Here is a 55879-nt window from a genome sequence, read left to right on the forward strand (position 1 = left end):
TGGGAGTGTCGGACGCCGCCTAAAAATCATTCAGAGACGGCCCCACCCGGTTTCCGGGTGGGGCCTTCTCGCGTTTCCGGGGTTTGATTCAGAGGGTTGGATTCAGAGCTTGAGCTTGAATCCGAGGTGCGAGGCCACGAAGCCGAGCCGCTCGTAGAAGCGGTGCGCGTCGGTCCGCGTCGCGTCCGAGGTCAGCTGGACGAGGTCGGCCTCCAGCGCGCGGGAGCGTTCGACGGCCCACTGGATCAGTTCGGTGCCGAGCCCGCTGCCGCGTTCGTCGGCGTGGATGCGGACGGCCTCGATGATCGTGCGGGTGGCGCCCACCCGGGAGAGGCCCGGGACGACCGTGAGCTGCAGGGTTCCGACCACGCGGCCGGCGCGTTCGGCCACCACCAGGTGCTGGTGCGGGTCGCTGTCGATGCGGGCGAAGGCGGTGCGGTACGGGGTGAGGTCGTCGGGGCTCTCCCGCGTGGCGCCCAGGGGGTCGTCGGCGAGCATGGCCACGATGGCCGGTAGGTCGCCTTCGATGGCCCGTCGAATCGCCAGAACAGCCGTTTCAGTCATGATCAGAGACTAGAGCGGTGCGCGGGGGCGGACCCACCCCTGTCTACGCCCGTAGCACCCCTTCACGGCCTTTCTGAGGGGTAATGCGAGGTAATGCGGAGTCAGTCCCCGGGCCCGGCACTCGTGATGACGGCGAAGACGGCGCCGTGCGGGTCGAGCAGCTGGGCGAGGCGGCCGACGCCGTGGACGTCCGTCGCGGCGATCCGTACCTTCGCGCCGAGGGTGTCGGCGATGGCGAGGCTGGCGTCCACGTTGGGGACCTCGAAGTAGGGGAGCCAGTGCGAGCCGGTGCCGCGCGCGGTGTGTTCGGGGCCGAGCTGCATGATGCCGCCGTGGGCGTCGTCGGTGCCGCCGCCCGCCGGGGTGAGGACGGTGTAGATCACCTCGCCGAGCGGGACGTCCTGCTCCTGCCAGCCGAAGACCACGCGGTAGAAGGCCTTGGCCCGCTCGGCGTCGATGCTGTAGCACTCGGCCCAGCAGAGGCTGCCCTCGTCGTTGACGAGGTCCAGGCCGCGGGTGTCGTGGGGTTGCCAGACCGCGAAGTCGGCACCGGTCGGGTCGGTGTAGCCGGCCATCCGGCCCGCCGTGAAGACGTCGAAGGGGGTGAACCGGACCCGGCCGCCGGACTGTTCCACGAGTTCGGTGGTGCGGTCGGCGTCGAGGGTGGCGAAGTACAGGGTCCAGCCGGGCAGGGCGCCCTCCTCGGCGAGCGGGCCGAGGGCGGCGACCGTGCGGCCGTCGAGCTGGAAGAAGCCGTAGCCGCCGGCCTCGGGGCCGGCCGAGTCGAAGGACCAGCCGAACAGCGCGGTGTAGAAGTCCACGGAGGCCCTGGTGTCGGGGCTGCTCAGGTCGAGCCAGTCCGGGGAACCGGGGCGGAAGGCGGTGTTGAGCATGACGGCACTGCTCCTCGGACGGGGCCCGTGCGGTCGCGGGCGCGGTCGAGATCCCCTGGACCTCCCAGCCTGACACCTCGGAGGGGCCGGTGCACGGCGGGCTTCCGTCGGATTCCCGGGCTTCCCCGCTGGGCCCTCCCGCCGGTTTCCGCGCGGTTCCGGGCTTGTCGGCGAGGGGCGGTACGGTGCGTAACGGAAGGGTCCACCCGTACTGGTCGAAGAGGGGGCTCCGGTGGGCAGGCAGCCGCAGTCGGGGCAGCAGGCGCAGCAGGCGCCGCGCCAGCTGGCGCAGGTCGAGGGCGTGCTGGAGCGGATCACCTACGCCAATGAGGAGACCGGCTACACCGTGGCCCGGGTGGACACCGGCCGGGGCGGGAACGACCTGCTGACGGTGGTGGGCGCGCTGCTGGGGGCGCAGGTCGGGGAGTCGCTCCGGCTGCACGGCCGGTGGGGCTCGCACCCGCAGTACGGGAAGCAGTTCATGGTGGAGAACTACACCACGGTGCTGCCGGCCACCGTGCAGGGCATCCAGCGCTACCTGGGCTCGGGGCTGATCAAGGGGATCGGGCCGCGGTTCGCCGAGCGGATCGTGGAGCGCTTCGGGGTGGACACCCTGGAGGTGATCGAGAACGAGCCGGGCCGGCTGATCGAGGTGCCCGGACTGGGACCGAAGCGGACCAAGAAGATCGCCGAGGCCTGGGAGGAGCAGAAGGCCATCAAGGAGGTGATGGTCTTCCTGCAGGGGGTCGGGGTGTCGACCTCGCTGGCGGTGCGGATCTACAAGCAGTACGGCGACGCCTCGATCGGCGTGGTGAAGAACGAGCCGTACAAGCTGGCGGCGGACGTCTGGGGCATCGGCTTCCTGACGGCGGACCGGATCGCCCAGGCGGTGGGCATCCCGCACGACAGCCCGGAGCGGGTGAAGGCGGGGCTGCAGTACGCGCTGTCGCAGAGCAGCGACCAGGGGCACTGCTACCTGCCGGAGGAACGGCTGATCGCGGACGGCGTGAAGCTGCTGCAGGTGGACGTGGGGCTGGTGATCGACTGCCTGGCCGAGCTGGTCGCCGCCGAGGGTGTGGTGCGCGAGACGGTGCCGGGCGACGCGGGCGAGCCGATCACCGCGGTCTACCTGGTGCCGTTCCACCGGGCGGAGATCTCGCTGGCCAACCAGCTGCTGCGGCTGCTGCGGTCGGACTCCGACCGGATGCCCTGGTTCGCCGGGGTGGACTGGCCGGTGGCGCTGGAATGGCTGGCGAAGCGGACGGGGGCGGAGCTGGCGCCGGAGCAGGAGCAGTCGGTCCGGCTGGCGCTGACGCGGAAGGTCGCGGTGCTGACGGGCGGTCCGGGCTGCGGGAAGTCGTTCACGGTGAAGTCGATCGTGACGCTGGCGCTGGCCAAGCGGGCGAAGGTGGTGCTGGCGGCGCCGACCGGCCGGGCGGCGAAGCGGCTGTCGGAGCTGACCGGGGTGGAGGCCTCGACGGTGCACCGGCTGCTGGAGCTGAAGCCGGGCGGGGACGCCGCGTACGACCGGGACCGGCCGCTGGACGCGGACCTGGTGGTGGTGGACGAGGCCTCGATGCTGGACCTGATCCTGGCGAACAAGCTGGTCAAGGCGGTCCCGCCGGGCGCTCACCTGCTGTTCGTGGGGGACGTGGACCAGCTGCCCTCGGTGGGTGCCGGGGAGGTGCTGCGGGACCTGCTGGCCGAGGACGGGCCGATCCCGTCGGTGCGGCTGACCCGGATCTTCCGGCAGGCCCAGGAGTCGGGGGTGGTGACCAACGCGCACCGGATCAACGAGGGGAAGCCGCCCCTGACGGAGGGTCTGGCGGACTTCTTCCTGTTCGTGGAGGACGACGCGGAGCGGGCGGCCGGGCTGACGGTGGACGTGGTGGCGCGCCGGATCCCGCAGAAGTTCGGCTTCGACCCGCGCCGGGACGTCCAGGTGCTGGCGCCGATGCATCGCGGCCCGGCGGGGGCGGGGAACCTGAACACGCTGCTGCAGGCGGCGGTGACGCCGGCCCGGGAGGGGCTGGCGGAGCGGCGTTTCGGCGGGCGGACGTTCCGTGTGGGGGACAAGGTCACCCAGATCCGCAACAACTACGACAAGGGGCGGAACGGCGTCTTCAACGGCACAGTGGGAGTGGTGACCGCCCTCAGTGCGGACGACCAGCGGCTGACGGTGGTCACCGACGAGGACGAGGAGGTGGTGTACGACTTCGACGAACTGGACGAGCTGGCCCACGCGTACGCGGTGACGATCCACCGCTCGCAGGGCAGCGAGTATCCGGTGGTGGTGATTCCGGTCACCATGTCCGCTTGGACGATGCTCCAGCGAAATCTGCTTTACACCGCGGTGACCAGGGCCAGAAAACTCGTCGTGCTGGTCGGGTCACGGAAGGCGATCGCGCAGGCCGTGCGGGCCGTCAGCGCAGGTCGGCGGCACGCCGCCCTCGATCATCGGCTTGCTTCTGGATGATTATCCAACAGGATGGTTGCCTCTAAGGTTCTCTTGACGTGAAGAGATTTACGGCAGAGCCTAGGGTGGTGCCGATCTTGTCCGGTTCGTACCGGCTGCGGCGGCAGGTTTTGTAGGGGCGGGCCCTTCCGGGCCACCCCGGGTGCGCGACTGTCCTCCGGATGGGGGATGGTGGAGACAGTCAGGGCACCTTGGAAGAGGATTCATTTCGTCGGTGAGGAAGACGTGAGCGACAACTCGGTAGTACTGCGGTACCAGGACGGCGAGTACGAGTACCCCGTCGTCGAGAGCACTGCGGGCAACTCCGGCTTCGACATCTCGAAGCTGCTCCCGCAGACCGGCCTGGTCACCCTGGACAACGGCTTCGGTAACACCGCTGCGTACAAGTCCGCGATCACCTTCGTGGACGGCGACAACGGCATCCTTCGGTACCGCGGCTACCCGATCGAGCAGCTCGCGGCGCAGGGCGGCTTCATCGAGACCGCGTACCTCCTGATCAACGGCGAGCTGCCCAACGCGGACCAGCTGGCCGAGTTCAACCGCGAGATCACCCAGCACACGCTCGTGCACGAGGACGTCAAGCGCTTCTTCCAGGGCTTCCCGCGGGACGCCCACCCGATGGCCATGCTGTCCTCGGTGGTCGGCGCGCTCTCCACGTTCTACCCGGAGAGCCACGACCCGTTCGACGCGGCCCAGCGCCACCTGTCGACCGTGCGCCTGCTGGCCAAGCTGCCCACCATCGCGGCCTGCGCGTACAAGAAGTCGATGGGCCAGCCCTTCGTCTACCCGCGCAACGACCTGAGCTACGTCGAGAACTTCCTCCGGATGACCTTCGCGGTCCCCGCCGAGGACTACGAGCTCAACCCGGTCATCGTCAACGCGCTGGACAAGCTGCTCATCCTGCACGCGGACCACGAGCAGAACTGCTCCACCTCCACCGTGCGCCTGGTCGGCTCCAGCCACGCCAACCTGTTCGCCTCGATCTCGGCCGGCATCTCGGCCCTGTGGGGCCCGCTGCACGGCGGCGCCAACCAGGCCGTGCTGGAGATGCTGGAGAGCATCCAGAAGGACGGCGGCGACGTCGACGCCTTCATCACGAAGGTCAAGAACCGCGAGGCCGGCGTCAAGCTGATGGGCTTCGGCCACCGCGTCTACAAGGCCTTCGACCCGCGTGCCGCGCAGGTCAAGCTGCTCGCGCACGAGGTCCTCGGCCAGCTCGGCAAGAACGACGAGCTGCTGGACATCGCGCTCAAGCTGGAGGAGCACGCCCTCAAGGACGACTTCTTCATCTCGCGCAAGCTGTACCCGAACGTGGACTTCTACACCGGCCTGATCTACCGCGCCATGGGCTTCCCGACCAGCATGTTCACCGTGCTGTTCGCCCTCGGCCGGCTGCCCGGCTGGATCGCCCACTGGCACGAGATGATCAACGACCCGACCAGCCGCATCGGCCGTCCGCGTCAGATCTACACCGGCACCGCGATCCGCGACTACGTCGCGCTCGACCAGCGCTGACGCGCCGCGAGTGAACGGAGAGGGGCCCGGCCGCTGCTGAGCGGCCGGGCCCCTTCGCCGTCCCCGCGCCCCGGACCCGGAAGGGCCCGCGCGGGGACGGAACCGTACAGCGCACGACTCCGGGGCCGGCCGCAGCCGGGGACGGCCGCTCAAAGCGTCCCTGGCCCGCCACAACCCCGGCGCCGTGCGCGAAGGCCGTCGAGACCGACGACCGTTCCCGGGGCCCGCCGGAGCCCCGTCGGCGACAGCCGCTGGATGAGGGACACGTTGCCGTTGGTCGCGCCCCGGTCCATCGGAAAAACTGCCGCACTACCAACCTAAGACGTATCAGCGTGCGAGAAGTTACGCCCGAGAGGTGTGAGCTGCCTCTCGCCACGCTCCGTAGGCGCCTCGCTCCGTGCTCATATCACACCTTCCCTCGCGCCCGACGTCACCCTCCCCGCAGTCACGGCAACCGAGCGTGATAGGAATCGTGGCATTCCGGTACGGACCGCCGCGCACCCTTGCAGCGCGGCGGCGGAACTGGGGAGGGAGTGCGCAGATGGCCAGGAACGTCGTCGTCACCGGCGGTGGCACGGGAATCGGGTACGAAGTCGCGCGGCGGTTCGCCGAGGCGGGCGAGCACGTGGTGATCGTCGGTCGGCGCCGGGAGGTTCTGGAGAAGGCCGCGGCCGACCTCGGACCGAACGTGACCCCGCTGGTGTGCGACCTCGCCGACCCGGACGCGGTCGAGGCGGCGCTCGGCGGACTGCCCGAGCGGATCGACGTGCTGGTGAACAACGCCGGCAGCCGGGAGACCGTGGTCGGCGGCGGACCGCACGCCCTGCTGGCCCGCTGGCGCGGCGACTTCGAGCGCAACGTGCTGACCGTGGTGCTGCTCACCGAGTCGATCCGGGACCGGCTCACCCCCGGCTCCGGCCGGGTGGTCACCATCAGCTCCATCGCCGCCCTGCGCGGGGCCGGCTCGTACGGCGCCGCGAAGGCCTCGCTGCACGCCTGGAACCACTTCCTGGCCGCCCAGTTGGGGACCTCGGGGATCACCGCCAACATCGTCGCGCCGGGGACGGTCAGCGGTACCGAGTTCTTCGGACCGCGGCTGGACGAGGCCGAGGTGGCCCGCCGGGCGGCGCGCACGCTGCTCGGCCGGATCGGCGAGACCGGTGAGGTCGCGGCGGCGGTGCACTTCCTGGCCTCGCCGGAGGCCGGGTTCATCACCGGCGAGATCCTGCACTGCAACGGCGGCGAGCTGCTGGGGCGTTGAGGCACGGCGAAGGCCCCGGACCGGTCGCCGGTCCGGGGCCTTCGCGCTGTTCGGGCTCGGAGTCGTCAGGCGGGCTGGAAGCGGCGCAGCCGGAGGCTGTTGGTGACCACGAAGAGCGAGGAGAAGGCCATCGCGGCCCCGGCGATCATCGGGTTGAGCAGTCCGGCGGCGGCCAGCGGGATCGCCGCCACGTTGTAGCCGAAGGCCCAGAACAGGTTGCCCCTGATGGTGGCGAGGGTGCGGCGGGAGAGCCGGATCGCGTCGGCCGCCGAGCGCAGGTCGCCGCGGACCAGGGTGAGGTCGCCGGCCTCGATGGCGGCGTCGGTGCCGGTGCCCATGGCCAGGCCCAGGTCGGCCTGGGCGAGCGCGGCGGCGTCGTTGACGCCGTCGCCGACCATCGCGACCGTCCGGCCCTCGGCCTGCAGCCGCTTGACGGTGTCCACCTTGTCCTCGGGCAGCACCTCGGCGACCACGTCCTGCGGGTCGATGCCGACCTCGGCGGCCACCGCCTCGGCCACCGCCCGATTGTCGCCGGTCAGCAGCACCGGGCGCAGGCCGAGCGCCCGCAGCCGGGCGATCGCCTCGGCGCTGGTCGGCTTGACCGCGTCGGCGACCTCCAGGACGGCCCGGGCCTCGCCGTCCCAGCCGACCGCGACCGCGGTGCGGCCGGCCGCCTCGGCCCCGGCCTTGGCGCGGGCCAGGACGGGCGGCAGGTGCTGCGCGCGGTCGGCGAGCAGGGCCTCGCGCCCGGCCGTCACCGTACGGCCGTCCACGACGCCCTCCACGCCCCGCCCGGGCACGTTGCGGAAGTCCTCGACCACCGGCAGCGCACCGGTCCGCTCGGCGGCGGCGTCCGCGATCGCGCGGGCGATCGGGTGCTCGGAGGCGTGCTCCACGGCGCCGGCCAGACGCAGCGCCTCGGCCTCGGTGACGCCGTCCGCGGTGTGCACGGCGAGCAGGGCCATCCGGCCGGTGGTGACGGTGCCGGTCTTGTCCAGGACGACGGTGTCGACCTTGCGGGTGGACTCCAGGACCTCCGGGCCCTTGATCAGGACGCCGAGCTGGGCGCCGCGGCCGGTGCCGACCAGCAGCGCGGTCGGGGTGGCCAGTCCGAGGGCGCACGGGCAGGCGATGATCAGCACGGCCACGGCGGCCGTGAACGACTCGGTGGGACTGCTGGTGGCCAGCAGCCAGCCGACCAGGGTGGCGAGCGCGATCAGGATGACCACCGGGACGAAGACGGCGGAGATCCGGTCGGCCAGGCGCTGGGCGGCGGCCTTGCCGTTCTGGGCCTCCTCGACCAGCTTGGCCATCCGGGCGAGCTGGGTGTCCGCGCCGACCCGGGTCGCCTCGACCACCAGGCGGCCGCCCGCGTTGACCGTGGCGCCGGTGACGGCGTCCCCGACGGTGACCTCCACCGGGACGGACTCGCCGGTGAGCATCGAGGCGTCCACGGCGGAACTGCCCTCGACCACCGTGCCGTCGGTGGCGACCTTCTCGCCGGGGCGCACCACGAAGCGCATGCCGACGGCCAGCCGGTCCACCGGCATTCGGACCTCGCGTCCTCCCTGCAGGACGGCGACGTCCTTGGCGCCGAGGTCGAGCAGGGTGTGCAGGGCGGCGCCGGCCCGGCGCTTGGAACGGGCCTCCAGGTAGCGGCCGAGCAGGATCAGCACCGTGACGGCGGCGGCGGTCTCCAGGTAGAGGGTGGAGGAGGCGTCGGTGTCGCCGATCGACAGCGAGAAGTCGTGGCGCATCCCCGGCATGCCGGCGTGGCCCCGGAACAGCGCCCAGCAGGACCAGCCGAAGGCGGCCAGGGTGCCGAGCGACACCAGGGTGTCCATGGTCGCGGCGCCGTGCCTGAGGTTGGTCCAGGCGGCGCGGTGGAAGGGCAGGCCGCCGTAGACCACGACCGGGCCGGTGAGTGAGAAGGCCAGCCACTGCCAGTTGGTGAACTGCAGGGCCGGGACCATCGACAGCAGGACCACCGGGACGCTGAGCACGGCGCTGATCAGCAGCCGGTCGTGGCGGGGGTCCTGGTCGGCGGGCCGCTCGGCGGCGGTGGCGGCGGCCGGCTCGGGGGCCGCGGGGGCCGGGGGCGGCGGGAGCTCGGCGGTGTAGCCGGTCCGCTCGACGGTGGCGATCAGGTCCTCCACCGAGACGCCGGGGCCGTAGTCGACCCGGGCCTTCTCGGTGGCGAAGTTGACGGTGGCCTCGACGCCGTCCAGCCGGTTGAGCTTCTTCTCGATGCGGGCCGCGCAGGAGGCGCAGGTCATCCCGCCGATCGACAGCTCGACCCGGTCCCGGGCCCCGACATCCGGGGCGGACGTGCTCATGCGGATCAGCTCCTTGGTGGGGGCGTACGGCGGGGGCCGTTCGGCCGGGCCCCCGCCGTACCGTGGTGGCTCAGGCGCTGTGGCCGACCAGCTCGTAGCCGGCCTCGTCGACGGCGGCGCGGACCTGCTCCTCGTCCAGCGGGGCGGCGGAGGAGACCGTCACGGTACCGGCCTGGGCGTCGGCGGCGACCTCGGTGACACCGGCCAGCGCGGAGAGCTCCTCGCTGATCGCCTTCTCGCAGTGGCCGCAGCTCATGCCGGACACGGTGTAGGTGATGGTGCTGGACATCGGGGGCCTCCGGAGGGTCGGTGCGGGTCTTGCTCTCTCTCGAACAACACCATACCCCTCTGGGGTATTTTTCGGAGGGGTGGGTGAGGTGGATCGCATCGTAGGCGACCGGGGTGGTCAGGCCGGGGAGGAGGGGTACTGGGCCGGGATCGGCGCCGTGGGCTCGCGTCGCAGCAGCAGGCGCAGCCAGAGCAGCCCGACCAGGGACACCAGGAGCAGGCCGGCCGCGTCGTAGGCGGCGTACAGGTGCACCTGCTCGCTGGTCGGGTCGGGCATGTAGCCGAGGTCGAACAGCGCGCGCTGGAAGGCGCTGGTGGTGGTCCGGGCGACCAGCCAGACGGCGATGCCGCCCATGGAGTCCCAGAGGGCGTGCAGCAGCGACACGCCCAGGTAGGTGAGCAGGGCCGGGACGGTGAAGCGGAAGTGGCCTCCGCGCCGCTCGCGGAACAGCACCCCGCCGATGACCGCGGTCCACAGGATGTGGCCGACCGGCGCGAGCACTCCGCGCAGGATCTCGGTCTCCACCAGGTCGTTCAGCGAGAGGCCCTGGATGCTCAGCACCGCGTTGAAGGCGTACCCGGCGCTCTCGAAGGCGGCGAACCCGGCGCCGACGGTGGCGCCCAGCACCAGCCCGTACCGCAGGCCGCCGGCCCGCAGCCGTCGGCTGACCATCACCAGGGCGGCCACCTTGACCGCCTCCTCGATCAGGCCGACGCCGACGTACATCCACACCGAGGGTGAGAGCAGGTAGCTCTCCAGCACCGAGGCGCCCAGGACGCCGATGATCCCGCCGATGCCGAAGCAGGCGAGGATCCGGTCCGGGCCCAGGTCGGCGGCGTAGCGCTCGTACGCCCAGATCACCACGGTGGCCGGGACGAGGAAGCTGCCGAGCAGCACGATCGTCGGGACCAGGTTGCTGTTGCCGGTGAAGAAGGTGACGAGGACGGTGCAGGCCCAGAGTGCCAGGCCGGTCAGGAAGAACGTGAACCAGTGGTGGGGCCTGGCGGCCGTAGCGGCCTGAGGGGTGGAGAGGCGGTGAGTGGGTCGGTAACCGGACACCGGGAAGGGCCTCCTCTGAGTAGCCGCGTTGGTCGAACTTTATGACAAATCAGGCAATTGGGTGCGATAGGGACAGGTGTGGGGAGGGGCGGCGGCCGATCGGGACGAGGGCGGGCCCGATGGGGCGAGCGGGTGGTTCGGCGCCGCGATCGTCCCTTATGTTCGATATGTGTCTCCGATCCGCCGGGCCAAGTCGCCCTCGGTACCCACCGCCGCCGGACTGCCGACGGACCGGCAGCGCGACGCGCTGCTGGCCGCCGACCTCCAGGACGTGCCGCTCTGGCGGCGGGCGACCCCGGCGCTGATCGCCGTCCTGCTGGTCGGACTCGCGGACCTCCTCTCCGGCAAGGACCGCTACCTCGCGCCCCTGATGACCGTCGTCCCGGCCATCGCCGCGCTCACCCTCAAACCCCGCGAACTGCTCGCGGTCTGCTCGGTCGGGCTGCTCGCGGTCTACGGACTCAGTCGCTACGACCAGGTCGACAACATCAACGACGCACGCTTCCTCTACGGTGCGATGGTCAGTTACCTGGTTCTGACGGTCTTCTCGGCCTGGGTGGCCAAGATCCGGATGCGGCGGGCGGCGGCCTTCGCGGCGGTCAGCTCCGTCGCCGAGGCCGCCCAGCGAGCCCTGCTACGGCTGCCGGGGCCGGCCGTCGGGCCGCTGCGACTGGCCGTGCGGTACGTGTCGGCGGCGGACGCCTCGCGGATCGGCGGGGACCTGTACTCGGTGCTGGAGACACCGCACGGGACGCGGGTCGCGGTCGGGGACGTCCGGGGCAAGGGGCTGGCGGCCGTCCAGACGGCGGCGGTGGTGCTCGGCGCGTTCCGCGAGGCCGCGTACGACGAGGCCGGGCTGCGGGGCGTCGCGGCGCGGATCGAGGCCAGCGTCGAGCGGCACGTACCGGACGGGGAGTTCACCACGGCGGTGTTCGCGGAGTTCCGGACACCCGGGGAGATGGAGCTGCTGCAGTACGGGCACGTGGCGCCGATCCGGGTGGACGGCGACGGGCACGCGCACGTGCTGGACGCGCCGGACCCGTGGGTGCCGCTGGGCCTCGGGCGGCTGGCGGCCGGGAAGCCGACCACCTGGGGGCAGCCGTTCGGGGCGGAGGACGTGCTGGTGCTCTGCACGGACGGGGTGATCGAGGCGCGGCACCGCAGGAGCGGGGAGTTCTATCCGCTGGCGGAGCGGGTCGGGCCGCTGGTACGAGGAGCCGCGGGCTCGGCGGGGGAGCTGGAGGCGGCGGTGGGGCGGGTGTACGCGGACCTGCTGGCGCACACGGGTGGGGAGTTGCGGGATGACGCCTTGTTGTTGCTGATCACGCGGACGGACTAGGGGCGCGGGGCGGGGCGGGGTGAGGGAGGGCGGGTGCGGGTTGGGGACCTTCCGCTTCGCGCGGTTCCCCACGCCCCTGTCGGGGCTGCGGGGAACCGCGCGAGGGGGACGGGGTGGGTGCGGCTCAGCCGGTGGTGACGTCGGCGAGGGTGCGGAAGAGCAGGGCGGTGGAGGTGGCGCCGGGGTCCTGGTGGCCGATGCTGCGTTCGCCGAGGTAGGAGGCGCGGCCCTTGCGGGCCGGGAGGGGGACGGTGTCGCGGGCACCCCGGTCGGCGGCCTCGGCGGCGGCCGCGGCCGCCGCGGGGAGGGCGGCGCCGGTGGCGGCCGCGTGGCGGAAGGCGGCGACGGCCGGCGTCCAGGCGTCGACGATGGTCTTGTCCCCGGGTTCGGCCTTGCCGAGGGCGCGGATGGCGTCCAGGCCGGCCGCGAGGGCCTCGGCGACGTCGGCCGGGGTGGCGGGCTCGGGGAGGGCGGCGCCGATGGCGCGGAAGGCCTTGCCGTAGAGCGGGCCGGAGGCACCGCCGACCTTGGAGATGAGGGTGGTGCCGGTCTTGGTGAGGACGGCGCCGGGGCCCGCCGGCTGGAGGCCGTCCAGGGCGGTCAGGACGGCGGCGAAGCCCCGCTGGAGGTTGCTGCCGTGGTCGCCGTCGCCGATCGCGGAGTCCAGTTCGGTGAGCCGGGTCTGCTCCTTCTCGACGGCCGCGGCGATCGCGCGGATCCAGGCTTCGGCCAGGGGGATGTCGAACAGCGGGGTGTCGAAGTCCATCGCGTCTCCTTCGAACGGCTCAGGCCCGCTTGAGGGCGGGGGTGTCGACGGGGGCGTCCCACAGTTCCAGCAGCTGGGCGTCGGCCTTGGTGAGGGTGAGTGAGAAGCCCGCCATGTCCAGGCTGGTGACGTAGTTGCCGACCAGGCTGCGGGCCACCCTGATGCCGCGCGCGGCGAGCCGGGCGGCGACCTCGCCGTAGACCACGTACAGCTCCAGCAGCGGCGTCGCGCCGAGGCCGTTGAGCAGGGCGATCACCTCGTCGCCCGGGGTCAGGTGGTGGTCGGTGAGGATGGTCTCGACCACCTCGGCGGCCAGTTCGCGGGCCGGGCGGAGCTTCTCGCGGCGGCGGCCGGGCTCGCCGTGGATGCCGACGCCGACCTCGATCTCGTCCTCGGGCAGCTCGAAGCCGGGCTTGCCGGCGGCCGGGACGGTGGCCGCGGTGAGCGCGATCGCGAAGGAGCGGGAGGCGGCGTTCACCCGCTCGCCCAGGGCGGCCACCTCGTCCAGCGGGGCGCCGCGTTCGGCCAGCGCGCCGGCGGTCTTCTCGACCAGGACGGTGGCGCCGGTGCCCCGGCGCCCGGCCGTCCAGGTGGAGTCCTCGACCGCGACGTCGTCGTTGACCAGGACGGTGCGGACCTCCAGGCCCTCCTCGGCGGCGAGTTCGGCGGCGAGCTCGAAGTTCATCACGTCGCCGGTGTAGTTCTTCACCACGAAGACCACCCCGGCGCCGTTCTCCACCGCCTTGGCGGCGGCCAGCATCTGGTCCGGGACGGGCGAGGTGAACACCTCGCCGGGGCAGGCGGCGTCGAGCATGCCGGGGCCGACGAAGCCGCCGTGCAGCGGCTCGTGGCCGGAGCCGCCGCCGGAGATCAGCGCGACCTTGGGGCCGGCCGGGCGGGCGGTCCGGGTGATCACCCGGTTGGGGATGTCGACCGTCAGCTCGGGGTGGGCGGCGGCGACTCCGGCCAAGGCGTCCTCCAGGACGCTCCCCGGGGTGTTGATCAGCTTCTTCAACGCTCTTCGCTCCCTAGGTGGCCTTGAGATCAGGACGCTGTGGCGGACGCTGCTGACGCCGACGCTACGCCAGACGGGGGTGCGGGGCACGGGGTGCGACACGCGCGATTCCGGTCACTCTGTCGGAGCAGCGGGACGGGGCCGTAGGGTCGCGGGCATGAGTGAGCGAAGCGAGCGAATCAATCGAAGGTGCGCGTCTCGCGAAGCGACCGGCGAGCGAAGCGGGGCGGGCGCATGAGCGGACACGTGGGCATTGTTCTGGTTTCGCACAGCGCCAAGCTGGCCGACGGGCTGCGCGAGCTGCTCGGTGAACTCGCCCCGGGCGGCGTGCGGGTGGCGGTCGCGGCCGGGACGGAGGACGGCGGGCTCGGCACCAGCTACGAGCTGATCGCCGGGGCGATCGCGGAGGCGGACGGCGGGGCGGGCGTGGTCGTGCTGCCGGACCTCGGCAGTTCGGTGCTCACCGCGGTGACGGTGCTGGAGGACGAGCCGCGTCCGGGCGTGCGGCTGGTGGACGCGCCGTTCGTGGAGGGCGCGGTGGCGGCCGCCGTCACCGCCTCGACCGGGGCGGGGCTGGCCGAGGTGGTCGCGGCGGCCGAGGACGCGCGTTCCTTCCGCAAGCTGTAGGACTCACTTGGCGTCCGCGTAGCAGTCCACCACCGCCGTGCTGAGCGGGAACCGCACCGGGGTGTCGCCGAAGACCAGCCGCCGGGCCTCGTCGCCGGCCTCGGCGACGGCGGCGGCCACCTCGTCGGCCAGGTTGGCCGGGGTGTGCACGATCACCTCGTCGTGCTGGAAGAACACCAGGTGCGGGCGGTCCGCCGGGCCCGCCACCGGCAGTTCGCCCAGCCGTCGGCGCAGCGCCGCGAGCAGGGCCAGTGCCCAGTCGGCGGCGCTGGCCTGGATGACGAAGTTGCGGGTGAACCGGCCGCGGGCGCGGGCGGTGCGCCCGCCCGCCTCGCCGGCGGTGTCGGCCTCGGTGAGGTCGAGGAAGTCGGCGGAGGCGGGCGGGCAGACCCGACCGAGCCGGGAGGTGACCACGCCGCCGTCCTCGCCGGTGCGGGCGGCGGCCTCCACGTAGCCCATCGCGGCGGGGTAGCGGCGGCGCAGGGTGTTCAGCAGCGGGCCGATGTCGCCGCTGGTCTGTCCGTACATGGCGCCGAGCAGACCGAGTTTGGCCTTGTCACGGTCGCCCTGGAAGGCGTTGGCGGCGAGCGCCTCGTAGAGGTCGCCGCCGGCCGCGGTGCGGGCCAGGCCGGCGTCCTGGGAGAGCGCGGCGAGCACGCGCGGTTCCAGTTGGGCGGCGTCGGCGACGACCAGCAGCCAGCCCGGGTCGGCGACCACGGCGCGGCGCAGGATGCGCGGGATCTGCAGGGCGCCGCCGCCGCGGCTGGCCCAGCGGCCGGAGACCACGCCGCCGACCACGTACTCGGGCCGGAAGCGGCCGCTGCGGGCCCAGGCGTCCTGCCAGGCCCAGCCGTGGGCGACGTGGATCCGGGCCAGCTCCTTGTAGCGGATCAACAGCTGGGCGGCCGGGTGGTCGATGCCCTTGAGCTCCCAGGAGCGGGTGGAGCCGAGCTGGATGCCGGCCTCGGCGAAGGCGCGCAGCACCTGGGTGTGCGAGTCGGGGTTGAACGGCTTGGCGCCGAGGGCCTGTTGGAGCTCGACGGCGAGTTCGGCGAGCCGCCGGGGCTGGGTGCCGGGGACGGTCGGGCGCGGGCCGAGCAGCTCGGTCAGCAGGTGGTCGTGGACGTCGGCGCGCCAGGGCAGGCCGTCGTGGGCCATCTCGGCGGCCGCCAGCGCGCCGGCCGACTCGGCGGCGACCAGCAGCCGGAAGCGCTGCCGGGCGGCCGGGTCGGCGATGGCGGCGATCCGCCGCTGCTGCTCGGCGTGCACGGCCACCACGGCGGCCAGCGGGTCGGCGCCGGGCGGCAGTTGCAGCCGGTCGGGGGCGAACAGGGTGTCCTGGCCGTCGTCCGCGTCGGCCAGGCCCGGTTCCGGCAGGTCGTCCGGGACGGGCAGGCCGTGCAGCCGGGACCAGGCGGCGCCGAGCGAGCGCGGCGCGCCGAAGCGGCCCTCGTGGCTCAGCAGCAGGGCCTCGACCAGCCGCAGGTCGTGGCAGCGGGCGAGCCGGTCGGGCAGCCGGGGCAGCAGCGGGGCGTACCCGGAGTCGGCGGCGGCCCAGACCCAGCGCGGCCCGGGCGGACGATCGCTCCCGGCGGCCTCCCGGGCGGCGACGGCGGCGGCGAGGTCGCGGACGGCCTCCGGCGGGCCGAGCGGCGCCCCGGCGTCGTCCAGCGGCTGGAGGCGGCCGCCGGGGCCGTGGGGGTCGGGCGCGAGGGCGGTTCTGGGGGCCACGGGGGCGTCTCCTCTCCGGCGGGCGGTCTGACGTGCGGGTGCGGGCACGGGCGTGCGGGTCGACAGGTCTGCGGCGTCGACGTTAACGGGTGGGGCTGACAATCGGGATCGGGGGCGTGTGGGCACGCGGGGTGTAGGACCGGGAGGACGTCAAACCGCGTATGGTCGGCGAAATGACCGAGAACCCGTTCTTCACGCCCAGCCCCCTGGTCTACCAACTGCCGCCCTACGCAGAGATCCGGCAGGAGCACTACCTGCCCGCGTACGAGCGCGGGATGGCCGAGCAGCTGGCCGAGATCGCGGCGATCACCGACACCCACTCGATCCCCACCTTCGAGAACACCCTGGTGGCCCTGGAGCGCTCCGGCCAGCTGCTGAGCCGGGTGGACGCGGTGTTCCGCAACCAGTCCTCCTCCGACACCACCGAGCTGCTGGACGAGGTGGAGGCGACGGTGAGCCCGCTGCTCGCCGCCCACCACGACGCGATCCACCTGGACCAGAAGCTGTTCGCCCGGATCGAGGCGCTGTACGAGGCCCGGGCCGGTCTGGAGCTCGACCCGGAGTCGCTGCGGCTGCTGGAGCGCCGGTACACCGCCTTCGTCCGCTCCGGAGCCCGGCTCGGCGCGGCCGAGCAGGCCCGGCTGCGCGAGCTGAACGCCGAACTGGCCGCGCTGGGCACCACGTTCCAGCAGAACGTGAACGCCGCCACCCGGGCCGCCGCGCTGGTCGTGGACTCCGCCGAGGAACTGGCCGGACTGTCCGAGGGCGCGATCGCCGGCGCCGCCGAGAACGCCAAGGTGCTCGGTCGTGGGGGCGCGTACGTGCTGAGCCTGAAGAGCACCTCCGGCCAGCCCGAGCTGGCCCAGCTCAGCGACCGTTCGGTGCGCGAGCGGCTGCTGGCGGCCTCGCTCGCCCGCGGTGGCGAGGCCAACGGCCCGCTGGCGATCCGGATGGCCGGGCTGCGCGCCGAGCGGGCCGCGCTGCTGGGGTTCCCGAGTCACGCCGCGTACGTGGTGGCGGACGAGACGGCCGGGACGGTGGAGGCGGTCTCCGGCCTGCTGACCCGGCTGGTGGAGCCGGCCGTGGCCAACGCCCGCCGGGAGGCCGCCGAGCTCGCCGAGGTGGCGGCCGCGGACGGGATCGAGGAGATCGCCGCGCACGACTGGGCGTACTACTCGGAGAAGGTCCGGCAGGCCTCCTACCAGGTGGACGCGGCGGCGCTGCGCCCGTACTTCGAGCTGGAGCGGGTGCTGAAGGACGGGGTGTTCTTCGCCGCGAAGCTCGCGTACGGGCTGAGCTTCACCGAGCGGCCGGAGCTGACGGCGCACCACCCGGACGCCCGGGTCTTCGAGGTGTTCGAGGAGGACGGCGGCTCGCTGGGCCTGTTCATCGGCGACTTCCACGCCCGGGCGTCCAAGCGCGGCGGCGCCTGGATGGACGAGCTGGTCGGCCAGTCCGGGCTGACTGGTCTGCGGCCGGTGGTGCTGAACAACCTCAACATCCCGCGTCCGGCGCCCGGCGAGCCGGCGCTGCTCAGCTGGGACGAGGTGCGCACGCTCTTCCACGAGTTCGGGCACGCGCTGCACGGGCTGTTCTCGGACGTCACCTACCCGCTGTTCGCGGGTACGGCGGTGCCGCGGGACTTCGTGGAGTTCCCCTCGCAGGTCAACGAGATGTGGATGGTCCGGCCGGAGGTGCTGGCCAACTACGCCCGCCACCACGAGACCGGGGAGCCGCTGCCGGCCGAGCTGGTCGAGCGGATGACGGCGGCCGAGGGCTTCGGGCAGGGCTTCCGGACGGTGGAGTACCTGGCCGCGACGCTGCTGGACTGGGCCTGGCACACCCTGCCGCAGGGCCACGAGGTCGCGGACGCCGGGGAGTTCGAGGAGCGGGCGCTGGCGGAGGCGGGGATCGCCTTCCCGGCGATCCCGCCGCGCTACCGCACGCCGTACTTCCAGCACATCTTCTCCAGCGGCTACAGCGCCGGGTACTACGCGTACATCTGGTCGGAGGTGCTGGACGCGGACACCGTGCGGTGGTTCGAGACCAACGGGAAGTCGGTGCGGGACAGCGGTGAGCTGTTCCGGCGCGAGCTGCTGGCGCGCGGCAACAGTTCGGACCCGCTGGAGTCCTTCCGCGCGGTGGTCGGCCGGGCACCGGAGACCGGGCCGCTGCTGGAGCGCCGGGGCCTCGCCTGATCGTCAGCGCGGTGTGAGCCCGACCGTCACCGGGGTGCCCGGACGGGCGCGCGGGAGCCGGATCCGTACGGTTCCCGCGTGTCCGTCCGCGGGCTGTTCGACCTCGACGCGGGCGCCGGCGGGGGAGACGGTGACCTGGACGCCGTGCGGGAACGCGGCGGGCGGCAGCAGGAGTTCGGTGCCGCGCCCGGTGCCGTCGGCCGTCCAGCGGACGGTGGCGCCGTCGGTTCGGACGTCGGTGCGGACGTCGGTGCCGGCGACGGCCACCGGGTACGGGCCGAAGGCGGGCTCGTCCCCGGGGGCCGGGTGCCCGGCCGGGTCGAGCGCGCAGTAGCCGCCGTTGCCGTGGCACCAGTACCACATCGTCCAGCCCTCGGCGAAGCCGTCCATCGCGGCGACCTGCCGGCGGACCAGCTGGCGGTTGCCCGGGGTGCGGGAGTCGGGCGGGCCCCACTCGCCGACCAGGACCGGCAGGCGGTTCGCCGTGGGGTAGCCGGTGATCGCGGCGGTGTACTGCTCCACGAAGCCGTCGGCCGGGTTCCAGTCGGCGCCGTTCTCCACCGCGGTGTCGTAGAAGTGCGGGGCGTAGCCGAGCCGGGGCGCGCCCGGGCGGGGGTCGGTGAAGCCGGGCAGCCGGGTGGGCACGCCCTGGCCGACCAGGACGGTCGGTTCGACGAACAGCCAGGCGCGGGAGTCGCCCCGGCGTACGGCGGCGATCAGGCGGCGGTACATGTCGGCGAGCCGGCCCTGCTCCAGGGCGGCGGAGGCGGCGGCGAGCACCGCCGGGTCGCTCGGGTCGCCGTCCACCGGGCCGAACGGCTCGTTGAACAGGTCGTAGCCCAACAGGGAGCGGTGGCCGCGCAGTTCGCCGGCCAGTCGGGTGTAGAAGTCGGCCTGCCAGGTGCGCAGGTCGGGGTCGTCGTAGAGGTGGCGGAAGGCGGCCTGGACGGCGGGTTGGAAGTAGCCGGCGAACCAGTCGTTCGGGTCGGGGGTGAAGGGCAGGCCGTCGTCGCGGGTGGCCCAGGGCGGGATGCCGTTGGTGCCGCCGCCGAACCTCGGTCCGTAGACGTCCTGGTGGAAGTCGACCAGGACGAGCAGGCCCAGGCGGTCGGCCCAGCCGAGGAGTTGCTGCAGCCGGTGCAGTTCGGTGGGGTCGAGCCGGCCGCGCTCGGGCTCCAGCCTGGTCCAGGAGATCGGCAGCCGGAGCAGGGTGAAGCCTTGGGCGGCAAGGGATTTGAGGTCGGCCTCGGTTGCCTCGGCGTACTTGTCCAGGTTGAAGCCGCGTAGCTGGAGGTGCCGGCCCTGGGCGTCGGTGAGCGCGGTGCGACCGTCCGGGGCGGTGGCCGTTCCGGTGGGGAAGTGGTCCCGGTGCCCGCCGTGGGCCGAGGCCGAGGCCGGGGTGGCGGGGGTGCTCAGGGCGGCGGTGGCGGCGAGCAGCAGGGCAACGGCGGTGCGGCGCAGGCGCATCGGGGACCTCGCACGGCGGGGGGTGGGGGCCCTGATGATGCCCGCGGCGCCGGGGATGGCACAAGGGTCGTGCGCGGAACGGAAGTTCGGCCCGCGGAAGTTCGGCCCGCGATGGTTCGGCTCACGGCGGTTCGGCCCAGGCCGGTCCGGCTCGCGGCGGTTCAGTCGGCGGCGGGCTCGGCCGGGGCGGGCGGCAGGACGGCGGTCGGCAGGTCCGCGGCGGCGGCCAGGCGGCCCCAGAGCAGGTCGGCGAGCGCCTGCACCATGCGGGTGCGCGAGCAGGGCTTGGTCTCCAGCCACCAGTCCCCGGCGGCCAGCACCATGCCGGTGATGCCGCGGCCCCAGGCCTCGGCGAGCAGGTCGCGGTCGGCGCCGAGGTCGATCTGGCTCTGCACGGCCCGGGTGATCTCCTCGGCGATCTGCCGGAGGGCGGGGGCGAGCGCGTTGCCGGCGCCGCTCGGGTCGCCGGGCTCGGGGTGGGTGAGCAGCCGGTAGACCTGCGGGCGGGCCTCGATGCCGGCGAGGTAGGTGTCCAGCACGTGTTCGACCCGGTCGCGGCGTTCCAGCGGTTCGGCCAGGGCGGCCCGGATCGCGGCCAGCAGCCCGCCGGTGTGGCGTTCGGTGAGGGCGCTGATCAGGCCGTTCCGGTCGCCGAAGTGCCGGTAGAGGATCGGCTTGGTGATGCCGGCCTCGGCGGCGATGGCGTTCATGCTGGCGCTCGGCCCCTCGCGCTGGATGACCCGGTCGGCGGCGTTGAGCAGCTGCTCGCGGCGGGGCTCTCGGGACATGCGCTGCTCCTCGGGATCGGGGCCGGGATCGGGTCGGCGGGGTCTGCGGGGGCGTTGACACCGGTTACCAATCAGTAGCAGACTCCGACGATGTTACCCGAGGTAACACCCCGGTCGGCCGTACCCCTTCTTCGGAGGCATGCACCATGAGCAGCACGTTCTCGCTGGACCCGGGCGCGGACCAGCTCGCCGTACGCGACTGGCTGCACGGCTTCGCCGCCGACGTGATGCGCCCGGCCGCCGCCGAGTGGGACGAGCGCGAGGAGACCCCCTGGCCGGTCATCCAGGAGGCCGCCAAGCTGGGCATCTACTCGCTGGACTTCTACGCCCAGCAGTACTTCGACCCCTCCGGCGTCGGCATCCCGATCGCCATGGAGGAGCTGTTCTGGGGTGACGCGGGCATCGGGCTGTCCATCGTCGGCACCACGCTGGCCGCCGTCGCGGTGCTCGCCAACGGCACCGACGAGCAGATCGGCACCTGGACCCCGCAGATGTTCGGCACCCCGGACGACCTCAAGGTGGCCGCCTTCTGCTCCTCCGAGCCGGACGCCGGCTCCGACGTGGGCGCGCTGCGCACCCGGGCCGTCTACGACGAGGCCAGGGACGAGTGGGTGCTGAACGGCACCAAGACCTGGGCCACCAACGGCGGGATCGCGGCCGTGCACGTCGTGGTCGCCAGCGTCGACCCGGAGCTCGGCACCCGAGGGCACGCCTCCTTCGTCGTCCCGCCGGGCACTCCGGGACTGAGCCAGGGTCAGAAGTTCAAGAAGCACGGCATCCGCGCCTCGCACACCGCCGAGGTGGTGCTGGACGGCGTCCGGGTGCCCGGCAGCTGCCTGCTCGGCGGCAAGGAGAAGCTGGACGAGCGGCTGGCCCGGGCCCGGGAGGGTGTCAAGCGCTCGGGCGGCAAGGGCAACGCGGCAATGGCCACCTTCGAGGCCTCCCGCCCCGCCGTCGGCGCGCAGGCGATCGGCATCGCCCGGGCCGCGTACGAGGTGGCGCTGGACTACGCGAAGACCCGGGAGCAGTTCGGCCGCCCGATCATCGACAACCAGGGCGTGGCCTTCCAGCTCGCCGACATGAAGACCCGGATCGACGCGGCCCGGCTGCTGGTGTGGCGGGCGTCCTGGATGGCCGTCAACAACCAGCCGTTCACCGCCGCCGAGGGCTCGATGTCCAAGCTGTACGCGGGTGAGACGGCCAAGTTCGTCACCGCGCAGGCGATGCAGATCCTCGGGGGCAACGGCTTCACCCGGGAGTACCCGGTGGAGCGGATGCACCGGGACAGCGCGATCTACTCGATCTTCGAGGGGACCAGCGAGATCCAGCGGCTGGTCATCGCCCGGGCGATCTCGGGGATGCCGATCCGCTAGAGCCCGTCTCTCGGGCGACTACCGGGCCAGCCAGAAGGTGAGCCCGGCGGTGACCGCGCCCACCACCGCGCCGACGATCGTCTGCGCGGTGGTGTGGTCCCGCAGCACCACCCGGGACCAGCCGATCACCGCGACCAGCGGGTAGAGCAGCAGCCACAGCGGGCCGAGCGCGATGCCGAGGCAGGTCACCGCGCCGCTGGCCACGGCCGTGTGCACGGAGACCTTCCACCAGACGGTGATCGCCAGGATCGGGAACAGCGAGGCGAACATCGCCGCGACCATCGCGGTCAGGTCGGCGGGGGCGTCCAACCAGATCATCACCGCGAAGCTGGTCAGCACCGAGCCCATGATGAAGGGGATGACGGTCAGCCGGCGCTGCCGGTGGCCGACGTGCCGGTCCTCCAGGGTGCCCTTGCGGATGCCGCGCTGGATGAACAGGGTCGGTATGACGGCGGCGAACAGCGCCGCGAAGGCGGCCCAGCCGAGGCCCGCCAGGCCGTAGCGCAGGCCGCCGATCAGCAGGCAGACCGCGATGATCACGTTCTTCGGCTCGACGCCGTCGGTGACCCGGCGGGCCCAGGTCGTCCGGCTGGTGGGGGCGGTCGTGGCCTCGGTGGTCATCGGGGTCGCTGCTCCGGGTCGTAAGGGCGGTCGGCGGCTCGGCGCCGGTCGGATGATCGTACGTGAGCCGCCGGCGCCACCACCCGCCACCGCCCGTCCGGACCGGCTCAGAACCGGGGCGGGCGGCCCTCCAGGAACGCGGCCAGGCCCTCGTGCACGTCCGAGGCCTCCCGCGAGCGCCGCTCCCACGGCTCCAGTGCCTCGGCCGCCCGCTCGGCCGGGACGGCCAGCGCGGACTTCACCGCGCCGATGGTCTGGGTCGAGCGGGTGGTCAGCAGCCGGGCGAACTCCAGCGCGGCGGCGTCCAGTTCGGCGACCGGCAGGACCTTCTCCGCGAGGCCGAGCGGCAGCGCGTCCCGGCCGGACACCAACTCGCCGGAGAACAGCAGGTACTTGGCCCGGGCCGGGCCGACCAGCCGGGCCAGCCGCAGGGTCGGCACGGCCGGGTAGACCACGCCGAGCTTGGCCGGGGTGATCCCCAGCCGGGCGTTGTCGGCGACGAAGCGCAGGTCGCAGGCGACGGCCAACTGGCAGCCGCCGCCCACGCAGGCGCCGTGCACCACGGCGATCGTCGGGTGCGGGAAGGCGGCGAGCGCCTCCTCGGCGGCCACGTTGATCGCGTGGTAGGCGTCCGCGCGCTGCGGATCGCCGTACACCTCGGCGAGTTCGGTGATGTCCGCGCCGGCGCTGAAGGTGTTCCCGGCGCCGGTCAGCAGCAGGGCGCGCACACCCTCCTGCTCGGCGATCTGCGCCAGGACCTTGGGCAGCGCCTGCCAGATCGCCAGGGTCACCGCGTTGCGGCGGTGCGGGCGGGCGAACTCCAGCACCGCGACGCCGTCCTCGCCGATGTAGGCGTTCAGGCCGTCGGCCTGGGCGGGCAGGGCGGAGCGGTCCCGCGTGAGCAGCGGCTGGTCCATGTGCGCACCTCCGGTCGGTCGTGGTGCGCCCACTCTCTCAGGCGGCGCCGGCGCAGTAGTCGCCGAGGCCTTGTTCGACCAGGGCGAAGGCGTGGCGGGCCTCGGCGAGGGCGGCGGGCAGGGCGTCGGCGGCGCGCTCGCCGGCCAGCATCCGCCGGTGGTTGTCGCCGATCAGGGTCAGCCGGACGGCCAGCAGCTGGGCGGCGGCGACCCGGGCGGTCAGCTCGTCGTGGGTCGGGTCCTGGGCGGCCAGCTCCGCGGCCAGCAGGGACTGCGCGCGCCGGTCGAAGGCGGCGGCGCGCACGCCCAGCGCCGGGGTGGCGTGGGACCAGCCGGATGATGTCGAGCACCACCTGGTCGTCGCTCGCCTTCCGCCGGTACTTGGTGACGAAAACCAAGTGAACATGCAGGTCGTAGACAATATGGCGGCCAGTTCTGACATCCGGATCAGGATCCCAGCGCGGTGACATGAACCATTGCTAGGTTCTCGATTGTGAGTCAAGGTGGCATTGCCAAGCGGCAGTTCGGGCATCGTTCCCGGCTTGCGCTGTCGCCTGCCGAGGTGTTGAAGACCGATGACCAAGCGCACGCGGCTCGCACCATGTGGAACCTTCTCCACGCCTGGTGGCGGATGATGCCGAAGGAAGAGCGGACTCTGCGAACGCGGACGCCGCGATCCGCCAGGCCCGCCAGGACATCGGCTTTCTCGCCGTCCTGCCCGCGCAGGCCGCGCAGGCGGTGCTCAAGCCGTACTTCCAGGCGTGGAAGAACTGCTGGGACGGCCGCGCCGACGCCCCGAGCTTCAAGGGCCGGTTCCGCACGGTGATGTCGGTGGACATCCCGCAGGGCCGGGACCTGAACATCGTCCGCGTGCACCGCCGGTGGGGTCAGGTCAACATTCCCAAGGTGAGCCGTGTCAAGTTCCGGTGGACCAAGGACCTGCCCGTGGGCAGGCACGCGGACGCGAACAACCGGATCACCGGGGCCCGGCTGGTCAAGGACGCGCTCGGCTGGCACATCGCCTTCCGCGTCCAGACCCTCAAGGGCCGGCCCGGACCCCACCAGGGGCCGGACATCGGCATCGACGTGGGCGTCACCGTGCCCATCGTCCTCTCGGACGGCGGAACGTACGAGCACGGCGAGTGGCTGACCAGCGAGGAGAAGGTCAGGCTCCTGCACCTGGAACAGCGTGCCGCGCAGCGCAAATGCCACCGCAAGCCCGGCGAGCCGACCAGCCGCCGACTGCACCACACCTACGACCGGATCGCAGGACTCCGCGCGAAAGCCAAGCGCAGGGCCCTGGACTGGCAGCACCAGACGACCACCGCCATCGCCCGCACCTACGGCACGGTCGTGGTCGAAACGCTCACCATCACGAACATGGTCAAGTCCGCCAAGGGAACGACCGAAGAGCCAGGGAAGAACGTCGCCCGAAAAGCCGGGCTGAACCGCTCCATCAGCGGCGAGGCATGGGGCCGCACCGTCACCATGCTGACGTACAAGACCGCCCGGCACGGCGGCACCCTGGTCAAGGTCCCCGCCCCCGGCACCTCCCGGCGCTGCTCCGCCTGCGGCCACACCACGCTCGGCAGCCGGGAGTCCCAGGCCGTGTTCGTCTGCAAGAACCCGGACTGCGGCTGGTCCGGCAACGCCGACCACAACGCAGCCCGGAACATCTTGCACCTGTACCGGATCGGCCACACCGTGGCGGTCCCGGCTGCCGGGAGGGCAGTCGTCAGGCGCGCGAAGCGCGTCAAGCCCGCTGCCGCAAGGTAAGCAGGAATCTCCCGGCTTCAGCCAGGAGAGCACTTCAAGTGATGATCTACCTGCAGATCGCCCGGGGGATCGCCCCGACCACCGCCAGCCTCTACCTGATGCCGATGGCGGCCGGGATGACCGGGGTCGGCTTGCTGGTCACCCGGCTGATCGCCCGCGGCCACGCGCCGCACACCTTCCTGGCGGTCGGCGCCGGCTGCGGGACGCTCGCCCTGGTGCTGCTCGGGTTCAGCGGGCCGAACACCCCGCTGTGGGCGGTGGGCGCCGAACTCGCCCTGCTCGGCGCAGGGTTCGGCCAGCTGATCGGGCAGCTGGTCACCCTGGTGCAGGACAGCGCCCCGCGCCACCAGCTCGGTGTGGCGACCACCGGCATCCGGTTCTTCCAGACCCTCGGCGGAGCGCTCGGCGCGGCGTTCTTCGGCAGCCTGCTGGCCCGGGTGTTCGAGGCCGGTGAGCCGGGGCGGCCGCTCGGGGCGGTCCGGGTGCTGACCGGTGCGGCCCGGGAGCACGCGGTGCGCAGCTTCACGGACGCGGTGGACGTGGTCTTCCTGTCGGCGGGCGGGGTGATGGCGCTGGTGCTGCTGCTGGCGCTGCGGCTGCGGGCGGCGGAGGCGGCGGCCTCGGAGGCCGCCGGGAAGCCGGTGCTGGCGGCCTGAGCCGACAGTCCGAGCGGGCGCCGGCGGACGTCAGGGGAAGCGGGGCCCGGTGGACTTCGAGGGAGTCCACCAGGCCCCGCTGCTCGTGTCGGGCCTCGGCCGGGTCGGGCCTCGGCCCGCTCCGGTCGGGCCCGGTCCGGGGTCAGGCCTTGGCGGCGGCCCACTCCGGGGCCAGGATCGCCCAGATCTCCTTGTCGTGGCGGACCCCGTTGTGCAGGAACCACTCGCGCAGCACGCCGTCCCGCCGCATGCCGACCCGCTCGGCCACCGCCCGGCTGCGGGCGTTGACGGCCGAGCACCACCACTCGGCGCGGTGCAGGCCGCGGGTGACGAAGGCGTAGTCGAGCAGCTGCCGGACGGCGGCGGTGATCAGCCCGCCGCCCTCGCCGGCCGGCTCGGTCCAGGCGCCGATCTCGCAGTTGCCGCTCTTGGTGTCGAAGTGCACGAACATCACGCCGCCGACCAGCGTGCCGTCCCGCCAGATGCCGTAGATCCGGCGTTGGTCGGCGGCCTGGCCGTCGGCGTAGCCCTGCAGGGTGGCGCGGGCCGAGTCCAGGTCGGTGGAGCGGGTGGCCCACGGGATCCACGGGTCGGTGTGGGCCCGGGCGCGGTCGATGTGGGCCAGGAACTCGGGGGCCTGCCAGGGCTCCAGCGGGCGCAGTTCGGCGTTCTCGGCGAGCGGTACGGAAAACACGGGCGGGCCTTTCACGGGTGGCGCGTGAGCTGTCGGAATCCATTCATAACAAACGTTTGGTATGTACGATAGCCCCCATGACGCCAGCCCGTGGAGACCACGACGCCCGCCGCTCGGAAGTCTCCGAGGGGGTGTGGCGGGTGCTCTCCAGCAAGGGCTTCGAGGGGCTGACCCTACGTGCGGTGGCCGCCGAACTGGGCGCCTCCACCGGGCTGTTGACGCACTACTTCCCCAACAAGCGGGCGCTGCTGAGCCACGCGCTGGAGGAGCTCGACCGGCGCTCGCTGGCCCGGCCGCGGCGCACCGCACCCGTCGACGGAACCCCGCCGCCGGTCGGACTGGCGCGGCTGCGGGCCGCGCTGCTCGACGTGCTGCCGCTGGACGAGGCGGCCGTGGCGGGCAACCGGATCTGGGTCGGCTCCTGGGACGTCGCCCTGGCCGACCCGGAGCTGGCGGCCGCGCACGCCGCCCGCTACGCCCGCTCGCGGGTGGCGCTCACGGCGCACGTGGCGGACGCCCAGCGGCTCGGGGAGCTTCCGGCCGGGGCGGACCCGGCCGGGCTCGCGGCGGGGGCGCAGGCCTTCGTGCTGGGGCTGGTGGTGCAGGTGCTGTTCGCCCCGGCGGAGTTCCCGGCCGAGCGGCAGACCGCGCTGCTCGACGCCTACCTGGCGGGGCTGACGGGCTGACGGGGCTGGTGGGGCCGGGGCCGGCCGGGGCCCAACCGCCGGGTCCGGCGGGTCGGTTTAGCGCGGGGGTGGCGGATTCGCCCGGAATTCCGGGAGATTTCGCGGCGAGCATGACACGCATTGTCACGGCTTATGCGCGGTGGGTGCCGGATTACCCGGAGGTCCGAAACGACCACGGAAAGTGTTCACCGACGCGATGGCCTGCGGAATTGCAGGGTGGTGCCCCCAGCAGGATTCGAACCTGCGACCTACCGCTTAGAAGGCGGGTGCTCTATCCGCTGAGCTATGGGGGCGGGACGGGCGGCGCCCGTGGTGGGCGTGACCGTGGCCGGGACCGGCAGCGAGCGCTCGGGGCGCGCGTTGTCCGTCCCCGTACCTGAGGGTGGGGGTGGGGGTTGGTGGGCCCTCGCCCTGTCGGGGACAGGATAAGGGTGTTCAGTTCCTCGGCCGCGTGCGACGACACCGTCGTTGGTGTGTCGGTTCGGTGGAGCGGTCCGATAATCGCAGGTGAACGCCGTGAGTGCAGCGGTATGGCACTCTTCCGCGCCGGACGTTGTGCAGTCGTTACGGGGCTGCCTCCTCACCCGTTATGGATTCGGCACGGAGAATGTGTCGCCGCGGCTGCGGGTGGGGGCCGTATTCGGCTTGCGCCGGTCGGATGACGTGCGCGGACGGCGGCCGGCGCGGCTTCCGCCGCGCCCGGACGGGGTCGGCGATCTGCCGGTTTGTTGTCATGGCCGCGAAGAGACGGCTGCCTGACGGTGTACGAAGGCTGAAATTCACCCCTGCGGGTGACGGCGGCTTTCCGTTGTGCCGAGTTATCCACAGGATTTCGGAACTCGGTGGCCGGGATTTCCCTCGGGGCGCACTCTCAACTCGCACCGCTCGATTCCGTACGGTGCATCGGCGAGAACGGAGAGTGTGCTGTGAGCGAGACGCATGTGACGGTGCTCGGCAATGTCGCGACCGAGGTGACCTACGGGGAAACCGCCAACGGCGTGCCGATGGCGAACTTCCGGATCGGCTGCACGGAGCGCCGGTACGACCGCGAGCGGGCGTGCTGGGTGGACGGCGAGACGCAGTGGCTGAGGGTGACGGCCTGGCGGGCGCTCGCGGTCAACCTGATCGGCTCGCTGGCCAAGGGGGACCCGGTACTGGTGACGGGCCGGCTGCGGGTGCGGGAGTGGACGGAGGGTGAGGTGAGGCGCAGTCGGGCCGAGATCGACGCCAGGTCGGTCGGACACGACCTCACCCGCGGTACCTCGGCCTTCCGTTGGGCGACCGGGGTGCGTGGGCAGTCGCCGGGCGGCGCCGAGCCGGCCGCGGCGGAGACGACGGAGAGGGCGGCGCGGGTGGACGAACCGGTGCCGGGGTGGATCGCCGACGCGCTGGAGGCGCGCAGGGTCTCGGCGGTGGCCGCCGCGCCGCGGCTGCCCGAGCTGCCGCCGGGTGTGCGGTCGGTGACGGAGCAGCAGGAGGACATGTCCGAGGGGGAGAGGAATGGTGAAGACCGGGCGACGCTGGGCTGACCGGTCGGTGACCTTCCCTGTCGACAAATGTGTTGATCGAGAAGGTTGTTGTACCCGCACGTGCAATCTCGACCGGATAACAGAAAGTGGCGAAGCGATTCTGGTTGATCGTCAGCTTGTGTGGATCCTGAGGGGGTTGATAACGATACAGATACGGAATCGTCCTGATTTCGCATGGAGGTTTCGGGGCCTCTGAGGCTCAATAGGATTCGTTTGGTTCATACCCGCAGCGGCGCCACAGGGGGCACGCGCGGCACGGCAAGTCGGCGGGCTGCCCACTCGGTGCGGCCCGCTCCGGAGGGATCCCAGATGTTCCAGAGGCACGGGCGGAGTCTGTCCCGCATATCCACTGTCATGCTCACGACCAGTCTTGCGCTGGGCGGGGGCCTGTTCGCGGCCGGTGCGGCGGTCGCGGCGGACGCCCCGTCGTCGGGCGTGACCGCTGTGGTCCAGAACGAGATGCTCGGCGAGGCGATCGACGTCCAGGGCAGGGGGACCGTCGAGGGCGGTCTGTTCACCCTCAAGACGGCCGCGGGCGAGAAGCTGCAGACCTACTGCATCGACTTCGACAACCCGGTCTACCTGGACAGCGGCGCGAAGTACCACGAGTCGGACTGGGCGTCGAGCTCCCTCAACAGCAACGCCAACGCCCCCAAGATCCGCTGGATCCTGGAGAACTCGTACCCGCAGGCGAACCTGAAGTCCCTGGCCGCGGCCATCCACGTCGATGACCTGAGCGACGCGGACGCCGCCGCCGGCACCCAGGCCGCGATCTGGAAGTTCTCGGACAACAAGAACGCCGTCCCGCAGAACGAGAACGCCAAGAAGCTGCGTGACTACCTGACCAGCGACGTCAACAAGGGCGTCGCGGCCGAGCCGAAGCCCTCGCTGACGCTCACCCCGGACTCCGTGTCCGGCAAGTCGGGCAGCAAGCTCGGCCCGTTCGTCCTGAACTCCAGCGCCAACGAGGTGAAGCTGGCCGTCTCCGGCGACGCCGCCGACAAGGCCAAGCTGGTGGACAAGGACGGCAAGCCGGTCAACGGCACCCTGGCCGGGCCGATCGCCAAGGACACCCAGCTGTTCCTGGACGTGCCGGCCGGCACCGCGGACGGCAAGGCCGCCGTCAACGCCACTGCCGACGCCAACGTGCTCAGCGGCCGGGTCTTCATGACCGACGTGGACAGCCGGGGTCGGCACAGCCAGACCATGATCCTGGCCGGCTCCACCAAGGTCAGCGTCGCCGCCGCCGGCCAGGCGACCTGGAAGCAGGGCAAGGGCGCGCTGATCGACAGCTCCGCCAAGGTCGAGTGCGCCAACAACGGCGTGCGCGTCTCCGTCACCAACAGCGGTGACGAGGCCGGCGCCGTTACGGTCGGCTCGCAGCAGGTGACCGTCCAGCCGGGCAAGACCGAGAGCGTGCTCGTCAAGGTCGCCGAGAAGACCGAGTACACCATCAACGTGGCCGGCCCGAACGGCTATGCCAAGAAGTTCACGGGCGTCCTCGACTGCATGACCGGCGTGACCCCGACCGGTGCCCCGACCAGCCCGGCCCCCACCGGCACCACCTCGGCCACCCCGACCTCCTCCCACTCGGGCACCCCGAGCACCGGTGCCGGCCAGCCGACCCCGGCGACCACCAGCGCCGCCCCGGGCACCGGTGGCCTGGCCCAGACCGGTGCCAACAGCAACACCCCGCTCCTGGCCGGCGTCGCGGGCGCCCTGGTCGTCGCCGGTGGCGCTGCGGTCTTCTTCCTGCGCCGCCGTGGCCGTCACGGTCGCACCACCGCCTGAACCGCCTGAGCGGGCCGGGGGAGTCGAACTCCTGAGGCCCTGAGCAGCGGAACCGGCCCGGCTCCCCGCGATCGATGCGGGGAGCCGGGCCTTCGTCGTTCCCGGGGTGGGGGAGGGGGCGCCGGATCCGGGGAGGTGGCCGGATGACTGGAGGGCGGCGGGCCGTGATCGGGGACGCCCCGATGGGGTCACCTGGGCGGTTCGGGGGTTCCGGCCGGGTGCGGCACAATGGAAGGCTGCAAGCCGAATTACTCCCGACGACGCCGGAGCGATCTCACGTGGCGGAATACATCTACACGATGCGCAAGGTGCGCAAGGCTCACGGAGACAAGGTCATCCTTGACGACGTGACGCTCAGCTTCCTCCCCGGAGCGAAGATCGGCGTCGTGGGCCCCAACGGTGCCGGTAAGTCCACCGTGCTGAAGATGATGGCCGGCCTGGAGCAGCCCTCCAACGGCGACGCCTTCCTCTCGCCCGGCTTCACCGTCGGCATGCTGCTCCAGGAGCCCCCGCTCGACGAGTCCAAGACCGTTCTGGAGAACGTCCAGGACGGCGTCAAGGAGATCAAGGGCAAGCTCGACCGCTTCAACGAGATCGCCGAGCTGATGGCGACCGACTACTCGGACGCGCTGCTCGAGGAGATGGGCAAGCTCCAGGAGGAGCTGGACCACGCCGAGGCCTGGGACCTGGACGCCCAGCTGGAGCAGGCCATGGACGCCCTGGGCTGCCCGCCCGGCGACTGGGCGGTCACCAAGCTCTCCGGTGGTGAGAAGCGCCGCGTCGCGCTCTGCAAGCTGCTGCTGGAGGCCCCCGACCTGCTGCTGCTCGACGAGCCCACCAACCACCTGGACGCCGAGTCGGTGAACTGGCTGGAGCAGCACCTGGAGAAGTACAAGGGCACCGTCGTGGCCGTCACCCACGACCGGTACTTCCTGGACAACGTCGCCGAGTGGATCCTGGAGCTCGACCGCGGCCGCGCCTACCCGTACGAGGGCAACTACTCGACCTACCTGGAGACCAAGCAGTCCCGTCTCAAGGTTGAGGGCCAGAAGGACGCGAAGCGCGCCAAGCGCCTCAAGGAAGAGCTGGAGTGGGTCCGCTCCAACGCCAAGGGCCGCCAGGCGAAGTCCAAGGCGCGTCTGGCCCGCTACGAGGAGATGGCGGCCGAGGCCGACAAGATGCGGAAGCTGGACTTCGAGGAGATCCAGATCCCGCCGGGCCCGCGTCTGGGCAGCGTCGTCATCGAGGTGGAGAACCTCTCCAAGGCCTTCGGCGAGAAGATCCTGATCGACGACCTGAGCTTCACCCTGCCGCGCAACGGCATCGTCGGCATCATCGGCCCGAACGGCGCCGGCAAGACCACGCTGTTCAAGATGCTCCAGGACCTGGAGACCCCGGACTCCGGGAAGGTCAAGGTCGGCGAGACCGTCAAGATCAGCTACGTCGACCAGTCGCGCGCCAACATCGACCCGAAGAAGACCCTCTGGGAGGTCGTCTCCGACGGTCTGGACTGGATCAACGTTGGCCAGGTCGAGATGCCGTCCCGCGCCTACGTGTCGGCCTTCGGCTTCAAGGGCCCGGACCAGCAGAAGCCGGCCGGTGTGCTCTCCGGTGGTGAGCGCAACCGCCTGAACCTGGCGCTGACCCTCAAGCAGGGCGGCAACCTGCTGCTCCTCGACGAGCCCACCAACGACCTGGACGTCGAGACCCTGTCCTCGCTGGAGAACGCCCTGCTGGAGTTCCCCGGCTGCGCCGTGGTCATCTCCCACGACCGCTGGTTCCTGGACCGAGTGGCCACCCACATCCTCGCCTACGAGGGCGAAAGCAAGTGGTTCTGGTTCGAGGGCAACTTCGAGTCGTACGAGAAGAACAAGGTCGAGCGGCTCGGCGCCGACGCGGCCCGTCCGCACCGGGCCACGTACAAGAAGCTGACCCGAGGCTGACATCCAGCTGTCACGACGGCCCGGCAGACTGCCCTCCGGGGCGGTCTGCCGGGCCGCGGCCCGTCGCCGGTCCATGACGACGGGCGACCGGACACCGAGGAGAACACCCGTGGCTCGCCACATCTACGCCTGCCCGCTGCGCTGGTCCGACATGGACGCCTTCGGGCACGTCAACAACGTGGTCTTCCTGCGCTACCTGGAGGAGGCCCGGATCGACTTCATGTTCACCCAGGCCGCCGAGGCCGGTGCCGGGGAGTTCGCGGGCGGCTCGGTGGTGGCCCGCCACGAGATCGACTACAAGCGCCCGCTCGTGCACCGGCCGGAGCCGGTCACCATCGAGACCCGGGTGACGCACATCGGCGGCGCCTCGCTGACCGTCTCCTACGACATCAAGGACGTCCACGCGGACGGCTCCGAGACGGTGTACGTCCGGGCCTCCACCGTGGTCGTCCCCTACGACCTGGCCGAGGGCCGGCCACGCCGGATCTCGCCGGTCGAGCGGGAGTTCCTCTCCCGTTTCATGGACGAGGCCCCGGCCGTCGCGGCAGTCTGAAAGTCCCACCCCGCACGATCGAACCCCACGACGATTCGAGCTGAGCCGCGTTGACCATCACCGCCCGCCTCGCCCTGACCGACACCGGCGAGGCCGCCGACCTCTCCGCCTTCCTGCTGCGCCTGTTGCGCTTCGACAAGGCGGCGGCCGTGCGGCTGCGGGCGGTGGCCCCGGACGGGGACGACGGCGTGTTGGCGGTCTTCGGGCGGCTGCCGCTGGGCACCTCGGGCGCGCTGGCGATCCGCACCGCCCGGCTGAGCGGCCTGGCGGAGCCGGTCGACCTGACGGTCTCGGCCGGTCAGCTGCTGGACGGCGTGGACGCCGAGGCGGGTGCCGTGGCGCTGCCCGCGCCGGTGACCGGCCCGGCCTGGGCCGGGCTGCTGCCGCCGAAGGCCGGTTGGCGGCCGGTCGGGGCCCCGCCGGCGGCCGAGGTGTACCCCGAACTGATGGCCGGGGTGAAGGAGTTCCGCGAGCGCAGCGAGGCCGTCCCGGCGCACCACCGCACCCGCGAGGTGCTGGACCGGCTGGCCGACGAGATCTGGTCCCGCCCGGTCGGCGCGCTGCCGGAGCTGCCGCTGCGCGCGGTGCACGCCGCGTACGTGATCGGCTTCCTGAAGCCCGGCGCCCCGCTCACCGTGCACCGGGCGGGCGGTTGGCTGCGGCTGAGCGCCCCGGCGGGTTCGGTGGTGGTGCGGACGGTGGCCGCGCCGGGCGCGGGGCTGGGGCTCAGCCCGGCCCGGTGACCGCGTACGGCGGCTCGGTGTGCGGCGGTTCGGTGTGCGGCGGCTCGGCGTACGGCGAGTCCGGTGTGCGGCGGCTCAGCCCGGGGTGTTGATCATCGACGCGGCGGCGTACGTCAGGTAGTCGAGCAGCTGCCGCTCGTGCTCGGCGGGCAGCTCCAGGCTGTGCACGGCCGCGCGCATGTGGGTCAGCCAGGCGTCGTGCGCGGCCCTGTCGACCTTGAACGGCGCGTGCCGCATCCGCAGTCGCGGGTGGCCGCGGTGCTCGCTGTAGGTGCGCGGGCCGCCCCAGTACTGCATCAGGAACAGAGCCATCCGCTCCTCGGCCGGGCCGAGGTCCTCCTCCGGGTACATCGGCCGCAGCAACTCGTCCTCGGCGATGCCCTCGTAGAAGCGTCGGGTCAGGAGCCGGAAGGTCGGCTCACCGCCGACCTGGTCGAAGAAGGTCTCCTCGCTGAACGTGTCTCGCCGGATCTCTGTCACCCGACCATGGTCGCAGACGCCGACGGGGTCGTACACCGGGACAAAAGGCGTACGACCCCGTCGGGCCCGAGTGATCAGAGTGATCAGTGGGGAGCGGTCAGCGGGGGACGGTCAGGCGTCTTCCCACTTGAACAGCTTCCAGGCGATGCCGGTGAGAACGGCCGCGAAGAGCAGCAGCCCGCCCATGGTCGGCAGGGCGTCCATCACGCCGCCGCCGCGGGTCAGCACCGACTGGGCGGCCGTCACCAGGTGCTTCAGCGGCATGACCTCGGAGACGGTCTTCAGCCAGCCCGGGGCACCGTCCAGCGGGAAGAACGAACCGGACAGGAAGGACATCGGCAGCACGATGAGCTGCGAGATGCCGTTGGCCGCCTCCTCGGTCTTGGCGACCGAGCCGGCCAGCAGGCCGATCGACATGAAGGCGAGCGTCGCGCAGGCCACCAGCGGGATGACCAGCCACCAGTTGCCGGTGAGCTTGAGCCCGAAGAAGCTCGTGGCGACCACCAGGAAGACGGTGGTCTGGAGGAAGGCGGTCAGCAGCGAGACCAGGATCCGGGAACTGACGACCGTACCCGCGCTGATCGGGGCCAGCCGCAGGCGCCGCAGCACCTTGGACTTGCGCCAGCCGACCAGGGTCAGCGCGGCGCCGAACACGGCGCCGGTGGCGACGGCCCAGCCGAGCAGGCCGGGGGTGAGGAACTGGATCGGCTTGAGCGACTGGTCCTCGACCTGCTGGGCGTCCACCACGTAGGCCGGCTTCTGGCCGGTGGCCGCCTGGTTGGCGCTCTGCACCACCGAGTTGACGATGCCCTGGAGCGTGCCGGCGCGGACCGTGTCGGCGGCGCTGAAGCGCAGCTCGACCTTGCCGTCCGGGCCCTGCGTGATCATCGCGTCGAAGTCGCCCTTGCGGACCTTCTGCAGGGTGGCGGCCTCGTCGTCGGTGCGGGTGATGGTGAGGACCTTGTCCAGCTCGGTCCGGCCCTCGCCCTGCATCGAGTCGAACAGCTTCACCGCGCCGACCTGGGCCACCTTGGCGTGCGGGCTGTTGTTGCCCTTGGTCACGCTGCCGAAGAAGACCAGGAACACCAGCGGGAAGAGCAGGATGAAGAAGGTCGCGGTGCGGTCCCGCTTCATGCCGAGCAGCATCGCGCGGGACAGGCTCCAGAACGCGCTGACCCGCTCCTGCCCGCCGGCGGCGCCGGCCGAACCGCCGCGCGGGGCGGGCACCTTCGGCTCGGTGGAGGTGGAGACGGTCATGCGCGGAACTCCCGTCCGGTCAGCTGGAGGAAGACGTCCTCCAGGGTGGCGCCGCGCACCTCGAGGCCGCGCAGCGCGTTCTGCTCGGCCAGCACGCTGAGCACCGGGGCCGGGTGCCGGGTCGAGACGGAGAGCGAGACGGTGTCGTCCTCCAGGGTCGCGACGTCGGCGCCGGCCGCGGCGAGCAGCTCGCGGGCCCGCTCGACCGGCAGCTGGCCGGAGGCCACGCTGATCCGGACGGTGTCGTCGATCTCGCGGATCAGCGCCGCCGGGGCGCCGGTGTGCAGGATCTTCCCGTGGTCCATGATCGAGACCCGGTCGCAGAGCACCTCGGCCTCGTCCAGGTAGTGGGTGGTCAGGACGACGGTGCGGCCCTCGTTGTTGATGTCCCGCAGGAGGTCCCAGAGGTTGCGCCGGGACTGCGGGTCGAGGCCGGTGGTGGGCTCGTCCAGGAAGACGAGCTCCGGGTCGTGCGCCAGTGCGCAGGCGATCGACAGGCGCTGCGCCTGGCCGCCGGACATCTGGTCGGTCAGCGTCTCGGTCTTGTCGGCGAGGCCGACCCGCTCCAGCATCGCATCGGCCCGCTTGGGACCGACCCCGTAGAACGACGCGAAGGTGCGGATGGTCTCACGGGCCGTCAGTTTCCGGAAGAAAGCCGAGGCCTGGAACTGCACGCCGATGCGCGGCAGCAGTTTCGGATTGCGCGGCCAGGGAGCCATCCCCAGCAGCTCGACCCGACCCTCGTCGGGCTTGCGGACCCCTTCCAGGATCTCCATCGTGGTGGTCTTCCCGGCCCCGTTGGGGCCCAGGATCCCGTAGAACTCGCCGGCCTCGACGGTGAAGGACACCCCGTCGACCGCCTGCACATCCCCGTACCGCTGACGGATGCCGTCAGCGGATATAGCTGCAGTCATGTGCCCTGAGAATAGGGCTTTCGGTGCGTCTTGTGCACACCCGGGACGTGAATTTGGGGATTTGCTGAGGAAGCCGGAAGAAAGCCGGGCCGGGCGAAATGTTGAATTCCACCCGGCCCGGCCGGAGTTGTGACTGATCCACCCTCAACAGGGCATTCAGGCGCGGTGCACCGTGATCGTCGTCCAGGCGCCGATGTGGATCCGGTCGCCGTCGTTCAGCGGTACGGCGGTGTGCGGGGTGATCGGTTCCGCGCCGCCGTTCACGGTGGTGCCGTTGGTGGAGTCCTGGTCGACCAGTACCCAGTTGCCGTCCGCCTGCTCGGCGAGCAGCGCGTGCTGGTGCGAGGCGCCCGGGTCCTCCGGCGGCACCGACAGGTCGATCTCCGGGACGGTGCCCCGGTGCTGGCTGCGCCGGCCGATCCGCAGCTGGCCGCGGCCGGTCAGCGGGATGCGGCGCTCGGGGCAGTACGGCGGGAAGAACAGGCCGGCCGCCTCGGGGCCGCTGCGGGCCATCATCTCGGTGAAGTAGTCGCGGTCGGCCGAGACCACCGCGATCCAGTTGGACCGGACCGGCTCCGCCGGGGCGGCCTCCGGCTGGGACTGCTGCACCGGCGGGGCGAGGTGGAAGGACGTGCCGAAGTCGCCGCCGCGGTTGTTCGGGCCGGGGCCGGCCGGCTGGGCGTACACCGGGCCGGAGTCCTCGCGCACCGGGGCCTCGGGGAAGGCGCCCTCCGGCGGCGGGTAGCCGTAGGTGTGCGGGTACTCCGGCTGCGGAGGCGCCGGAGGCTGCGGCTGCTGGGGGGCGACCGGAGCCTGGGGAGGCTGGGCGGTGCCGCCGTAGGCCGCCGGGATGTTCAGCGGCGGGGGCTGGGCGGGGCCGGGCGCGGGTGCGGGCGCGCCGGCGGCCGGGGCCTGGCGGCGCGAGGGCGTGGACAGCTCGTAGTCGTAGCCGCACTCCTCGCAGAACCGGCCGGTCTGCGGGCTGCGGCAGATCGGGCAGACGGTCAGGCCCTCGGTGAGGCCCTGCGGCGCGCCCGGCGGCACGGTCCCGGGGGGCGGGTAGCCGCCGGGGGGCGGTACCGCGCCGGGCGGCGGGAAGGCGCCGGGGGGCGGGAAGGCGCCGGGCGGGGGCGGCGGGACCGCTCCCGGAGGCATCGGCGGGGGCGGCGGCGCGCCGAAGGACGCACCGCCGTGCTGCGGGTGCCCGGCGGGTGCGCCTGGCGCGGGGTCGCCGCCGGGCGCGTATCCCGCGGGTGCGCCCCCGTGGGCGCCGGGCGGCGGGACCGGCGGGGTCATCGGGAAGCCGCAGAAGTCGCACCAGTCCTCGGCCTGCGACTCGTGGCCCCTCGGGCAGATCGGCATCAGGTCCCCCTCGTTTCGGGCCGGCACGGTGCGGCGTCGCGCCGGGCGGCCGGCCCGATCACGTCTTCAGCGGTCACTTCTTCACACGTACCGTCTTGGTCGACCGGGTCTCAAGGGTCATCGAGTCGGCCTCGCTCACGTTCTTACGGAATCGAACCGTACCCTCCTTCGGGTCCACCACGTCCACCACCTTCTGCAGCAGCTTGTACGTGCCCTCGTTCCCGGTCGCGTGCGCGATCCGGACGGCGGCGCCCAGCTTGGCGGTGGCGGTGTCGACGTCCCCGGCGCGGTGGGCCTCCAGGCCCTCCTGGATCGAGGAGGCGAGCTCGGCCTGCCCGGTGTAGTGGGCGACCTGCGGGCTGATCCGGGTGGAGGAGGCCAGGTCGTCGGTCCAGACCGCCTTGACCAGGCCCTGGGAGAGCACCTCGGGGGTGCCGCCGCCGACCTGCGGGGGCAGCACCAGGCTGACCCGGGCGGCGAGCATCTCGTTGCCGACCGCGGCGGACGGGACCTCGACGCAGACGTGGTAGTCGCGGCTCTCGTCGCCCCAGGAGCCGGTCGGGTAGTCGCCGGCCCGGGGGCCGGCCTCGGCGCGGCGGGCGGTCAGGTCCTCGACCGCGGGGGCGACCTGCTTGACGAACTTCACGGTGGCGTTGGCCGGGGTCCAGATCCGCAGCGCGACGTCGGCGACCTGCTTGCCCATCGCGCCGGCCATCATCGAGCGGAAGTCCTCGGCCAGGCCGGAGGGCTCCGCGACGATGTCGACGGTGCCGAGCAGCGCCGAGGAGATGGTGCGCAGCTCGTCGATCCGCCAGTCCGTGCCGACACCGCGGCAGTCGGCGGTGAAGTGGCCGGTGACCCGCTCGATGTTGCGGGCGAGGTCCGCGGCCGACTCGTGCTCGTTGTTGCCGTCGGTGAGCAGGATGGCGTGCCGGATGGCGATGTCGCGGCGGGTGAGGAAGAGCTTGTCGGCCTTGGCCAGCCAGGTGCCCATCGCGGTGCCGCCGGCCGCGGTGAGGCGGCGCAGCGCCTCCTTGGCCTGGTCGCGGGTGCTGGGCGAGGCGGTGGCCAGGGTGCCGTCGCCGGGGAAGATGTCGCGGGCCTCGTGGGTGCCGGCCACCACGGCGAAGGCGGTGCCGTCGCGCAGGGCGTCGATGGCGGCGGCGGTGGCCTCGCGAGCGCCGTTGATCTTGGTCTTCGGGTAGTCCATCGAGCCCGAGCAGTCGACCAGGATCACCACGGCCGCGTTGGCGTCGGTGCCCTGGGCGGCGGCGTCGGTGAGGCCGAGCGGGCGGCCGCCGGAGGTGCCGCCGCCGGTGGCGGTGACGGTGACGATGGCGTTGACCTCGCGGGCGCCGTCGGCCAGGTACTCGTTCTGGAAGATCTCCACGTCGAACCTGGGCAGGTTCGGCTTCGCCAGTGTTGCCATGGGGCGGTCGGCTCCCGTCGGGTGAGGGGTGGATGCGATCAGGTCGGTGGGCGGTCCGGCGGTCCGGCGGTCCGGCGGACCGGGGGCCGTCGGGCCGGGCGTGGACGGGCCGGTCAGGCCGTCGGCGGCTGCGGCGGGACGGGCGGCAGGGGCGGGGCGGCGGGCGGCACCGGCGGTGCGGGCGGGACCGCCGGGGGCGCCGTCGGCGGCGCGGGCGGAACCGGTGGCGCGGGCGGGGCCGGGGGCAGCGGGGCGGCGGGGGAGCCGATCACCGGCAGGTCCGGCAGGGTCGGCTCGTAGTCCTCGTCGTCCTCGGGCGCCCGGGCGGCGGCCGGAACGATGATCGGCAGGTCCAGCGCGGTGGGCGTCTCCTCGACCTCCTCCACGGAGACGGCGGGCGGGTCGATCGGGAGCACCGCGACGGTGATGTTGTCGTGGCCGCCGGCCGCGACCGCGAACTTCACCAGGGTCTGGGCCGCCGCGAGCGGTTCGGTCCGGGCGTCCGGGCGGACGTAGTACGCCAGGTCGGTGGCCGCCTCGGCGTAGTTCCACAGGCCGTCGGTGCAGATCAGCAGCACGCCGGGGACGTGCGGGGTGAAGTCGAGGGTGTGCGGCACGACCTCCTCGGCGTCGGCGCCGAGCCAGCCGGTGATCGCGTGGGCGCGCGGGTCGGAGTAGGCCTCGGCCTCGCTCATCAGCCCGGCCTCGACCATCCGGGCCGCCCAGGAGTCGTCCTGGGTGAGCCGGAAGGGTTCGGCGGCGGCGCGGTCGTCCGGGATCCAGTAGGCCCGGGTGTCGCCGACCCAGCCGATGGTGACCCGGCCGCCGGCCGCGATGGCGCTGACGTAGGTACAGGCCGGGGCGTTGAGGTCGGGGCGGGCCGGGCCGGCGCCGTTGGTCGCGAGGTCGGCGACGGCCTTGGCGGCGTCGGCGATGGCGGCGCGCATCGCCTCGTTCGGGTTCCGGCCGGCCTCCAGGGAGGTCAGCAGGGACTCCGAGGCGGCGTCGACGGCGGTCTCCGAGGCCTCGTCAGGTCGGTCGGAGGAGGAGACGCCGTCGCACACCACGGCGACCACGACCGGCTCGCCGCCGGGCAGCGAGCTGGCGGCGATGGTGAAGGAGTCCTCGTTGCGGTGGTGGCGCACGCCGCGGTCGCTGACCCCGGCGACGCCCGCGAGGGCCTTCTCCATGTGGTCGCGGGGGCGCGGCTGGGCGCTGCCGCAGCCCTCGCAGTAGCCGTCCTCGGTGACCTGTGCCTGCCCGCAGTTCACGCAGACCGGCCCGCGCTGCGGCGGGACGGCCCCACCGCGGGCGCCGGCCCAGCTGGCGGGCATCGAGCCCGGGGCCGCCCGGCCGTCCCGGCCGGTCCCGCAGCGCCCGCAGAAGGCGTCCTCCGGGTCCATCGGCTCGGAACAGCTCGGGCACTCGGTCTGCTGCGGCATCGGCTACACCCACGTCCTGGGGCGGGCCCGGTTGGCCCGTTCCACCATCTCGATCCTGGTCTCGGCCCGGTCGGCCAACCGGGCGAGTACCCGGTAGGACTGTTCCAGGGCGAAGCGCAGTTCCCGTTCCACGGCGGGTCGTCCCAGCACCACGGTGGCGCCGGTCTGCTGGGCGCCCGCGGAGCCGGCCATGACCCAGCCGAGGGCGGCGCCGAGCACCTCGACGGAGAGCTCCTCGCGGCGGCGGTCGTCGAGGCGCAGCGCGGTGAGCTGGTCGGAGCCGGCGGTGAGGTCGGCGGCGAGCGGGTCGGTGGTGGGGCGTTCGCGCAGCCGGGCGCGGACGGCGGCGATCCGGGCGGCGGTGTACTGGCTGGAGGTGGCCGGGACGGACTCCAGCACGCGGACGGCGCCGGGCCGGTCGTCCTCGGCGAGGCGGACCCGGGCGAGGCCGAAGGCGGCGCTCAGGTACGAGTGGTCGGTGGCCCACACCAGGCGGTAGAACTCGGCCGCGTCGCCACTGTCGCCGAGGAGCTCGGCGCAGATGGCCAGGGCCAGCTTGGGCGCGGCCTCGCCGGGGAAGGCGTCGTAGACGGCGTCGAAGGCCTCGGCAGCGGCGCGCAGTTTGGCTGTGACTCGCCCGCTCGCCTCCGGGTGCTCCTGACCCGACGCCGACGGTCGTCGCTCCGTCGCTCCTTCGTTGCTCCCTCGCTCCTCCCTTTCGGCGCCGGCGCGCCCTTCGGCTCGGGGCGTGGAGCCGCCGTTCTCGGCGGCGCCGACCAAGGTGACCAGGCCGCGGTACCAGACCACCCGCCAGTCGTCCGGGTGGTCCTTCTCCAGCTCGGCCAGCTCGTTCCCGGCCATGCCGTGGCGGCCGAGTTCGAGCAGGGCGCGTAGCTCGCGCAGCCGGCTCTCGATCGAGACGGCGGGGGCGCCGCCCAGTGCGGCGAGCGCCTCCTCGGGGTCGGTGGCGAGCAGGGTGGCGAGGAAGCCGGCGTTGGGGTCGCCCGGGTCGACCCGGGGGACGGGCAGGGCGAGGGCGGCGGCGGACGGGTCCAGCGCGGTCACCCGTAGCTGGCCCAGCTGGTCGGTGGGCAGCACCAACTCGGTGTCCACGACGCGCAGTTCCGGGCCGAACAGGGTGGAGAGCGCGGGCCGGGGCCGGTCGTCCTGGAGGGCCAGGACCTCCCGCAGCACGCCGGTGAGCTGGTCGGCCATCTCCTCGGCGGAGGAGAAGCGGCGGGCCGGGTCGGGGTCGGTGGCGCGGACCAGGAAGCGGTAGTACGACTCGTACGTGGCGAAGACCTCGACGTCCTCGGGGCCGGGCAGCGAGTCGCGGTAGGTGGTGCTGTAGCCCTGGAAGTCGAAGGTGAGCACCGCGAGGGTGCGGGCCACGGTGTACAGGTCGGAGGCGGGGGAGGGGCCGTGGGTGGCGATCTCGGGGGCCTGGTAGCCGACGGTGCCGTAGATCGCGCCGTCGTGGTCGAGCCGACAGACCGCGCCCATGTCGATGATCTTGAGCGCGTCGCCGCTCTGGATCACGTTGTCGATCTTGAAATCGCAGTAGATCAGGCCCCGGGCGTGCAGGTACCCGAGCGCGGGCAGCGCCTCCAGCGCGTACGCGATCGCCACCTCCACCGGCAGCGGCTCGCGCCGGCCGTCCTGGGTGCGGCGGTCGTTGGCGATGTCCTTGAGCGACTTGCCGCCGACGTACTCCATGACGATGTAGCCGTCGGTGGAGCCGGAGCCGATGTCCAGGTGCTCGGCGAAGTTGATGATCCGGACGATGTTCGGGTGGTCCACCTCGGCCAGGAAGCGCCGCTCGGCGACGGCCGCGGCGAGCGCGTCCTCGTCCCCGGTGTTCAGCAGGCCCTTGAGGACGACCCACTTGTCGTTGACCCGGCGGTCCACCGCCAGGTATATCCAGCCGAGCCCGCCGTGCGCCAGGCAGCCGACCACCTCGTACTGCCCGCCGACCAGGTCGCCGCGGCGCAGCTTGGGGGTGAAGGAGTACGGCGTGCCGCACTTGGTGCAGAAGCCGTCCGGGCGGCCCGGCCGGCCGTTCTTCTCCCGGCCCACCGGCGTCTCGCACTTGGCGCAGAAGCGCTTGCGCTCGGGCACCTCGGGGTTGGCCAGCACCGCCAGCGACGGGTCGGCCGTCTCCACGGTCGGCACCGTGACCAGACCGGCGCCCAGCCGGTTGCGGGTGCCCGCGCTGACGCTGCCGCGGGTGGAGCGCACCGAGACCGAGCGGCTGGAGCCGGTGCGGGTCGAGCGGTGCGAGCGGGAGCGGCCGGACATCGAGCGGGAGGAGCCGGTGCGGGCCGACATCGAGCGGATCGAGCCGCTGCGGGCGGAGTCCGGGTTGACCCGCGCGGACGGGACGTAGGGCTGGGTGATGCCGGTGTCGGCGCCGGGCGCGGTCAGGCCGCACTCGTCGCAGTAGCCGTCCGCGTCGATGGTGCCGGAGCAGTCGCGCGGGCAGGGGGAGCCGGGGCCGGCCGCCGCCGCTGCCTTCGGCGGCGCCGCGGTGGTGCCGGTGCCGCCTCCGCCCGCCGGCGCCAGCCCGCACTCGTCGCAGTAGCCGTCGGCGTCGATCCTGCCGTTGCCGGAGCAGTCCGGCCGTACGCACGTCTCGCCCATCAACCTCAGCCCCCCTGTACCTGTCCGTCGACCGGCGTCTGGCCGGCCGCGTTGTGCGGTGTCTCCTGCTCGGCCTGGGCCGGGCGCAGCGATTGCTGGAAGCGGGCCACCGCGGCCGCCGCCGCCCGCAGGTCGCAGGGCGCGCTCCACAGCAGCCAGCGCGCCTTCTCGTACCGCTCGATCACTTCCGGGTCCTCGGAGACCCGCATCCGGGCCGCCATCGCCTTGTAGGCGTCCAGCCGGCCGCGCAGCTCGGCCCGGACGGCCAGCGGCTGGGTCACCTCGGTGAGCGAGTGCCGGGCCCGGGCCAGCTCCTTGGCGGCGGCGTCCTCCAGCGCGTCCAGCAGCGGCGCCAGCCGGCCCCACTGCCCGCCCTGGCGCAGCTCCAGCGCGGTGACGATCCGTTCGCGCAGCGCCGAGGCCGGGCCGGGCACCGCCGGGACGTCGCTGGACGCTATCTTCGCCAGCACCTCGCCGCGGGCCCGGCGGGCCTCGGCCAGGGTGGCGTCGGCCCGCTGGAGCAGGTCGCCGACGCCCTGGAGCCGCTCCTCGGCGTCGTCGCGCAGCCGCAGCAGGTTCTCCAGCTCCAGCCGGACGCCGTCCAGCGCCCGCCCGGCCCGGTCGAAGCGCTCGGTGTCGACCACCCCGGCGGGGGTGGCGAAGGCCGAGCCCTCGGGCACCGTGCCGCGCTGGGCGGGCACCCGGGCCGGGCGCCACAGTGCGAGCGGGTCCTCGCGGACCTCGGTGCGCAGTTCGGTGAGGTCGCGCTCCAGCCCGGTGAGGTCGTCGCCGAGCGGGTGGGCGCCGGCCCGGACGCCGAGCGAGGCGGCCAGGGTCCGCACCCGGTGGAGTTCGGCCAGCAGCAGGTCGATCCGGGCCGGCAGCGCCGACCAGACCGCGTCGGCGGCGCTGACCACCTCCAGCACGGTCGCGTACCAGGAGTTCATCCGGGCCATCAGCGCGTCCAGGCTGATCCGCTCGACCAGCTTGGCGGGCGCGCCGAGCAGGTGCGGGCCGTCCGGCACCGCGCCGCCCGGAACGGTCACCGCGTCGCCGGTCAACAGCTCGCTGAGCTCGGCGAGTTCGGGTGCGCCGGGTTTGGCCTTGCGGGCCCGTACGGCGCGGGCCGAGGCCAGTGCCTCGGAGTAGCGGTCGAACAGCGCCCAGAGCAGCGGCAGGCCCTTGCCGGCGACGGCCCAGCGCTCCAGAGTGCGGCCGGACAGCTCGGCGCCGTCCAGCAGCCGCAGGCCCGGGTGGTCCTGCAGGGCGAGCAGCGCCGACTCGACCGCGTCCCGCTCCGCGCCGAGGCGCGCGAGCGCGCGGTCCACCTCCTCCCGGCTCAGTACCGGGCCAGCCGATGCCGCCACCGCGGTGTCCTTCCTTCCTCGCGTGCGATCCCGACGTCCGTGACGCGTGATCCCACGACAACCCCCGTGTCCACCACCGGTCTCCCCGTGGTGATCGTCCCGAACCCTAGCTGGTGGCCGTTCGGGCGGCGCGGGCGCGGGGCGTCAAGACCGCGTCAACACCCCGCGTCCGCACTGGTCCGTACCCGACTCGTGCGGCCCCGGCCCGGGCCTCAGTGCGGCACCGGCCAGTAGTGCTCGGCGTCGTTGAGCATGTACGGCTTGAGCCAGCGGTCGTACGAGCGCCCCCAGTCGCCGTCGGCGTGGTAGTCGGCCAGCACCTGGTTGACCCGGGCGGTCAGGTCGGGGCTGGTCTTGAGCATGGCGACGCTGATCACCTCGGGCTGGGTGTCGCCGTCGACGATCCGCACGGTCTGGTCCTGCGCCGCCTGACCGGCCGCCAGGCCGTCGTCGGTCATGGTGGCGTCGACCTTGCCGAGCTGCATCAGGACCAGGCAGTCCAGCTGGTTGTCCACCGAGACGACCTGCTTGGCGGTCTTCTTGGCGTCCAGCACGGTCGCGGCGGTGGAGCCCTTGGCGGCGCAGACGGTCCTGCCGTTGATCGCGTCGTCGAGGCTGGTCGCCGGGCTCGCCTTCGGGACCAGCACGCGCTGGGAGATGCTGAAGTACGGCTTGGAGAAGGCCACGTCCTTCATCCGGTCGCAGTTGACGGTCATGGTGCGGACGATCAGGTCGACCCGGCCGTTCTTCACCGCGTCGACGCGGTCGGCGGTGGCGACCGGCTTGAGCACCACCTGGCCCTGGTTGCCCATGATGGCGGTGCCGATGGCCCGGGCCAGGTCGATGTCGAAGCCCTCGATCTGGCCGGTGTTCGGATTGCGGGAGCCCCAGCGGTAGCTGTTCTGGTCCACGCCGATCACCAGGCTGTGCCTGGCCTTGATGGCCTTCACGGCCAGGCCGTCCACCGTGCTCGGCGGCACGCTGCCGTAGATGTCGCAGGTGTCCGACTGGTCCCGCGTCTGCTGTACGGCCTGCGGCGCGCTGGTCGCGGCGGCCGGTGCGGCGCCGGAGGGGCCGCCCCCGCCGAGCACGGTCGCGCAGGCCGCGAGCACTGCCAGCGCCGCGGCGCTCCTGGTCCGTACGGTTCTGGTGCGCATCTGTCCGTTCCCCCTTACCGGTACTCGGCCAGTCGCCGGCCGAGGCCCCGCAGCGCGGCGGCCGCGGCCACCAGGGCGAGCGCGGCCGCCGCGCCGGCCGCCAGCCGCAGGTCCGTGGCGGTGCCCTTGGCGGCGTCGGTGAACCGCGCCTGCTCGGCGTCGGCGGCCTGACCGAGGGCCTTGTCGGTGGCGTTGAAGGCGGCGTCCGCCGTGCTGGTGGCGTCGGTGGCCGACACGGTGGCGTTCAGCGCGGCCTGGTAGTCGGCGTTGAAGACCTCCAAGGTCCGTGCCTTGTCGTGCCGTTGGCGCCACTCGTCGTACTGCGCGGCGGCCTCGCGGACGGGCTGGGCGGCGGCCGGCGGGGCGAGCCGGACGGCCTCCGGGAGCGAGCCGCTGCGCCGCTCCAACGGGACGTCCTTGGCGTTGTCGCCGGACAGGTGCTTGGTGGCGCTCGCCCACTGGTCGGCGTACTTGGTGGTGGAGCCGCGCGCGACCAGGTGCAGGTTCTCCGCCAGCCGGGCGGTCAGCACGTCCACCCGGGCGTTGTTGAGCGCCCGCAGCGGGGTCGCGCCGTCGTGGTCGCTCCGCTCCAACGCCGAACTGGTGGTCAGCCCGGCCACGGTGAGCCAGAGCGCGCCCGCGAGGACGGCGGCGGTGGCGCCCAGCAGACCGATGTTGAACACCCGGTTGGTGCGGCGGAACAGCGTCAGCTGCACCCAGCCGAGCGCGGCCAGGGTGAGCACCGCCAGGCCGTACGCACCCCACGGCACGGACTTGGCCCCGGCGTAGTCGTCCGCCAGCTCCTTGTCCTCGAAGCCCTTCAGCTCGGCGGCGGCCGGCAGCAGGACGTTCTGCATCTGTTCGGAGGCGTACCGCAGGTAGGCGCCGCCGAGCGGGATGCCCTGCCGGTTGTCGGCCCGCGCGGTTTCCACCAGACCGGCGTACACCGGGAGTTGCTGGTTCAGCCGGGCGAGTGAGTCCTGCGCCGGGGAGGTTGACGTGGTACGGGCGGCGGCCTGGGCGATCAACTTGGCGGCCTGGGCGAGATCCTGCTCGTAGCGGTCCCGGACGTCCTTGGGCTCGGTGCCGGCCAGCAGGAAGCCGGTGGCCGCGGTGGTGGCGGCGTCCGCCAGCGAGCGGTGGATCTCGGCCGCGTCCCGGCTGAGCGGCTGGCTGTACGAGACCACCCGGTCGGCGGCCGAGGCCCTGGTCTCCAACTGCCAGGCGGTGAGCCCGCCGAAGGCCACCGTGAGCACCGCGAGCACCACCCCGGCCAGCCGCAGCCGCCCCGGGGGCGTCCGGGTGGCCTGGGCCAGCCGGGCGCGCACGCCGCGTTCCACGGCACCCGCCCGGGGGCGCTGCGCGGGCGGCGCCGCGCCGGGCCCGGGCGCGGGGAGGCCGGGCGGCGCCGCGCCTCGTACCGCCGCCGGTGCCGCTGCCGGCACGGCCGGTGGACCGCTCGGCCGCGCCGGGAACGCGGCGCCCGGTGCGCCGTTGCCTACTGGTGTTGCCACCCGCCTCATCCTCCCCTGGGTGCGGACCCGACACCCGGGGCCCGACCGATGGCAGCAGTATGGCCGCGACTCCTCCCGGCCACACCCGACTTGCGCCGATCTTGAGCATGTCGTGCACGGTTTCCGCACGCTCTCCCACGGTTCGGTACGTCTTGTGCGGCGGCGGCGTACGTCCGGCACGGCGGCGTACGGCGGGCGCACGGTTCGTACGGCTCGCGCGGAGAGGTGGCGACCCGTGCGACGCGGGCGGCGCCCCGCGCGGTTCCATCAAGCGGCTCCCGAGGTGGGGCGCCGACCCGCTCCGTACCATGGGCCCCATGCGACTGCTTGGAACGATCTCACCCGACCGCCCGCTGCTCGTCGTCGCCGTCCGCGAAGAGGCCGCCCACCTGGACGAGCGACTGCCCGTGCTGCTCACCGGGATAGGGAAGGTCAACGCCGCCGTGGCCCTGGCCACCGTGCTCGCCCGGGGTGAGAAGCCCGCCGAGGTGATCAACCTCGGGACGGCCGGCGCGCTGCGCCCGGGCTGGGAGGGCATCCACCACGTGGTCCAGGTGATCCAGCACGACCTGAACACCGAGGTCCTGCAGGCCCTGACCGGCCGCAGTTACGGCGCCCCGCTGGTGGTCGGCAAGGGCGACGGCCCGGTGCTGGCCACGGGCGACCTGTTCGTCGACTCCCCGGCCGCCCGCGAGCGGCTGGCCGAGCACGCCGACCTGGTCGACATGGAGGGCTACGCCGTCGCCACCGTCGCCCACCGGGCCGGGGTGCCGGTGCGGCTGGTGAAGTACGTCAGCGACGAGGCCGGGGACGGCGCGGCGCACACCTGGCGGGAGTCGGTGGACGACTGCGCCCGGCACCTCGCGGACTGGGCGCACGCCCAGGGCTGGTGACGGCCGGTCGGTCCTTTCCGGTGGCCGGGGTGGGCGGTGGCCGGGAACACCGCGCCCGGGGCGCGTCGAGCCGAGCGGGCTCCGCGCTCGCCGCGGCCCGATGACGTCGAGGGGCCGTCGCCGCGCCGGGTGCCGGCGCACATGATCGAGGAGACCGGGCGGCCCGCCGGGCCCGCGGACGTCATCCGCGAGCCGCTGGACGGCGCGATCGGGCGGTGAGCCGCGGGGTGGGAGGGTCTTCCGCCCTCCCACCCCTGTGTCGTCCCTCAGTCGCGGAAGGCCGAGAGGTCGAAGGAGGCCAGCCGCTCCGGGTCGAGGATCACGTCGATCGCGGCGATCGCGCCGTCCACGACGGTGAACGCCATGATCGACAGCGCCCGGCCGTTGGCGCCGATGACCACCGCGCCCGCGGTGCCGTTGACCAGCGCCGGGCGGGCGAACGGCGACAGCTTGCCCCACAGGACGGCCTGGCCGGCGACCGTCGCGGCGCCGCTGAGCACCACGGTGTGCCGGGCCAGCCCGGCCCCGCCGTCCGAGCGCAGCACCACGTCCGGGTCGAGCACCGCGACCAGGGCGTCCAGGTCGCCGTTGCGGGCGGCGGCGAAGAAGGCGTCCACGGCGAGGCGCTGGCGGCCCAGGTCCGGGTCGGGCGCGGGCGCCTGCCCCTGCACCTTGCGGCGGGCCCGGCTGGCGAGTTGGCGGGTCGCGGCCGCCGTCCTCTCGATCAGCGGGGCGATCTCCTCGAACGGCACCGCGAACATGTCGTGCAGCACGAAGGCGACCCGCTCGGCGGGCGACAGCGACTCCATCACCACCATCAGCGCCAGACCGACCGAGTCCGCGAGCATCACCTCCTGCTCCGGGTCGACCACGCCCTCGCGCCGCAGCAGCGGGTCCGGGATGCGCTCCGGGCCGGTCTCCCCGTCCGGCCCGGTCGGCACCAGCGGCTCCTCACGGCGCTGGGCGCGGTCGCGCAGCAGGTTCAGACAGACCCGGGAGACCACCGTGGTCAGCCAGCCGCCGAGGTTCTCCACCCCGGCGGTGTCGGTGCGGTCGTACCGCAGCCAGGCCTCCTGGAGCGCGTCCTCGGCCTCGCTGATCGAGCCGAGCATCCGGTACGCGACCGCGCGCAGATGCGGCCGGTGCTCCTCGAACAGCGCGGTCCGGGAAGATCTCTCGTCCACCGTGTCACATTCCTTCGACGCCTCGGGTCAGGGCAGCAGGAGCCACCCAACAACGGCTACGGCGGGGAGATCAACTCCTGGCCCGGGACGAATCGGAGACGATCGTGACGAACGACCCGGTACTGGTCGCCGGTGGCACCGGCACCCTGGGCCGGCGGGTCGGAGCGGCCGGCGGCCTGAGTGTCCGTCCGGCTGCCTAAGCTGTCCGCCGTGTCCTTCCTTGACCGCCTCCGGGCCACCCCCGTCGCCATCGACTACCTGCTCTGGCCGGGGGACTTCTCCCTCGACGCCTACCCGCACGTGGAGGAGGTCGTGCTCGCCTCCGGGGAGGCCCTGGAGGAGGTGGCCAAGTGCGGTGCGGGCGGCACCTTCTTCCTCTGCGGAGAGGGCGGCGACGAGCGGCCCGTGCTGTACGCCGACTCCGAGGGCGGCGCGGCGGTGACGGCCGCCGGGCTGGAGGAGATGGTCCGGCTGCTGCTGGCGGTGCCGTGGTGGCGGGACTGCGTGCGGCTGACCGAGGAGGAGAGCGCGGAGGCGGCCGAGCAGTACCTGGAGGACGAGCCCGACCTGCTCGCCGACCGGGACGCGGCGGCGGCCGCGCTCGGGCTCGAAGTCCCCACGGCGGCCGAGGCGTTGGCGCGGCTGCGAGAGGCCGCGTTCGGCCTCGGGGAGCGGTACACGCTGCTCAACGCGGTGGAGGGCAACGCGTACGAGCCGCTGTTCAGGCCCTAGCGGCCCGGAGCAGGACCTCCGCCTGACCTCACTGGACACCCCGTGGACCGTGCGCCGGACGGCGGCCGCGGCGGTGATGTCCGAACACGGCTTCGCCTCGGCGGTGTCGCTGCGGCCGGTGTTCGTGGCGAGGGTGGGTGCGGCGCCCAGGGAGTACCGCCGGAGCTTTCGCGGCCGGGAGGAGGGCTAGGTTCAGCAGGACCGCCCGTTACCGGAGGAGCCCCGATGGCCTGGTTCACGCTGGAACGCTTCGACCCGTCCTTCTTCGAGACCGCGCCGCACCGGCACTCGTACACCATGGACCTGCCGGTGGCGCCGGAGACGGTGTGGCGGGGGCTGGCCGGGGACGCGCCGCTGGCCTGGTGCCGGGGCCTGGCCGGCGGGCGGTACACCTCGCCCGCGCCGCACGGGGTCGGCACGACGCGGGAGATCACCGCGCTCGGACTGCTGCACCTGCGCGAGGAGTTCGTGCGGTGGGAGGAGGGGACGCGGCACTCGTTCCGGGTCACGGAGGCCAGCCTCCCGCTGTACCGGCGGTTCGGCGAGGACTACGTGGTCCGGCCGCACGCCCACGGCACCCGGTTCACCTGGACCTTCGCCTACGAGCCGCACCCGCTGCTGGCCCGCCCGGCCGCGCTGACGGACCTGCCGGGGGCGTCGTTCCTGAGGAAGCTGATCGCCGACACCAAGCGGCACTTCGGCGCGGCCTGACGGCGGAACCGGGCCCGCACGGGAAGTCGACCCGGCCGACTTCCCGTGCAGGTCGGCCGTTCAGCCGCTCCGGTTCAGCACCCGGGCCGCGCCGCCCGCGACGGCGGTGGCGAGGATCCAGCCGGCGACGGTGAGGGCGAGGGCGGCGGCCTTGGCGGCGCCGGACGGGTCCCAGGCGGCGCGTTGGCCGAGGCTGAGGAAGGGGACCACCAGGTCCATGACGTAGAGCAGTGGGTCCCAGGCCGGGCCGCCGCCGGGGCTGACGGCGCGGGGCGCTCCGGTGAGGGCGAAGTAGCCGGTGCCGCCGGCCAGCAGCAGGAGGAGCCAGAGGAGGGCGCGGGCGGGGCGGTAGCCGTAGCCGACGACGGCTTCCAGGAGCAGGCCCCAGGCATGGCCGGCCGGGCCGAGGGACTGGTGGCGGCGGCGTTCCTTGCGGATCAGGACGTCCCGGGCGGCCTGCTCCTGCCCGGCCTGGCGGTAGGCGGCGGCGACCCGGGCGTAGACGGCGGGGGAGGGCGCGGTGACGTGCGAGGCCAGCCAGGCGAGGCGGGCGGGGGCCGGGCAGTCGGCGGCGGGTTCCAGGCCGGTGAAGGCGGTCGCGGTGAGGTCGAGGGTGCAGCCGGCGGGCCAGCGGGCCGGGTCGGCGACCAGGGTGCCGAGTTCGGCGGCGGTGAAGGTCAGCGTGCCCGTGGAGTCCGGGTGGAGGTCGAGGAGCACCCGGCGGGCGTGCAGGTCCTCGAAGTCGGCTGCGCCGCCGTGGGTCTGGGTGAGGCGGGCGTCGGTGAGGTCGAGGGTGCCGGCGATCCGGGTGCGGGAGAGCCGCAACTCGCCTTCGGCGCGCAGGTTCTGGGCGCGGAGGCCGCCGTCGACGGTCATCTGTTTGGCCATCAGGGCGAAGCCGTCCGCGCCGCGCAGGACGGTGCCGCTGAGGTCGAGGCCGCCGGAGAAGCGGGCGTCGAGGAGCCAGAGTTCGTCGGTGACGACGGCGTCGCGCAGACCGAGCCAGAGGCCGACGCGAAGGCCCTCGGCGTCCAGGCCGGGCAGGTGGGTGCCGTTGAGGTTCCACCAGGTGACCTCGGCGTAGTCGAGCAGGACGCGTTCGGCGAAGCCGCAGCCCAGCAGTTTGACCGGGGCGGCGATCCGGGCGCCGGTGAGGTCGAGCCGGCCGCTGATGTGGGCGCCCTGGAGATCGAGGCGGGCGAGCCGGCCCGGTGCGGCGGGCGGGGGCTGGAGCAGCAGGTGGGTCAACACCTCGGCCCGGACGGTGCGTTCGGGCGGCCAGGTGGCGGAACGGGCCGGGTCGTCGTCGCCCTGGGGGTCGCCGTCGCGCAGGTCGAGGCGTTCGCCGCAGCGGTAGGCGTGCCAGAGGCGTTGCTCGGTGGCGGTCCAGTGGTGTGGCGGGTGGTGAGTCATGCGGAGGCCTCCCGGCGTGGTCAGACAAACGTCTTGGACATTTGTATTGCACGTACGTCTGACTCTGAGTATGGTGATCACATCAGCCGCTCCACAAGGGGGAATCGACATGAACGACGCCATCCGCAGTGAACTGACCGTCGACGGCCGCCGCCTGTCCTACCTGGACTTCGGTGGAGCGGGCCGCCCGCTGCTCGCGCTGCACGGGCACCTGTCCGAGGGGGCCGTGTGGGCCCGGCTCGCGGACGAACTCCGGGGCGAGTGGCGGGTGATCGCGCCCGACCAGCGCGGCCAGGGGGAGTCCGAGCGGGCCGCGGACTACTCGCGGGAGGGCTACCTCGCCGACATCGAGGCGCTGCTCGACCACCTGGGCCTGGAGAAGGTCGTGTTGCTCGGCCACTCGCTCGGCGGGATCAACGCCTACCAGTTCGCCGCCCGCCACCCCGAGCGGGTCGAGGCGATCGTCGACGTCGAGGCCCCGGTGGAGCTCGGCCTGGAGGGGCCGAACCCGCTGGCCTTCCTGCTCGACCTGCCCTACGGCGCCCCGAGTCGGGACGAGCTGATCGCCGCGCTCGGCCCGGCCGCCCCGTACTTCGCCGACCGGCTGCGGGAGGACGCGGACGGCGGCTGGCGGCTGCCCTTCCACCCCAAGGACATGTACGACTCGGAGGAACTGGTCCACGGCGACCACTGGGCCGACTGGACGGCGACCACCTGCCCCGCCCTGCTGGTGCGCGGCAGCGCGGGCGTGATCCCGGCCGAGCAGGCGGAGTGGATCGTCGCCCGCCGCCCCGGGACGGTCGCGGTCGAGCTGGTCGGCGACCACCTGCTGCCGATCAGCGCGGCGGACGAACTCGCGGCCACCGTGCGGGAGTTCCTCGCGACGCTGTGACAGGCCGGCCCAGAGGGCTCAGTGGGCGAGGGCGAGGGTGGCGACGGCCAGGGCGAGGTAGAAGCCGGGGAAGTAGATGTTGTGGAGGACCCGGGTCCGCACGTGGGTGATCACGGCGCCGATGTAGAACAGCACCAGGCCCACCGCGGCGGCGGTGCCGAGGGGCGGGAAGGCGACCAGGCCGATCAGCAGGCCGGCGGCCCCGGCCGTCTTGAGCGCGGCGAGCCACGGGACCCACTGCGGCTGGACGTTCACCTCGGCGGAGTTGGCGAGGACGAAGGGCGCCTTGGCGAAGTCCGCGGCGGCGATTCCGGCGTTGGCGACGATGGCGGCGACGGCCACGATCACGTAGGCGGTGGACATGGGACTCCTTCGGCTGATGCGGGTGCTTCCTCGTCGTCCAGCCTCCTCAGCGCCTCGTCTTGCGTCCAATACCTGCTTCTATAACCTGATGGAATGGATGTGGACACCCGGCTGCTGCGCTACTTCACCGCCGTCGCGGAGGAGGGCAGCCTGACCCGCGCGGCCGAGCGGCTGTACGTCTCCCAGCCCGCGCTGACCAAGCGGATCCGGCAGCTGGAGACCGACCTCGGCACCCCGCTGTTCGTCCGCTCCCGGGCCGGGATGGCCCTCACCGAGGCCGGCCGCGCCCTGGCCGCGCGGGCGCCCGGGCTGCTGGCGGCGTGGGACGCCGCGCTGCGGGAGACCAGGGCCGCGGCCAGCCGGGCCGAACGCGTCCTGCGGGTCGGCTTCCTGGCCAGCGCCGCCAACGAGGCCACTCCGCGGATCGTCGCCGAGTTCACCCGCCGCCGCCCGGGCTGGCGGGTCGACATGCGGCATGCCACCACCTGGTCGGACCCGACGGCCGGCCTGGCGGCGGGGGACGTGGACGCGGCGCTGCTGCGGCTGCCGTTCCCCGGGCAGGAGCGGCTGCGGGTGGCCGAACTGTCCACCGAGCCGCGCTGGGTGGCGCTGCCCTCGGCGCACCCGCTGGCGGCCCGCGAGGTGGTCCCGTTCCGGGAGCTGTGGGACGAGCCCTTCGTCGCCGCCCCGTCCGAGACCGGAGCCTGGCGGGACTACTGGACCGCCGCCGACGAGCGCGAGGGGCACCCCGTCCGGATCGGTGCCGTGGTCGACCAGCCGGACGACTGGCTGAGCGCCATCGCCAACGGCTACGGGGTCGCTCTCGCCCCCGAGTCCACGGCCCGCTTCTACGCCCGGCCCGGGATCACCTACCGGCCGGTGAGCGGCGTCAGCCCCAGCCGGGTCGGGGTCGCCTGGGCTCCGGTGGACGACGACAACCCGGTGGTGCGGGACTTCGTGCGGTGCTGCCTGGAGTCCCTGGACGGCCTGGACGAGTGAGCTTCGGCGAGCGGCGGGGTGGCGGCCCTCAGCGCCGCCACCCCCCGTTGGCTTCTCGGCAGCCGGGCGGTGGTTCGTTGAGCCAAACCCCACGGTGGGGTGACATCCGGTGGGGATCTGCGCGGGGTTCAGCGCGGATTCGGTGAGCGTCCCATCCGGTGCAGCAGGCGGGCCTGTCGGGAGGCTGCGGGGGCGGGTTCGCCTTCAGGGGCGGCGAAGAAGCGGTGGGTGGTGTCGGGCGCGACGGGGGTTTCGGGGAGCCCGGCGTAGATCGCGTCGAGGTGGTCGGAGATCCAGGCCACCAGGCCGGGGTGGAGGGTGTCGTCCAGGCCGAGGGCGGTGGCGAGGTCCCAGGTGTGGACGATGCTGTCCGTGATGCGTACCGCGAGGGCCTGTCGGCCGGCGAGCGGGCCGAGGGGGTGGTCGAGGATCCGGCACAGGGCGCCCTGTTGGCCGAAGGCCTCGGCGAGCCGACGGACGGACGCGGTGTAGGCGGCGAGGGGGTCCGGGCCCAGGGCGTCGGCCTCGCGCAGGCGCAGGAACTCGGAGCGGTCGCCACCGTTCAGCAGGAGCAGGTAGTTGAGGTTCCCCCGGGTCATGTGGTTCGCCAACTGCCGCACGTTCCAGGCGGTGCAGGGGGTGGGCAGGGCCCACTGCGCGGGACGGACGGCACGCAGGTGCTGCTCGAACTCGGCACCGGCGAGCAGGAATCGGTCGAGGAGGCCGTCGAAGGCGCCGCTGGTCATGCGGACCATCCTGAGGGCGGAGGCCCGTCCGGTCCGGCGGGTTTCGGACCTCGCGCCGGGGCGTTTCCCCGCGCCCTTCCAGTGGGAAGGGAAACGCCCCGGGCGGGGTCAGCCCGCGTAGGAGTCGCGCAGCCGCTTCTTGTCCGGCTTGCCCACCGAGGTGAGCGGGATCTCGGCGACCAGGTGCAGGGCCTCCGGTGCGTAGATCCGGCCCTTGTTCGCGGTGACGAACGCGCGGACGTCCGCCAGCTCCGGCTGCTGCCCCGGCGCGGGGACGACCGCGACGTGGACGTGCTCGGCCTCCTGGGCGTCGCGCACGCCGAACACGGCGCACTGGGCGATCGCCGGGTGGGTGAGCAGCAGGTCCTCCACCTCGGAGGGGTAGACGTGCCCGCCGACCACGATGATCTTGTCCTTGACCCGGTCGGCCAGGTAGAGGTAGCCGTCCTGGTCGAGATAGCCGATGTCGCCGGTGTTCAGCCAGCCGTCGCGCATCACCTCGGCGGTGAGGTCGGGCTGCTTCCAGTACCCGGCCATCAGGGTGGCCGAGCGGACGTGGATCTCGCCCTGCTCGCCGGTCGGCAGCTCGGTGCCGTCGGCGGAGCGGATCACCACCTCGGTGCCGGGAACGGGCCGGCCGACCGAGACCTGGCCGCCGTGCCCGACCCGGTCGTGCTCGTGCGGGCCGAGCATGGCGATGTACTGCGCCTCCGACATCCCGTAGCCGCCCGCCAGGACCGGCCCGAACACCTTGAGCGCCTCGCGGATCCGGGTCGGC

At 73.0% G+C, this 55879-nt stretch carries 49 protein-coding genes, 1 tRNA gene and 2 pseudogenes (1 of these 52 cut by a window edge); 21 read left to right on the plus strand and 31 right to left on the minus strand.

From position 1 onward, the window contains the following. Positions 1-102: 102 nt before the first annotated feature. Together ACFVWU_RS20150 and ACFVWU_RS20155 are read right to left on the minus strand one after the other, a co-directional pair. Complete coding sequence (locus ACFVWU_RS20150) at positions 103-564, minus strand: GNAT family N-acetyltransferase (protein ID WP_387622583.1); 462 nt, start codon at positions 562-564, stop codon at positions 103-105. 101 nt (positions 565-665) lie between these two features. Continuing rightward, entirely contained in the window at positions 666-1457 is a 792-nt protein-coding gene (locus ACFVWU_RS20155) for a VOC family protein (protein ID WP_387622586.1), read from the minus strand. Positions 1458-1689: 232 nt separating this feature from the next. Between ACFVWU_RS20155 and ACFVWU_RS20160 the strand changes: the two genes are divergently transcribed. The 3 genes from ACFVWU_RS20160 (at position 1690) to ACFVWU_RS20170 (ending at position 6709) form a co-directional block, all read left to right on the plus strand. After that, a complete protein-coding gene (locus tag ACFVWU_RS20160) occupies positions 1690-3933 on the plus strand; it encodes an ATP-dependent RecD-like DNA helicase (RefSeq protein ID WP_387622589.1) in 2244 nt (747 codons plus the stop codon). 225 nt (positions 3934-4158) lie between these two features. Then, positions 4159-5448 carry a citrate synthase gene (locus ACFVWU_RS20165; RefSeq protein ID WP_387622592.1) on the plus strand — a complete coding sequence of 430 codons (1290 nt, stop codon included), beginning with the start codon at positions 4159-4161 and terminating at the stop codon, positions 5446-5448. A gap of 541 nt (positions 5449-5989) precedes the next feature. Then, the gene (locus ACFVWU_RS20170) at positions 5990-6709 is read left to right on the plus strand and encodes an SDR family NAD(P)-dependent oxidoreductase (protein WP_387622595.1); all 720 of its coding nucleotides are present in this window, start codon (positions 5990-5992) and stop codon (positions 6707-6709) included. A gap of 65 nt (positions 6710-6774) precedes the next feature. On the opposite strand, the gene ACFVWU_RS20175 is transcribed toward ACFVWU_RS20170, so the two are convergent. From ACFVWU_RS20175 to ACFVWU_RS20185, 3 genes are all read right to left on the minus strand, one after another. Continuing rightward, positions 6775-9045 (minus strand): heavy metal translocating P-type ATPase, encoded by a 2271-nt coding sequence (locus ACFVWU_RS20175; RefSeq protein ID WP_387622599.1) that lies wholly within the window; start codon positions 9043-9045, stop codon positions 6775-6777. Between the two features lie 70 nt (positions 9046-9115). After that, positions 9116-9334 (minus strand): heavy-metal-associated domain-containing protein, encoded by a 219-nt coding sequence (locus tag ACFVWU_RS20180; RefSeq protein ID WP_387622602.1) that lies wholly within the window; start codon positions 9332-9334, stop codon positions 9116-9118. Positions 9335-9451: 117 nt separating this feature from the next. Continuing rightward, entirely contained in the window at positions 9452-10393 is a 942-nt protein-coding gene (locus ACFVWU_RS20185) for a PrsW family intramembrane metalloprotease (protein ID WP_387622604.1), read from the minus strand. A 169-nt stretch (positions 10394-10562) separates the two neighbouring features. Here ACFVWU_RS20185 and ACFVWU_RS20190 point away from each other — a divergent pair, with 169 nt between their 5' ends. After that, positions 10563-11732, plus strand: coding sequence for a PP2C family protein-serine/threonine phosphatase (locus ACFVWU_RS20190; RefSeq protein ID WP_387622607.1), 1170 nt, complete (start codon positions 10563-10565; stop codon positions 11730-11732). 124 nt (positions 11733-11856) lie between these two features. Here the strand turns inward: ACFVWU_RS20190 and dhaL are convergent, their stop codons facing one another. Both dhaL and dhaK read right to left on the minus strand, forming a co-directional pair. Continuing rightward, positions 11857-12498: a dihydroxyacetone kinase subunit DhaL gene (gene dhaL / locus ACFVWU_RS20195; protein ID WP_387622610.1), complete on the minus strand. Its 642-nt coding sequence runs from the start codon at positions 12496-12498 to the stop codon at positions 11857-11859. Positions 12499-12517: 19 nt separating this feature from the next. Next, a complete protein-coding gene (gene dhaK, locus ACFVWU_RS20200) occupies positions 12518-13513 on the minus strand; it encodes a dihydroxyacetone kinase subunit DhaK (RefSeq protein WP_387622613.1) in 996 nt (331 codons plus the stop codon). Positions 13514-13747: 234 nt separating this feature from the next. On the opposite strand from dhaK, the gene dhaM reads away from it, so the two are divergent. Then, positions 13748-14140 carry a dihydroxyacetone kinase phosphoryl donor subunit DhaM gene (dhaM, locus tag ACFVWU_RS20205; RefSeq protein ID WP_387622615.1) on the plus strand — a complete coding sequence of 131 codons (393 nt, stop codon included), beginning with the start codon at positions 13748-13750 and terminating at the stop codon, positions 14138-14140. A 3-nt stretch (positions 14141-14143) separates the two neighbouring features. Here dhaM and ACFVWU_RS20210 read toward each other — a convergent pair whose 3' ends face one another. Continuing rightward, entirely contained in the window at positions 14144-15871 is a 1728-nt protein-coding gene (locus ACFVWU_RS20210; RefSeq protein WP_387622618.1) for a bifunctional 3'-5' exonuclease/DNA polymerase, read from the minus strand. Between the two features lie 173 nt (positions 15872-16044). Here ACFVWU_RS20210 and ACFVWU_RS20215 point away from each other — a divergent pair, with 173 nt between their 5' ends. Beyond that, complete coding sequence (locus tag ACFVWU_RS20215; RefSeq protein WP_387622621.1) at positions 16045-18069, plus strand: M3 family metallopeptidase; 2025 nt, start codon at positions 16045-16047, stop codon at positions 18067-18069. A gap of 3 nt (positions 18070-18072) precedes the next feature. Here the strand turns inward: ACFVWU_RS20215 and ACFVWU_RS20220 are convergent, their stop codons facing one another. Continuing rightward, complete coding sequence (locus ACFVWU_RS20220; RefSeq protein WP_387622624.1) at positions 18073-19536, minus strand: cellulase family glycosylhydrolase; 1464 nt, start codon at positions 19534-19536, stop codon at positions 18073-18075. Positions 19537-19697: 161 nt separating this feature from the next. Further along, the gene (locus ACFVWU_RS20225; protein ID WP_387622627.1) at positions 19698-20324 is read right to left on the minus strand and encodes a TetR family transcriptional regulator; all 627 of its coding nucleotides are present in this window, start codon (positions 20322-20324) and stop codon (positions 19698-19700) included. A gap of 146 nt (positions 20325-20470) precedes the next feature. Here ACFVWU_RS20225 and ACFVWU_RS20230 point away from each other — a divergent pair, with 146 nt between their 5' ends. Then, positions 20471-21697, plus strand: a complete 1227-nt coding sequence (locus tag ACFVWU_RS20230) for an acyl-CoA dehydrogenase family protein (protein WP_387622629.1) — start codon at positions 20471-20473, stop codon at positions 21695-21697. A gap of 18 nt (positions 21698-21715) precedes the next feature. Here the strand turns inward: ACFVWU_RS20230 and ACFVWU_RS20235 are convergent, their stop codons facing one another. The 4 genes and pseudogenes from ACFVWU_RS20235 to ACFVWU_RS20250 all read right to left on the minus strand — a co-directional run. Next, positions 21716-22318 carry a hypothetical protein gene (locus ACFVWU_RS20235; RefSeq protein WP_387622631.1) on the minus strand — a complete coding sequence of 201 codons (603 nt, stop codon included), beginning with the start codon at positions 22316-22318 and terminating at the stop codon, positions 21716-21718. Between the two features lie 107 nt (positions 22319-22425). Further along, on the minus strand, positions 22426-23235 hold the full coding sequence (locus ACFVWU_RS20240) for an enoyl-CoA hydratase/isomerase family protein (protein WP_387622634.1): 810 nt from the start codon (positions 23233-23235) through the stop codon (positions 22426-22428). Positions 23236-23272: 37 nt separating this feature from the next. Continuing rightward, positions 23273-23539, minus strand: a complete 267-nt coding sequence (locus ACFVWU_RS20245; RefSeq protein WP_387622636.1) for a hypothetical protein — start codon at positions 23537-23539, stop codon at positions 23273-23275. Positions 23540-23582: 43 nt separating this feature from the next. Beyond that, positions 23583-23705 (minus strand): annotated as a pseudogene (locus ACFVWU_RS20250) (IS200/IS605 family transposase); the annotation flags it as partial. Between the two features lie 131 nt (positions 23706-23836). Here ACFVWU_RS20250 and ACFVWU_RS20255 point away from each other — a divergent pair. Both ACFVWU_RS20255 and ACFVWU_RS20260 read left to right on the plus strand, forming a co-directional pair. Continuing rightward, positions 23837-25011, plus strand: a pseudogene (locus tag ACFVWU_RS20255) (RNA-guided endonuclease InsQ/TnpB family protein). A gap of 41 nt (positions 25012-25052) precedes the next feature. Beyond that, positions 25053-25667 (plus strand): MFS transporter, encoded by a 615-nt coding sequence (locus tag ACFVWU_RS20260; protein ID WP_387622639.1) that lies wholly within the window; start codon positions 25053-25055, stop codon positions 25665-25667. 142 nt (positions 25668-25809) lie between these two features. On the opposite strand, the gene ACFVWU_RS20265 is transcribed toward ACFVWU_RS20260, so the two are convergent. Further along, on the minus strand, positions 25810-26361 hold the full coding sequence (locus tag ACFVWU_RS20265; protein ID WP_387622641.1) for a GNAT family N-acetyltransferase: 552 nt from the start codon (positions 26359-26361) through the stop codon (positions 25810-25812). A gap of 77 nt (positions 26362-26438) precedes the next feature. Between ACFVWU_RS20265 and ACFVWU_RS20270 the strand changes: the two genes are divergently transcribed. Further along, positions 26439-27047 (plus strand): TetR/AcrR family transcriptional regulator, encoded by a 609-nt coding sequence (locus ACFVWU_RS20270; RefSeq protein WP_387622644.1) that lies wholly within the window; start codon positions 26439-26441, stop codon positions 27045-27047. A gap of 217 nt (positions 27048-27264) precedes the next feature. Here the strand turns inward: ACFVWU_RS20270 and ACFVWU_RS20275 are convergent. Beyond that, positions 27265-27340 (minus strand) — tRNA-Arg (locus tag ACFVWU_RS20275). Positions 27341-27973: 633 nt separating this feature from the next. Here ACFVWU_RS20275 and ACFVWU_RS20280 point away from each other — a divergent pair. From ACFVWU_RS20280 to ACFVWU_RS20300, 5 genes are all read left to right on the plus strand, one after another. Further along, positions 27974-28576 carry a single-stranded DNA-binding protein gene (locus ACFVWU_RS20280; RefSeq protein WP_387622647.1) on the plus strand — a complete coding sequence of 201 codons (603 nt, stop codon included), beginning with the start codon at positions 27974-27976 and terminating at the stop codon, positions 28574-28576. Between the two features lie 354 nt (positions 28577-28930). Then, entirely contained in the window at positions 28931-30367 is a 1437-nt protein-coding gene (locus ACFVWU_RS20285) for a Cys-Gln thioester bond-forming surface protein (RefSeq protein ID WP_387622650.1), read from the plus strand. Between the two features lie 278 nt (positions 30368-30645). After that, the gene (ettA, locus tag ACFVWU_RS20290; RefSeq protein ID WP_387622652.1) at positions 30646-32310 is read left to right on the plus strand and encodes an energy-dependent translational throttle protein EttA; all 1665 of its coding nucleotides are present in this window, start codon (positions 30646-30648) and stop codon (positions 32308-32310) included. A 109-nt stretch (positions 32311-32419) separates the two neighbouring features. Further along, positions 32420-32863, plus strand: coding sequence for an acyl-CoA thioesterase (locus ACFVWU_RS20295; RefSeq protein ID WP_387622655.1), 444 nt, complete (start codon positions 32420-32422; stop codon positions 32861-32863). A 50-nt stretch (positions 32864-32913) separates the two neighbouring features. Then, positions 32914-33606 (plus strand): hypothetical protein, encoded by a 693-nt coding sequence (locus tag ACFVWU_RS20300; protein ID WP_387622657.1) that lies wholly within the window; start codon positions 32914-32916, stop codon positions 33604-33606. 75 nt (positions 33607-33681) lie between these two features. Here the strand turns inward: ACFVWU_RS20300 and ACFVWU_RS20305 are convergent, their stop codons facing one another. From ACFVWU_RS20305 to ACFVWU_RS20350, 10 genes are all read right to left on the minus strand, one after another. After that, the gene (locus ACFVWU_RS20305; RefSeq protein ID WP_387622659.1) at positions 33682-34086 is read right to left on the minus strand and encodes a globin; all 405 of its coding nucleotides are present in this window, start codon (positions 34084-34086) and stop codon (positions 33682-33684) included. 111 nt (positions 34087-34197) lie between these two features. Then, positions 34198-35343, minus strand: coding sequence for an ABC transporter permease (locus ACFVWU_RS20310; protein WP_387622662.1), 1146 nt, complete (start codon positions 35341-35343; stop codon positions 34198-34200). Then, the gene (locus ACFVWU_RS20315) at positions 35340-36257 is read right to left on the minus strand and encodes an ABC transporter ATP-binding protein (protein ID WP_387622665.1); all 918 of its coding nucleotides are present in this window, start codon (positions 36255-36257) and stop codon (positions 35340-35342) included. The genes ACFVWU_RS20310 and ACFVWU_RS20315 overlap by 4 nt, the downstream gene beginning before the upstream one ends. 156 nt (positions 36258-36413) lie before the next feature. Continuing rightward, positions 36414-37619, minus strand: coding sequence for an FHA domain-containing protein (locus ACFVWU_RS20320; RefSeq protein ID WP_387622668.1), 1206 nt, complete (start codon positions 37617-37619; stop codon positions 36414-36416). Between the two features lie 73 nt (positions 37620-37692). Beyond that, the gene (locus ACFVWU_RS20325; RefSeq protein WP_387622670.1) at positions 37693-39048 is read right to left on the minus strand and encodes a VWA domain-containing protein; all 1356 of its coding nucleotides are present in this window, start codon (positions 39046-39048) and stop codon (positions 37693-37695) included. 113 nt (positions 39049-39161) lie between these two features. After that, positions 39162-40490: a protein phosphatase 2C domain-containing protein gene (locus tag ACFVWU_RS20330; RefSeq protein ID WP_387622673.1), complete on the minus strand. Its 1329-nt coding sequence runs from the start codon at positions 40488-40490 to the stop codon at positions 39162-39164. A 3-nt stretch (positions 40491-40493) separates the two neighbouring features. Beyond that, positions 40494-43130 carry a tetratricopeptide repeat protein gene (locus ACFVWU_RS20335; protein WP_387622675.1) on the minus strand — a complete coding sequence of 879 codons (2637 nt, stop codon included), beginning with the start codon at positions 43128-43130 and terminating at the stop codon, positions 40494-40496. 5 nt (positions 43131-43135) lie between these two features. Next, entirely contained in the window at positions 43136-44497 is a 1362-nt protein-coding gene (locus ACFVWU_RS20340; protein ID WP_387622677.1) for a hypothetical protein, read from the minus strand. Between the two features lie 212 nt (positions 44498-44709). Beyond that, positions 44710-45654, minus strand: coding sequence for a glutamate ABC transporter substrate-binding protein (locus ACFVWU_RS20345; protein WP_387622679.1), 945 nt, complete (start codon positions 45652-45654; stop codon positions 44710-44712). A 14-nt stretch (positions 45655-45668) separates the two neighbouring features. Next, entirely contained in the window at positions 45669-47168 is a 1500-nt protein-coding gene (locus tag ACFVWU_RS20350) for a hypothetical protein (RefSeq protein WP_387622682.1), read from the minus strand. Positions 47169-47485: 317 nt separating this feature from the next. On the opposite strand from ACFVWU_RS20350, the gene ACFVWU_RS20355 reads away from it, so the two are divergent. After that, entirely contained in the window at positions 47486-48061 is a 576-nt protein-coding gene (locus tag ACFVWU_RS20355; protein ID WP_387622684.1) for a nucleosidase, read from the plus strand. 36 nt (positions 48062-48097) lie between these two features. Further along, on the plus strand, positions 48098-48280 hold the full coding sequence (locus tag ACFVWU_RS20360) for a DUF664 domain-containing protein (protein WP_387622686.1): 183 nt from the start codon (positions 48098-48100) through the stop codon (positions 48278-48280). A 47-nt stretch (positions 48281-48327) separates the two neighbouring features. Here the strand turns inward: ACFVWU_RS20360 and ACFVWU_RS20365 are convergent, their stop codons facing one another. After that, complete coding sequence (locus tag ACFVWU_RS20365; protein WP_387622689.1) at positions 48328-49245, minus strand: sigma-70 family RNA polymerase sigma factor; 918 nt, start codon at positions 49243-49245, stop codon at positions 48328-48330. A 210-nt stretch (positions 49246-49455) separates the two neighbouring features. Between ACFVWU_RS20365 and ACFVWU_RS20370 the strand changes: the two genes are divergently transcribed. Together ACFVWU_RS20370 and ACFVWU_RS20375 are read left to right on the plus strand one after the other, a co-directional pair. After that, positions 49456-49977: a hypothetical protein gene (locus ACFVWU_RS20370; protein WP_387622692.1), complete on the plus strand. Its 522-nt coding sequence runs from the start codon at positions 49456-49458 to the stop codon at positions 49975-49977. A 225-nt stretch (positions 49978-50202) separates the two neighbouring features. Continuing rightward, on the plus strand, positions 50203-50688 hold the full coding sequence (locus ACFVWU_RS20375; protein WP_387622695.1) for an SRPBCC family protein: 486 nt from the start codon (positions 50203-50205) through the stop codon (positions 50686-50688). Between the two features lie 60 nt (positions 50689-50748). Here the strand turns inward: ACFVWU_RS20375 and ACFVWU_RS20380 are convergent, their stop codons facing one another. After that, a complete protein-coding gene (locus ACFVWU_RS20380) occupies positions 50749-52101 on the minus strand; it encodes a hypothetical protein (RefSeq protein WP_387622698.1) in 1353 nt (450 codons plus the stop codon). A 109-nt stretch (positions 52102-52210) separates the two neighbouring features. Here ACFVWU_RS20380 and ACFVWU_RS20385 point away from each other — a divergent pair, with 109 nt between their 5' ends. Beyond that, positions 52211-52993, plus strand: a complete 783-nt coding sequence (locus ACFVWU_RS20385; RefSeq protein ID WP_387622701.1) for an alpha/beta fold hydrolase — start codon at positions 52211-52213, stop codon at positions 52991-52993. An 18-nt stretch (positions 52994-53011) separates the two neighbouring features. Here ACFVWU_RS20385 and ACFVWU_RS20390 read toward each other — a convergent pair whose 3' ends face one another. Next, positions 53012-53356, minus strand: a complete 345-nt coding sequence (locus ACFVWU_RS20390) for a DoxX family protein (RefSeq protein ID WP_387622704.1) — start codon at positions 53354-53356, stop codon at positions 53012-53014. Positions 53357-53449: 93 nt separating this feature from the next. Between ACFVWU_RS20390 and ACFVWU_RS20395 the strand changes: the two genes are divergently transcribed. Next, positions 53450-54355 (plus strand): LysR family transcriptional regulator, encoded by a 906-nt coding sequence (locus tag ACFVWU_RS20395; protein WP_387622707.1) that lies wholly within the window; start codon positions 53450-53452, stop codon positions 54353-54355. A 128-nt stretch (positions 54356-54483) separates the two neighbouring features. On the opposite strand, the gene ACFVWU_RS20400 is transcribed toward ACFVWU_RS20395, so the two are convergent. Further along, positions 54484-55101 carry a TIGR03086 family metal-binding protein gene (locus ACFVWU_RS20400; RefSeq protein ID WP_387622710.1) on the minus strand — a complete coding sequence of 206 codons (618 nt, stop codon included), beginning with the start codon at positions 55099-55101 and terminating at the stop codon, positions 54484-54486. A 108-nt stretch (positions 55102-55209) separates the two neighbouring features. After that, positions 55210-55879 carry the end of an AMP-binding protein gene (locus ACFVWU_RS20405; protein WP_387622713.1) on the minus strand. The gene runs 869 nt beyond the window's last position, so the window shows 670 of its 1539 coding nt (coding positions 870-1539); its start codon lies off the right edge, out of view; its stop codon occupies positions 55210-55212.

The organism is Kitasatospora sp. NPDC058190, from assembly GCF_042883685.1.
Classification (GTDB): Bacteria; Actinomycetota; Actinomycetes; order Streptomycetales; family Streptomycetaceae; genus Kitasatospora.

Coding starts and splice junctions, on each gene's coding strand:
- ACFVWU_RS20150 (WP_387622583.1), bottom strand. CDS start 564: ATGACTGAAACGGCTGTTCTGGCGATTCGACGGGCCATCGAAGGCGAC.
- ACFVWU_RS20155 (WP_387622586.1), bottom strand. CDS start 1,457: ATGCTCAACACCGCCTTCCGCCCCGGTTCCCCGGACTGGCTCGACCTG.
- ACFVWU_RS20170 (WP_387622595.1), top strand. CDS start 5,990: ATGGCCAGGAACGTCGTCGTCACCGGCGGTGGCACGGGAATCGGGTAC.
- ACFVWU_RS20175 (WP_387622599.1), bottom strand. CDS start 9,045: ATGAGCACGTCCGCCCCGGATGTCGGGGCCCGGGACCGGGTCGAGCTG.
- ACFVWU_RS20180 (WP_387622602.1), bottom strand. CDS start 9,334: ATGTCCAGCACCATCACCTACACCGTGTCCGGCATGAGCTGCGGCCAC.
- dhaL (WP_387622610.1), bottom strand. CDS start 12,498: ATGGACTTCGACACCCCGCTGTTCGACATCCCCCTGGCCGAAGCCTGG.
- dhaM (WP_387622615.1), top strand. CDS start 13,748: ATGAGCGGACACGTGGGCATTGTTCTGGTTTCGCACAGCGCCAAGCTG.
- ACFVWU_RS20215 (WP_387622621.1), top strand. CDS start 16,045: ATGACCGAGAACCCGTTCTTCACGCCCAGCCCCCTGGTCTACCAACTG.
- ACFVWU_RS20220 (WP_387622624.1), bottom strand. CDS start 19,536: ATGCGCCTGCGCCGCACCGCCGTTGCCCTGCTGCTCGCCGCCACCGCC.
- ACFVWU_RS20225 (WP_387622627.1), bottom strand. CDS start 20,324: ATGTCCCGAGAGCCCCGCCGCGAGCAGCTGCTCAACGCCGCCGACCGG.
- ACFVWU_RS20230 (WP_387622629.1), top strand. CDS start 20,471: ATGAGCAGCACGTTCTCGCTGGACCCGGGCGCGGACCAGCTCGCCGTA.
- ACFVWU_RS20235 (WP_387622631.1), bottom strand. CDS start 22,318: ATGACCACCGAGGCCACGACCGCCCCCACCAGCCGGACGACCTGGGCC.
- ACFVWU_RS20240 (WP_387622634.1), bottom strand. CDS start 23,235: ATGGACCAGCCGCTGCTCACGCGGGACCGCTCCGCCCTGCCCGCCCAG.
- ACFVWU_RS20260 (WP_387622639.1), top strand. CDS start 25,053: ATGATCTACCTGCAGATCGCCCGGGGGATCGCCCCGACCACCGCCAGC.
- ACFVWU_RS20270 (WP_387622644.1), top strand. CDS start 26,439: ATGACGCCAGCCCGTGGAGACCACGACGCCCGCCGCTCGGAAGTCTCC.
- ACFVWU_RS20285 (WP_387622650.1), top strand. CDS start 28,931: ATGCTCACGACCAGTCTTGCGCTGGGCGGGGGCCTGTTCGCGGCCGGT.
- ACFVWU_RS20310 (WP_387622662.1), bottom strand. CDS start 35,343: ATGACCGTCTCCACCTCCACCGAGCCGAAGGTGCCCGCCCCGCGCGGC.
- ACFVWU_RS20315 (WP_387622665.1), bottom strand. CDS start 36,257: ATGACTGCAGCTATATCCGCTGACGGCATCCGTCAGCGGTACGGGGAT.
- ACFVWU_RS20320 (WP_387622668.1), bottom strand. CDS start 37,619: ATGCCGATCTGCCCGAGGGGCCACGAGTCGCAGGCCGAGGACTGGTGC.
- ACFVWU_RS20325 (WP_387622670.1), bottom strand. CDS start 39,048: ATGGCAACACTGGCGAAGCCGAACCTGCCCAGGTTCGACGTGGAGATC.
- ACFVWU_RS20330 (WP_387622673.1), bottom strand. CDS start 40,490: ATGCCGCAGCAGACCGAGTGCCCGAGCTGTTCCGAGCCGATGGACCCG.
- ACFVWU_RS20335 (WP_387622675.1), bottom strand. CDS start 43,130: ATGGGCGAGACGTGCGTACGGCCGGACTGCTCCGGCAACGGCAGGATC.
- ACFVWU_RS20345 (WP_387622679.1), bottom strand. CDS start 45,654: ATGCGCACCAGAACCGTACGGACCAGGAGCGCCGCGGCGCTGGCAGTG.
- ACFVWU_RS20355 (WP_387622684.1), top strand. CDS start 47,486: ATGCGACTGCTTGGAACGATCTCACCCGACCGCCCGCTGCTCGTCGTC.
- ACFVWU_RS20375 (WP_387622695.1), top strand. CDS start 50,203: ATGGCCTGGTTCACGCTGGAACGCTTCGACCCGTCCTTCTTCGAGACC.
- ACFVWU_RS20380 (WP_387622698.1), bottom strand. CDS start 52,101: ATGACTCACCACCCGCCACACCACTGGACCGCCACCGAGCAACGCCTC.
- ACFVWU_RS20385 (WP_387622701.1), top strand. CDS start 52,211: ATGAACGACGCCATCCGCAGTGAACTGACCGTCGACGGCCGCCGCCTG.
- ACFVWU_RS20390 (WP_387622704.1), bottom strand. CDS start 53,356: ATGTCCACCGCCTACGTGATCGTGGCCGTCGCCGCCATCGTCGCCAAC.
- ACFVWU_RS20395 (WP_387622707.1), top strand. CDS start 53,450: ATGGATGTGGACACCCGGCTGCTGCGCTACTTCACCGCCGTCGCGGAG.
- ACFVWU_RS20400 (WP_387622710.1), bottom strand. CDS start 55,101: ATGACCAGCGGCGCCTTCGACGGCCTCCTCGACCGATTCCTGCTCGCC.